Source organism: Azospirillum sp. P4_B5, from assembly GCF_056402275.1.
In genome coordinates this window covers 1-52,677 of record NZ_JBFUHT010000042.1, presented here as the reverse complement: position 1 = coordinate 52,677, position 52,677 = coordinate 1, and the positions used below count along the sequence as shown (strand labels likewise).

At 70.5% G+C, this 52,677-nt stretch carries 50 protein-coding genes and 1 riboswitch; of the genes, 13 read left to right on the top strand and 37 right to left on the bottom strand.

Annotated elements, in window-relative coordinates; genetic code table 11:
- The 3 genes from AC1DVI_RS25580 to AC1DVI_RS25570 all read left to right on the top strand — a co-directional run.
- The coding region (locus AC1DVI_RS25580; protein ID WP_476960368.1) for a phosphotransferase family protein at window positions 1–633 on the top strand (633 nt) is incomplete at its 5' end.
- Between the two features lie 190 nt (window positions 634–823).
- Window positions 824–2,518 carry a tetratricopeptide repeat protein gene (locus tag AC1DVI_RS25575; RefSeq protein ID WP_476960367.1) on the top strand — a complete coding sequence of 565 codons (1,695 nt, stop codon included), beginning with the start codon at window positions 824–826 and terminating at the stop codon, window positions 2,516–2,518.
- 101 nt (window positions 2,519–2,619) lie between these two features.
- Window positions 2,620–3,648 carry a 4-(cytidine 5'-diphospho)-2-C-methyl-D-erythritol kinase gene (locus AC1DVI_RS25570; protein WP_476960366.1) on the top strand — a complete coding sequence of 343 codons (1,029 nt, stop codon included), beginning with the start codon at window positions 2,620–2,622 and terminating at the stop codon, window positions 3,646–3,648.
- A 25-nt stretch (window positions 3,649–3,673) separates the two neighbouring features.
- On the opposite strand, the gene AC1DVI_RS25565 is transcribed toward AC1DVI_RS25570, so the two are convergent.
- The 13 genes from AC1DVI_RS25565 to AC1DVI_RS25505 form a co-directional block, all read right to left on the bottom strand.
- Window positions 3,674–4,225, bottom strand: a complete 552-nt coding sequence (locus AC1DVI_RS25565; protein WP_476960365.1) for a glycine zipper 2TM domain-containing protein — start codon at window positions 4,223–4,225, stop codon at window positions 3,674–3,676.
- A gap of 145 nt (window positions 4,226–4,370) precedes the next feature.
- Window positions 4,371–6,476, bottom strand: coding sequence for a heavy metal translocating P-type ATPase (locus AC1DVI_RS25560; protein WP_476960364.1), 2,106 nt, complete (start codon window positions 6,474–6,476; stop codon window positions 4,371–4,373).
- Entirely contained in the window at window positions 6,473–6,835 is a 363-nt protein-coding gene (locus tag AC1DVI_RS25555; protein ID WP_476960363.1) for a YtxH domain-containing protein, read from the bottom strand. The genes AC1DVI_RS25560 and AC1DVI_RS25555 overlap by 4 nt, the downstream gene beginning before the upstream one ends.
- A complete protein-coding gene (locus AC1DVI_RS25550; protein ID WP_476960362.1) occupies window positions 6,828–7,172 on the bottom strand; it encodes a hypothetical protein in 345 nt (114 codons plus the stop codon). Before AC1DVI_RS25550 ends, AC1DVI_RS25555 begins: the two co-directional genes overlap by 8 nt.
- Entirely contained in the window at window positions 7,169–7,540 is a 372-nt protein-coding gene (locus AC1DVI_RS25545; RefSeq protein ID WP_476960361.1) for a hypothetical protein, read from the bottom strand. The genes AC1DVI_RS25550 and AC1DVI_RS25545 overlap by 4 nt, the downstream gene beginning before the upstream one ends.
- Complete coding sequence (locus AC1DVI_RS25540; protein ID WP_476960360.1) at window positions 7,537–7,878, bottom strand: cation transporter; 342 nt, start codon at window positions 7,876–7,878, stop codon at window positions 7,537–7,539. Before AC1DVI_RS25540 ends, AC1DVI_RS25545 begins: the two co-directional genes overlap by 4 nt.
- A 17-nt stretch (window positions 7,879–7,895) precedes the next feature.
- A complete protein-coding gene (locus AC1DVI_RS25535) occupies window positions 7,896–8,375 on the bottom strand; it encodes an HMA2 domain-containing protein (protein WP_476960359.1) in 480 nt (159 codons plus the stop codon).
- 49 nt (window positions 8,376–8,424) lie between these two features.
- Window positions 8,425–8,589, bottom strand: coding sequence for a hypothetical protein (locus AC1DVI_RS25530; RefSeq protein WP_170295932.1), 165 nt, complete (start codon window positions 8,587–8,589; stop codon window positions 8,425–8,427).
- Between the two features lie 208 nt (window positions 8,590–8,797).
- Window positions 8,798–9,511: a DUF6925 family protein gene (locus AC1DVI_RS25525; protein WP_476960358.1), complete on the bottom strand. Its 714-nt coding sequence runs from the start codon at window positions 9,509–9,511 to the stop codon at window positions 8,798–8,800.
- Window positions 9,508–10,311 carry an ABC transporter ATP-binding protein gene (locus tag AC1DVI_RS25520; protein WP_476960357.1) on the bottom strand — a complete coding sequence of 268 codons (804 nt, stop codon included), beginning with the start codon at window positions 10,309–10,311 and terminating at the stop codon, window positions 9,508–9,510. Before AC1DVI_RS25520 ends, AC1DVI_RS25525 begins: the two co-directional genes overlap by 4 nt.
- Window positions 10,311–11,318, bottom strand: a complete 1,008-nt coding sequence (locus AC1DVI_RS25515) for a FecCD family ABC transporter permease (protein WP_476960356.1) — start codon at window positions 11,316–11,318, stop codon at window positions 10,311–10,313. Before AC1DVI_RS25515 ends, AC1DVI_RS25520 begins: the two co-directional genes overlap by 1 nt.
- Window positions 11,315–12,163 (bottom strand): ABC transporter substrate-binding protein, encoded by an 849-nt coding sequence (locus AC1DVI_RS25510; RefSeq protein WP_476960355.1) that lies wholly within the window; start codon window positions 12,161–12,163, stop codon window positions 11,315–11,317. The genes AC1DVI_RS25515 and AC1DVI_RS25510 overlap by 4 nt, the downstream gene beginning before the upstream one ends.
- A complete protein-coding gene (locus AC1DVI_RS25505; RefSeq protein ID WP_476960354.1) occupies window positions 12,160–14,088 on the bottom strand; it encodes a TonB-dependent receptor plug domain-containing protein in 1,929 nt (642 codons plus the stop codon). Before AC1DVI_RS25505 ends, AC1DVI_RS25510 begins: the two co-directional genes overlap by 4 nt.
- Before the next feature lie 116 nt (window positions 14,089–14,204).
- A riboswitch (cobalamin riboswitch) is annotated at window positions 14,205–14,423 on the bottom strand.
- A 540-nt stretch (window positions 14,424–14,963) separates the two neighbouring features.
- On the opposite strand from AC1DVI_RS25505, the gene AC1DVI_RS25500 reads away from it, so the two are divergent.
- From AC1DVI_RS25500 to AC1DVI_RS25490, 3 genes are all read left to right on the top strand, one after another.
- Window positions 14,964–16,010, top strand: a complete 1,047-nt coding sequence (locus tag AC1DVI_RS25500) for a TerC family protein (protein ID WP_476960353.1) — start codon at window positions 14,964–14,966, stop codon at window positions 16,008–16,010.
- Between the two features lie 186 nt (window positions 16,011–16,196).
- Window positions 16,197–16,616: a CopG family transcriptional regulator gene (locus AC1DVI_RS25495; protein WP_149166523.1), complete on the top strand. Its 420-nt coding sequence runs from the start codon at window positions 16,197–16,199 to the stop codon at window positions 16,614–16,616.
- A 77-nt stretch (window positions 16,617–16,693) separates the two neighbouring features.
- Window positions 16,694–17,959, top strand: a complete 1,266-nt coding sequence (locus tag AC1DVI_RS25490; RefSeq protein ID WP_476960352.1) for an extracellular catalytic domain type 1 short-chain-length polyhydroxyalkanoate depolymerase — start codon at window positions 16,694–16,696, stop codon at window positions 17,957–17,959.
- Window positions 17,960–18,011: 52 nt separating this feature from the next.
- Here the strand turns inward: AC1DVI_RS25490 and AC1DVI_RS25485 are convergent, their stop codons facing one another.
- The 6 genes from AC1DVI_RS25485 to AC1DVI_RS25460 form a co-directional block, all read right to left on the bottom strand.
- The gene (locus AC1DVI_RS25485) at window positions 18,012–18,851 is read right to left on the bottom strand and encodes an isocitrate lyase/PEP mutase family protein (protein WP_476960351.1); all 840 of its coding nucleotides are present in this window, start codon (window positions 18,849–18,851) and stop codon (window positions 18,012–18,014) included.
- Window positions 18,852–18,935: 84 nt separating this feature from the next.
- A complete protein-coding gene (locus AC1DVI_RS25480; protein WP_476960350.1) occupies window positions 18,936–20,135 on the bottom strand; it encodes a sensor histidine kinase in 1,200 nt (399 codons plus the stop codon).
- Complete coding sequence (locus AC1DVI_RS25475) at window positions 20,132–23,167, bottom strand: ATP-binding protein (RefSeq protein WP_476960349.1); 3,036 nt, start codon at window positions 23,165–23,167, stop codon at window positions 20,132–20,134. The genes AC1DVI_RS25480 and AC1DVI_RS25475 overlap by 4 nt, the downstream gene beginning before the upstream one ends.
- Window positions 23,164–24,681 (bottom strand): bifunctional metallophosphatase/5'-nucleotidase, encoded by a 1,518-nt coding sequence (locus tag AC1DVI_RS25470; protein ID WP_476960348.1) that lies wholly within the window; start codon window positions 24,679–24,681, stop codon window positions 23,164–23,166. Before AC1DVI_RS25470 ends, AC1DVI_RS25475 begins: the two co-directional genes overlap by 4 nt.
- Before the next feature lie 144 nt (window positions 24,682–24,825).
- Window positions 24,826–25,152, bottom strand: a complete 327-nt coding sequence (locus AC1DVI_RS25465; protein ID WP_476960347.1) for a DUF2218 domain-containing protein — start codon at window positions 25,150–25,152, stop codon at window positions 24,826–24,828.
- A 54-nt stretch (window positions 25,153–25,206) separates the two neighbouring features.
- Window positions 25,207–25,821, bottom strand: a complete 615-nt coding sequence (locus AC1DVI_RS25460) for a PadR family transcriptional regulator (protein ID WP_476960346.1) — start codon at window positions 25,819–25,821, stop codon at window positions 25,207–25,209.
- A gap of 241 nt (window positions 25,822–26,062) precedes the next feature.
- Here AC1DVI_RS25460 and AC1DVI_RS25455 point away from each other — a divergent pair, with 241 nt between their 5' ends.
- From AC1DVI_RS25455 to AC1DVI_RS25440, 4 genes are read left to right on the top strand one after another with little or no spacing between them, the layout of a single operon-like run.
- Window positions 26,063–26,992, top strand: coding sequence for a siderophore ABC transporter substrate-binding protein (locus AC1DVI_RS25455; protein WP_476960345.1), 930 nt, complete (start codon window positions 26,063–26,065; stop codon window positions 26,990–26,992).
- 3 nt (window positions 26,993–26,995) lie between these two features.
- The gene (locus tag AC1DVI_RS25450) at window positions 26,996–27,970 is read left to right on the top strand and encodes an ABC transporter permease (RefSeq protein ID WP_476960344.1); all 975 of its coding nucleotides are present in this window, start codon (window positions 26,996–26,998) and stop codon (window positions 27,968–27,970) included.
- Window positions 27,960–28,940, top strand: a complete 981-nt coding sequence (locus AC1DVI_RS25445; RefSeq protein ID WP_476960343.1) for an iron chelate uptake ABC transporter family permease subunit — start codon at window positions 27,960–27,962, stop codon at window positions 28,938–28,940. Before AC1DVI_RS25450 ends, AC1DVI_RS25445 begins: the two co-directional genes overlap by 11 nt.
- Window positions 28,937–29,695 (top strand): iron ABC transporter ATP-binding protein, encoded by a 759-nt coding sequence (locus AC1DVI_RS25440; protein ID WP_476960342.1) that lies wholly within the window; start codon window positions 28,937–28,939, stop codon window positions 29,693–29,695. The genes AC1DVI_RS25445 and AC1DVI_RS25440 overlap by 4 nt, the downstream gene beginning before the upstream one ends.
- A gap of 6 nt (window positions 29,696–29,701) precedes the next feature.
- Here AC1DVI_RS25440 and AC1DVI_RS25435 read toward each other — a convergent pair whose 3' ends face one another.
- The 8 genes from AC1DVI_RS25435 to AC1DVI_RS25400 all read right to left on the bottom strand — a co-directional run bounded on the left by AC1DVI_RS25435 (window position 29,702) and on the right by AC1DVI_RS25400 (window position 38,373).
- Complete coding sequence (locus AC1DVI_RS25435; protein WP_476960341.1) at window positions 29,702–30,790, bottom strand: alpha-hydroxy acid oxidase; 1,089 nt, start codon at window positions 30,788–30,790, stop codon at window positions 29,702–29,704.
- Window positions 30,791–30,801: 11 nt separating this feature from the next.
- Window positions 30,802–31,470, bottom strand: coding sequence for a tetratricopeptide repeat protein (locus AC1DVI_RS25430; protein ID WP_476960340.1), 669 nt, complete (start codon window positions 31,468–31,470; stop codon window positions 30,802–30,804).
- Window positions 31,470–32,156 carry a Fe2+-dependent dioxygenase gene (locus AC1DVI_RS25425; protein ID WP_349600638.1) on the bottom strand — a complete coding sequence of 229 codons (687 nt, stop codon included), beginning with the start codon at window positions 32,154–32,156 and terminating at the stop codon, window positions 31,470–31,472. The genes AC1DVI_RS25430 and AC1DVI_RS25425 overlap by 1 nt, the downstream gene beginning before the upstream one ends.
- 81 nt (window positions 32,157–32,237) lie before the next feature.
- Window positions 32,238–34,541, bottom strand: coding sequence for a TonB-dependent receptor (locus AC1DVI_RS25420; protein WP_476960339.1), 2,304 nt, complete (start codon window positions 34,539–34,541; stop codon window positions 32,238–32,240).
- Between the two features lie 370 nt (window positions 34,542–34,911).
- Window positions 34,912–36,438: a glycosyl transferase family protein gene (locus AC1DVI_RS25415; protein WP_476960338.1), complete on the bottom strand. Its 1,527-nt coding sequence runs from the start codon at window positions 36,436–36,438 to the stop codon at window positions 34,912–34,914.
- Window positions 36,439–36,576: 138 nt separating this feature from the next.
- Window positions 36,577–36,948: a hypothetical protein gene (locus tag AC1DVI_RS25410; protein WP_476960337.1), complete on the bottom strand. Its 372-nt coding sequence runs from the start codon at window positions 36,946–36,948 to the stop codon at window positions 36,577–36,579.
- Between the two features lie 22 nt (window positions 36,949–36,970).
- Complete coding sequence (locus AC1DVI_RS25405) at window positions 36,971–37,561, bottom strand: hypothetical protein (RefSeq protein ID WP_476960336.1); 591 nt, start codon at window positions 37,559–37,561, stop codon at window positions 36,971–36,973.
- A gap of 53 nt (window positions 37,562–37,614) precedes the next feature.
- The gene (locus tag AC1DVI_RS25400; RefSeq protein WP_476960335.1) at window positions 37,615–38,373 is read right to left on the bottom strand and encodes a phosphatase PAP2 family protein; all 759 of its coding nucleotides are present in this window, start codon (window positions 38,371–38,373) and stop codon (window positions 37,615–37,617) included.
- Between the two features lie 219 nt (window positions 38,374–38,592).
- Between AC1DVI_RS25400 and ahcY the strand changes: the two genes are divergently transcribed.
- Window positions 38,593–39,897: an adenosylhomocysteinase gene (ahcY, locus tag AC1DVI_RS25395; RefSeq protein ID WP_137104541.1), complete on the top strand. Its 1,305-nt coding sequence runs from the start codon at window positions 38,593–38,595 to the stop codon at window positions 39,895–39,897.
- Between the two features lie 207 nt (window positions 39,898–40,104).
- Here the strand turns inward: ahcY and AC1DVI_RS25390 are convergent, their stop codons facing one another.
- From AC1DVI_RS25390 to AC1DVI_RS25370, 5 genes are all read right to left on the bottom strand, one after another.
- On the bottom strand, window positions 40,105–40,692 hold the full coding sequence (locus tag AC1DVI_RS25390) for a hypothetical protein (RefSeq protein ID WP_476960334.1): 588 nt from the start codon (window positions 40,690–40,692) through the stop codon (window positions 40,105–40,107).
- Window positions 40,693–40,771: 79 nt separating this feature from the next.
- Window positions 40,772–41,695, bottom strand: coding sequence for an Hsp33 family molecular chaperone (locus AC1DVI_RS25385; RefSeq protein WP_476960369.1), 924 nt, complete (start codon window positions 41,693–41,695; stop codon window positions 40,772–40,774).
- Between the two features lie 65 nt (window positions 41,696–41,760).
- Window positions 41,761–42,675, bottom strand: coding sequence for an ornithine carbamoyltransferase (argF, locus tag AC1DVI_RS25380; RefSeq protein WP_476960333.1), 915 nt, complete (start codon window positions 42,673–42,675; stop codon window positions 41,761–41,763).
- A complete protein-coding gene (locus AC1DVI_RS25375) occupies window positions 42,675–43,829 on the bottom strand; it encodes an acetylornithine transaminase (protein ID WP_476960332.1) in 1,155 nt (384 codons plus the stop codon). Before AC1DVI_RS25375 ends, argF begins: the two co-directional genes overlap by 1 nt.
- Window positions 43,830–43,979: 150 nt before the next feature.
- Complete coding sequence (locus AC1DVI_RS25370) at window positions 43,980–44,783, bottom strand: ABC transporter permease (RefSeq protein ID WP_149166543.1); 804 nt, start codon at window positions 44,781–44,783, stop codon at window positions 43,980–43,982.
- A gap of 80 nt (window positions 44,784–44,863) precedes the next feature.
- Between AC1DVI_RS25370 and AC1DVI_RS25365 the strand changes: the two genes are divergently transcribed.
- A complete protein-coding gene (locus AC1DVI_RS25365; RefSeq protein ID WP_476960331.1) occupies window positions 44,864–45,424 on the top strand; it encodes a regulatory protein RecX in 561 nt (186 codons plus the stop codon).
- Between the two features lie 1,007 nt (window positions 45,425–46,431).
- Here the strand turns inward: AC1DVI_RS25365 and rpmB are convergent.
- The 5 genes from rpmB to AC1DVI_RS25340 all read right to left on the bottom strand — a co-directional run bounded on the left by rpmB (window position 46,432) and on the right by AC1DVI_RS25340 (window position 51,429).
- Window positions 46,432–46,734 (bottom strand): 50S ribosomal protein L28, encoded by a 303-nt coding sequence (gene rpmB, locus AC1DVI_RS25360; protein ID WP_476960330.1) that lies wholly within the window; start codon window positions 46,732–46,734, stop codon window positions 46,432–46,434.
- 164 nt (window positions 46,735–46,898) lie between these two features.
- Window positions 46,899–47,720, bottom strand: a complete 822-nt coding sequence (locus AC1DVI_RS25355; RefSeq protein WP_476960329.1) for a phasin family protein — start codon at window positions 47,718–47,720, stop codon at window positions 46,899–46,901.
- A 195-nt stretch (window positions 47,721–47,915) separates the two neighbouring features.
- A complete protein-coding gene (meaB, locus tag AC1DVI_RS25350; RefSeq protein WP_476960328.1) occupies window positions 47,916–48,914 on the bottom strand; it encodes a methylmalonyl Co-A mutase-associated GTPase MeaB in 999 nt (332 codons plus the stop codon).
- Window positions 48,915–48,982: 68 nt separating this feature from the next.
- The gene (locus AC1DVI_RS25345) at window positions 48,983–49,543 is read right to left on the bottom strand and encodes a biliverdin-producing heme oxygenase (protein ID WP_476960327.1); all 561 of its coding nucleotides are present in this window, start codon (window positions 49,541–49,543) and stop codon (window positions 48,983–48,985) included.
- A gap of 26 nt (window positions 49,544–49,569) precedes the next feature.
- Complete coding sequence (locus AC1DVI_RS25340) at window positions 49,570–51,429, bottom strand: ABCB family ABC transporter ATP-binding protein/permease (protein ID WP_476960326.1); 1,860 nt, start codon at window positions 51,427–51,429, stop codon at window positions 49,570–49,572.
- A gap of 244 nt (window positions 51,430–51,673) precedes the next feature.
- Here AC1DVI_RS25340 and AC1DVI_RS25335 point away from each other — a divergent pair.
- Window positions 51,674–52,677 (top strand): cache domain-containing protein (locus AC1DVI_RS25335; RefSeq protein ID WP_476960325.1); only part of this gene is annotated, 1,004 nt, incomplete at its 3' end.

Genomic DNA, 52,677 nt, shown 5'->3' with positions numbered 1-52,677 from the left:
GCCCTGCACGCCCTGCCCCTGCCGCCGGAAAGCGAGCGTGCCCCCCTGCCCGCCCCCGCCGACCCGGTGGCGGCGACCCTGGCCCAGGTGGAGCGGCAGGCGGTGTGGTTCGAGCGCGCCGGGCTGGCGCCGGACGTCCTCGCCCTGCTGGAGCGGGAACTCGACGACGCCCGCGCCTTCCGCTGCGCGGCGCCGATCCCCATCACGCTGGTCGGCAGCGACGTCCACCCCGGCAACTTCCTGATCGACGCCACCGGCAAGGCGTGGTTCACCGATCTGGAGAAGGCCCAGTACGGCCACCCGGCCATCGACCTCGCCCACGCCAGCCTCTACACCTCCACCATGTGGGAGCGGGAGGTCGCGACGGTGCTGGCGCCGGACGAGGTCGCGGCGTTCCACGCGGCCTGGGAGGCGGCGGTGCCGCCCGCGCTGGCCGAGGCGGTGCGCCCGTGGTGCCGGCCCTTGCGCCGGCTGACCTGGCTGCGCACCTTGTCCTGGATGGCCCGCTGGCGGGTGGAGGGGGCGGCCCTGTCGCCGGACATGCCGGAGTCGCTGGCGGCCCATATGGACGCCCACGCGGTCGACGTCCTCCGCCCGGAGATCATCGGACGGGTCGCCGCCGAGTGGTGTTGACGGCGACGGGCGGCCGAGACATGCGATGGCTTGGCCCGCAGCGCGGTTAACCCTTGCCCGCGGTTGGTGTTACATTGAGGAATCGAGTTTCAGGCTTTCCTGATCCGGACTCCGTAGGCGTGCAGGTGGACGCGGCATGATGACATTCCGATTTGGGCGGACCCGGTTTGGCCGGACGGCGCTCGGTGCCTTGCTCCTTTCCACGGCGGGCCTCCTGCCGGCCGGCCACGCCGCCGCCGCGGCCCCGGCAACGACGGAGCGTCCGTCGCTGACCTCGGCGACCGGCAGCTATCTGGCCGGGCGCTTCGCCCAGCGCCAGGACGATTGGGCCGCCGCCGCCCTGTTCATGGCGCACGCCCTGTCCGCCGACCCGGGCGACCTGACCCTGCTGCGCCGCACCTATCTGCTGAAGCTGGGCGAAGGGCAGTTCGACGCCGCCATCGACCTCGCCAAGCGGCTGCTGGAGCAGGACAACGACCCGCAGATGGCCATCGCCCTGCTGGCCTCCGACAATCTGGCCCGCGGCAAGCTGAAGGAAGCCAAGGCCATGGCCGCGCGCATGCCCAAGGAAGGCATGGCGAAGTACATCGGCCCGCTGATCGACGCCTGGCTGGCCGCCGCGGAGGGCAAGACCGACGCGGCGCTGAAGGCGCTGGAGCCGCTTTCCACCGCCAGCGGCTTCGCCGCCCTGCACGACCTGCACGCCGGTCTGGTGCTGGAGTTGGGCGGGCGCAAGGACGCCGCCGGGGAGCGTTTCGCCCGTGTGATCGACAAGGAGGCGCCGCTGCGCGTCATCCAGATCGTCGGCAGCTTCTATGAGCGCACCGGCCGCAAGGACGAGGCCCGCAAGCTGTACGAGTCCTTCCGCGCCGGCAATCCCGACAGCCTGATGGTCGAACCGGCGCTGAAGGCGCTGGACGAGGGCAAGGCCGCCCCCCCGGTGGTGTCCGACGCCAAGCAGGGGCTGGCGGAGGCCTTGTTCGACCTGGGCAGCGCCATCCATCACGAGGGGGCGGAGGAGACCGCCCTGCTGTTCGGGCGGATCGCCCTTCACCTGCGCCCCGACCTGTCCCTGGCGCGGCTGATGATCGGCGATATCATGGAGAACCGCGACCACCACGCCGACGCGCTGGTCGAGTTCCAGGCGCTGGAGAAGGACCCGGTGCTGGGCTGGACCGCCCGGCTGCGCGCCGCCGAGAGCCTCGCCCGGCTGGAGCGCACCGACGACGCCATCGCCGCCTTCTCCGCCCTGTCCGCCGAGCGTCCGGAGCGCACCGACGCGCTGATCCGGCTGGGCGACCTGTACCGCGTCGCCAAGCGTTACGGCGAGGCCGCCGACAGCTACAGCAAGGCGCTGGAGCGCATCGGCACGCCGGAGGAGCGGCATTGGGCGGTGCTCTACGCCCGCGCCATGTCCTACGACAAGGTGGACCGCTGGCCGGACGCCGAGCGCGACCTGCGGGCGGCGCTGGCGCTGAAGCCGGACGAGGCCTTCCTGCTGAATTATCTGGGCTACAGCTACGTCGACCGCGGGCTGAACCTGGAGGAGGCCAAGAAAATGATCGAGAAGGCCGTCGCCCTGCGCCCCAAGGACGGCTACATCGTCGACAGCCTGGGCTGGGCGCTCTACCGCACCGGCGATTTCGAAGGGGCGGTGGAGAAGCTGGAGCGCGCGGTGGAGTTGAAGCCGACCGACGCCACCATCAACGACCATCTGGGCGACGCCTATTGGCGCGTCGGGCGCCGCAACGAGGCCCGCTTCCAATGGACCCGCGCGCTCCGCACCGCGGAGGAGGAGCCGCAGAAAGAGGACATCCGGGCCAAGCTGGACAAGGGTCTGGTGGACCCCAAGGCCGCCGAGGCCGCGGCACCGAAGCTTCAGTAAGCCGCGCCTGCATAGGCTCTGGCGCTCGCCGCACCCATGCCGCATAAAGCCCTTCTTCCCCCTGCCGGGAAGAAGGGCTTTTCGTTTCGGGGGACCCGACCATGAGCGCCATCGCCGAGGCCGCGCCGGCCAAGCTGAACCTCTATCTGCATGTGGTGGGCCGCCGGGACGACGGCTATCACGAGTTGGACAGCCTCGTCGCCTTCGCCGACGTGGCGGACCGGGTGACGGTGCAGCCGGGCGTGGCGCGGATCGCGCTGCGCGGGGTGGACCTGCCGCCGGTCGGGCCGCGGCTGGCCATCTCCGGCCCCTTCGGCCCGGCCTTGATGGGGGAGAATCCGGCGAACAACCTCGTCATCCGGGCCGCCCACGCGCTGGCCGCCCGGCTGGGCCGCGAGGCCGATGCGATGATCGTGCTGGAGAAGGTTCTGCCCATCGCCTCCGGGATCGGCGGCGGCTCGGCGGACGCGGCGGCGACGCTGCGCGCCCTGGCCCGGCTGTGGGACGTGCCGGTGACCGACCCGCGCCTCTATGAGATCGCGGCATCGCTGGGCGCCGACGTGCCGGTCTGCGTTGCCGGGCGGAGCTGCTATTTCGGCGGTGTGGGGGAAGTGCTGGAGGAGGCGCCCGTCCTGCCGGAAACCTTCGCGGTGCTGGTCAACCCCGGTGTGCCGGTGCCGACCCCCGCTGTGTTCAAGGCGCGCAACGGAGCTTTCAAAAGCGTCTTCTCGGCCCCGGCCCGCTTCACCGAGGCGCCGGTCGACGCCGTGGCGCTGGCCGCGCTGCTGAAGGAGCGGCGCAACGACCTGACCGAACCGGCCCTGACCGTCGCCCCGGTGATCGCCGGGGTGCTGGCGGCGCTGGAGGGCACGGACGGTTGCCTGCTGGCCCGCCTGTCGGGCAGCGGGGCGACTTGCTTCGGCCTCTATGCGGATGCGGCGGCGGCGGCGGCTGCCGCCCGGTCGATCCAAACGGCGCAGCCGCGCTGGTGGGCGAAGGCCGCCCGTCTGCTGCCGACCCCGGCGGACGCGCCGCCGCTGCCCGAGGGGCTGGTGGCACCGTCAGCGGTCACCACGGCCCCGACCCCGCCGGTCCCCTTCCCGGACACCGGCGGCTGGGGCGTGGGCTGACTCTTGAGCTGACCTTTATGCGGGCTTAGCATCCGCCGCCGCGGGTCATCGCGCCGCCCAGCATGGCGCCGCCCAGCGTGCCGGCGGCGGTCGCCGCCAGCTTGCCGTCGCCGCGCCCGAACTGCGAGCCGACCAGCCCGCCGACCGCGGCCCCGCCCAACACGCCGACCAAGTCGCCGTCGAGCGGCCCGCATTCCACCACTTGCGGCAGGGCGCGCACCACGCGCGGCCGCTGCTGGACGATCACCGGGGGCGGTTCTTCGATGTAGACGGGGGCCGGGGCGTAATGCACGACCGGCGGCTCCTCGTAGACCACCACCGGCGGGGGCCGGCGGACGATCACCACCCGCCCGTCGCCGTAGCCGCCGTCGATGTAGCCATGGTCGTGGTGGCGGCCGCGCTCATGGCGTTCGCGGTCATGACGGTCATGATGGCGCTCCTGCTTGGCGCGCCAGCCATGGGCCGGCGCCCAGTCCGGGGGGTCGGCGAGGACCGGGGACACCCCCGCGCCCAAGGCCGCCACACCGGCCAGCAGCGCGATGGCGAGGGATTTGGGGGCGAAGCGGATGTGCGTCATGATGGCTCCAGGATACGTCTCACCCGAATGAACATCCGGGGCTGGAGTCTTCATCCACCCGACAACCGGGAAGTCCGTGACAATTTTGGGTGCGCGCGAACGGGGTGCCCCATCCCGGCCCTGGCATCCGGCCTTCGGCCCAGGGTCAAGGCGGGGGCAGGCCCGCGGCCGGCGCGCGGCGCAACGCGTTCAACAAAATCCCGATCGTGGTCCCGTTGTGCAGGACGGCGGTGCCCACCGGGGACAGCAGGCCCAGCGCGGCGGCGCCGAGGATCGCGCTGTTCAGCCCGACCGTCAGGCGGTAGTTGCGGGCGATCAGCGCCATGGCGGCGTTCGCCGTCTCCTTGGCGTCGGCCACCCGCTCGATCCGGTCCTCCAGAAGCGCCACGTCGGCGGTCAGGCGGGCGATGTCCGCCCCCTTCTGCATGGCGATGCCGACATGGGCGCCGGCCAGCGCCGGCGCGTCGTTGATGCCGTCGCCGACGAAGGCGATGCGCGCGCCGTCGCGGCTCAGATCCTCGATGATGCGGGCCTTGTCGGTGGGCAGCAGGTCGGCGTGGAAGCCGTCGAGATGCAGCGCGTCGGCCAATTCGGCGGCGCGGTCGCGGTGGTCGCCGGTCAGCATCAGCACCCGCGTCACCCCGGCCCGCCGCAGCCGCGCGATGGTCGCGGCACTGGCCGCGCGCACGCTGTCCTTCAGCGCCAGCACGCCGGCCAGCACCCCGCCGAAGCCGATGAACAGCAGCGTCTTGCCGTCGCGGTGCAGCGCGTCGATGGCCGCGCGGTGGGCGGTGGTGTCGATGCCCTCGTCGTCCTCGATGAAGTGGCGGGAGCCGACGACGATGCGCTTGCCGTCGATGACGCTGGCCACCCCGTGGGCGACGATGAACTTCACCTCCTGATGGTCGAAGTGGCGGTTGTGCGTCTCCTTGGCGGCGTTGACCACGGCCATCGCCAGCGGGTGGAAGTAATGCTCCTCCACCGAGGCGGCGAGGCAGATCAGGTCGTCGGGGCTGAAGGTCGGGTCGAAGGCGATGGAATCAGTCACCTGCAGATCGCCGGTGGTCAGCGTGCCGGTCTTGTCGAAGATGACCGTGTCGGCCTGGGCCAGCCGTTCCAGCGCGTTGGCGCCCTTGATCAGGATGCCCGCCTGCCCCGCCCCGTACATGGCCGACTTGAAGGCCACCGGGGTCGCCAGCTTCAGCGCGCAGGAATAGTCGGCCTGGAGCACCGACGCGGCGCTGCGCCAGTCGCCGGTCATCAGGAAGGAGCCGCCGGCCAGCTTCAGCACCGTGGGCACCAGCCGGTCGGCCAAACGCGCCGCGTCGAGCTGCGCCTCGCTCTTGGCGGTCAGCGACTGCTCGACGTAATCGGCGATGCGGGCGGCGGCGGTGTGGCTGCCGACATGCTCGGCGTAGACGACCAGCCGGCCCTCCTCCATCAGCGTGCCGGACAGGACGGTGGAGCCGCGCTGCTTGACCACCGGTGCGCTCTCGCCGGTCATGGCGGCCTCGTTGACGGTCGCCTCCCCGCTCAGCACCGTGCCGTCCACCGGAATCACCGTTCCGGCGCCGATGACCACGCTGTCGCCGACCATGACGGTGTCGGCGGGCACCTGGATCTCCACGCCGTCGCGCAGCAGCCACACCTGATCGCTCGACGGGCGCAGCAGCCGCTTCAGCAGCGCGTCTGACCGGCGGGCGATGGACTCCTCCATGTATTCGCCGAGCGCCAGCATGAAGACGGTGGTGTTGGCCGCGGTGAAATCCCGCCGCGCCAGGGAGATCGACACCGCCGCGGCTTCCAGCACGTGGGAGTTGATACCCTCCCGCCCGTAGATGGCCATGCCCTCACGCAGCATCGGCATCGCGACGGCCAGCGACAGCGGCAGGCGCAGCGGCATGGGCAGCAGGAAGCCGGCGGCCAGCGTGGCGAGGCTGCGGACCAGCGTCACGCCATGATTCTCCCCGCCCTCCGCCGCAGGGGCTGACGGAGCCGTTTCGGGGATCGGCAGGGCGGCCAACGCGAGGCACAGCGCCGTGGCGTCGGTCACCGCGGGATCGTAGCGGACGGCCAGCGACCGCGCGGCGCGGCTGGCCCGAACCGACGTCACGCCGGCGACCGCCTCAACCACCCGGTGCAGGGTCGCGGCGTCGGCGGGGGTGCCGGGGCGGCAGGCGTAGCGCAGCCGGATGCGCCCCGGAACCTGGTGGACCGGCTCCAGCCGCAGGAACCAGGGCAGGCCGCTCATGAGGCTCCGGCCTGTTCCGCCTCCAGCTCGGCCTGGAGGTCGGCCATCTGCTCCTTCATCTCGGCGAGGCCGCCGGCCAGGTTGCCGTACAGCTTCAGGCCGGACTTCACGATCTTGCCGCGCAGCTCCTCGTCGGACAGCACATAAGCCGCCGCCGCCCCGACCAGAAGCCCGACCAGGAACTGCTCGGACCGGCGCGACGGGAGAAGGCCGCTCAGCCCGCCGAGAAGCCCTTGCCCCCGACCCATGCCGGCGCCCATGCCACCTCCAATGGAGGCGCCGCCGGCGGCCATGGCGGCTTCGTACTGGCGCTGCTGCTTCTTCAGCTTCTTCAACGCCTTCTTGGTCTTCTTAGCCATGGAGGTCCTCGTTCTTCGGCAGTTCCTGCGGCGGCTCTTCCGCCGGATTCAGCAGATGCTCGATCATGACCACGCCCGCCGCCCCGGCGGCGACCGCCAGCGCGAGGCGCGCGTAATCGCGGTTGCGCAGGGCGTCGGCGGCGACGCTGGCAGCGGCCAGAGCGGCACCGCCCTGCAGACCATGGCGCAGGATGGTGCGTGGCGCGGGAGGCTCGGCGCCCGTCACCCAGCGGTCCTGGACGGCGGTCAGCAGGCCGGTCGCCACCATGCCGCGCGTGAAGTCGGCGGCGAGCGTGCCGGAGCCCCGCGCCTTGCCGCGCCGCTTCGCGCGTTTCACGCGGCCCCCGGTGCGGCGGACGGCGTCGGCTCGGTCTTCACCGGCTCCGCCACATCGTCCTTCACCGGCTCCGCCTCGGCGGGCGCCGCATCCGCGGAGGCTTCCTCCACCGGCGTGGCGAGGCGGGAGCGCAGACCGGCGGAGGTCCGCTCGATGGCCAGCAGGCCGGTGACCGCGGCCTCGCGCACCGCGGTCTGGGCCTTGCCGGCGCCCTCGCGCGCGGCGGCCTTCACATCGACGGTCTTGAGGTCGGCGGCCCTAAGGTCGGCGATCGTGGGATCGGCCTTGGCCTTGGCATTCTTCATCATCCGGACGCCGATGGCCCCGGCGATCACGCCGGACGCGAAGGTCAGAAGCGGCAGCATCATGGTCTCCTTTCGGGCGCACCGCCCGCAAACCCGGCGGTGGCGATGCGCAGCAGCGTCCCGGCCGCCGCGCTGGCTTCCCCACGCAGCAGATCCGGCCACGCCGAGGGCGGGATCACCGTGGGGTCGTATTCGATGGTGCAGGAGCGGGCGAGCGGGTTCAGCGCGACGGAGCGGATGCCCTCCGCCCCGGCAAGCGCCCGGTGCAGCACCCTGGCGTCGTCCGCGAGCGCCGCCAGACCGCGCTCCGCGGCGCCGTCGAGCTTCAGCCGCACCCGGCCCGGAATGTGGTGCGCGATGGTCAGGGCGGCGGCCAGCCGGCTCAGGAAATCGTCGGGCATGCTCGGTTTTCGGTCCGTCATTGGAAGAGGCGTTTGCGCTGCACGGTCATGTGCACGACCATGAAGGCGACGAACAGCGTGCCGAAGCCGGCGTGAACGCGTTTGCCCACCCCCAACGCCGCCAGGGTCGCCGCCATGCTGCCCATCATCCCGATCTTGGCCGCGCGGTTGAGCCGCCATTTCAGCTCCGGAGCGGCGGGCTTGCCCTCCGCGGCGGGAGCCGGAGCATCCGACGGCGGCGGGGCCTCCGCGGGGTGCAGAACCGCCGACAGCAGAGCCTCCACCCGGGACCGGGCGTCATCCGGCGTCATCACGGCGGGGTCGTAGCTCAGCAGAAAGCTGCCCACCGCCGGGTTGCTCTCGGTCACCCGAACGGTGTCCAGAGCCTCCAGGCGGCCCAGCGCCTCCTGGAAGCGGTCGTTGCCGCGCAGCAACGGGTGGCGCACGCGGATGCGTCCCGGCACCGCCGATGCGATGGGAGAGGTCCGTCCGGTCATTGCCCGTTCTCCTGCGTCAGCCGCGATCCGCCGGCGCGGCCGGGGACGTTCAATGGTTGCGCAGAATATCCATAAATTCATAATGGTGAAACATTTCCCGCGCTCCCGCACCGGCGCCGGACGCAAGGCCGCGTTGCAGAAAAACCGCGCCCTCACCCAGGAAGTGCAGGGGTGGGCCATCCGGGTCGAGCCCTGCGCCATGCTCGGTGGCCATGATCACGGGAACACGGGTTTGGGAGGCGAACGCCGTCGAGCGCGCGCCCTTCCGCCGCTTCTGATCGTCAAGTCATTTCGACGTTGCCTCCTCTCAGCTTCCCGCAAGCCCCACCCCAACCGTTCTCCGCTGTCGGCGCAGATCCCCAGCGCAAGTTCATGGATTGCGCGAAGCTTCGCGGGGAGAAGGTTGGGAAGGGGGCAAGGACTCAGCGCCCCAGCCCCTCCCACGCGGCGTGGGATTCGGCGGGTGGGGACAGGTACAGGCTGGGCACCCAGCCGTCCGGAATCGGGACGGTCGCCGCGTGGGTCCGGTTGTGGGCTAACAGCTTCGGCAGGACGTGGGTGTGCGGACCCTCCGGGCTGCGGCCGTCGGGCGGCGGAATCGGCTGGCTGACCTCGATCCGCCCGAAGGGGCCGATGAAGACACGGTCGGGGCTGAGCGCCGGCAGGTCGGGCGGCAAAGGGTTGCCCGGCGCCAGCAGCTCCGTCCCGACCACCGCGCGGAGGCGGGCGATGGTGGCGGGATCGGCGCTGCGCACGCAGACGTCGGTCTGGAAGACCTCCAGCCCGAGGTCGAACAGCAGGGCGCCGCGGTCCGCTTCGGCGATGGCCTCGCGGTCGGGACCCAGCTCGGTCACCACGCCGCGCCGGTTCATGGCGCCGACGTGACGGGGCAGGCAGAGGGCCACGGCGAGGCCGCCGTTGCGCGTCCGGTAGGGTACCGGGCGGATGGCCGGGACGGGGCGGAGGCGCAGCCCGCCGCGGGCGGTCCGCGCCTCCAGCTCCGGGCCGTCGCCGCGCAGGACGACGGGTTCGTCCGGGTCGCGGATGAACTCCGCGATGGCGCCGAACGCGCCGAGGCTCCAGCCGGTGGCCGGATCGTTCAGCGCGTCGCGCAGCAGGGAAGACAGGTCGCTCATCGGGTCGTCTCCGGATTTGGCGTCGAGGATGGCAGGGTGTGCCAAGGAAGCAGGAAGGGCTCGCCGCCGGTCTCGCCACGGTGGGCGGCGATGCCGTAGGCGGCGCGCAGGGTGTCGTCGGTCAGCACTTTGTCGGGCGGCCCGTCGGCCAGCACGCCGCCGTCCGACAGAAGGATCAGCCGGTCGCAGAAGCGGGCGGCCAGGGTCAGGTCGTGCAGCACCGCCACCACGCCGCTCCACTGGCGGGCGGCGTCGCGCAGCAGTGCCATGCAGGCGAGCTGATGACCGGGGTCGAGCGCGGCGACCGGCTCGTCGGCCAGCAGCACGGGCGCCTCGGTCGCCAGGGCGCGGGCCAGCAGGACGCGCATCCGCTCGCCCCCCGACAGGGTGCCGACGATCCGCCCGCGCAGGTGCGCGGCGTCGGCGGTGGACAGCGCCCGCTCCACCGCCGCGCGGTCCGCCGCGGTGACCCCGCCCAGCGGGCCACGGTGGGGCAGGCGGCCCAGCAGGACCAGCGCCTCGGCGCGCAGCGGCCAGTGCACCGGGCCGCTCTGCGGCAGATAGGCGATGGCGCGGGCGAGCGTCCGGCGTCCGACCTGCGCGGCGGACCTCCCGTCGAAGGTGACGCGGCCCGCCGCCGGCTCGGCGAGACCGGCGAGGAGGCGCAGCAGGGTCGTCTTGCCGGCGCCGTTCGGGCCGATCAGCCCGGTGAAGGCGCCGGGCTCGATGGCGAGATGGACGTCCGTCAGGATCGTCCGCCCGCCGGCTTTGGCGGACAGGCCGTGGGTTTCGATGCGCATCACGCCTCCTCCCGCCGCAGCCGGGCGATCAGGGCGATCAGGAAGGGCGCGCCGATCAGGGCGGTGACCACGCCCAGCTTCAGTTCGGGCCGCGTCGGCAGCAGCCGGACCGCGATGTCCGCGGCCAGAGTCAGGCACGCCCCGGCCAGACCGGCCAGCAGCAGCAGCCGTCCGGGCCGCGCCCCGGCCAGCGGGCGCATCAGGTGCGGCGCCACCAGCCCGACGAAGCCCACGGCGCCGGTGACCGACACCGCGCTGCCCACCGCCAGCGCCGCCCCGGCGATCAGCCGGACGCGCAGACCGGTGAGGTCGAAGCCCAGGCTGCGCGCCGCGTCCTCCCCCAGGGTCAGCGCGTCGAGCGCGCGGGCGCCGGACAGGCAGAGCACCCAGCCCGCCAGCATCGGCGGCAGGACGAGCCAGAGCTGGTCGGTGCCGCGGTCGGCCAGCGACCCCATCAGCCAGAACACGATCTCCAGCGCCGCGTAGGGGTTGGGGGCGAGGTTGAGGGCCAGCGCGGTCAGCGACCCGGCAAGGCTGTTGATGGCGATGCCGCTGATGACCAGCGTGGCCGTTCCGGCCCCCCGCGCCGCCATCAGGTTCAGCAAAATTGCAGTGGAGGCGGCTCCCGCCATGCCGCCCAGCGGCAGGGCGAGCGACAGCGCGGCGGACAGGCCGCTGTAGAAGACGATCACCGCGCCCAGCGCCGCGGCGCTCGACACGCCGAGCAGCCCCGGCTCGGCCAGCGGGTTGCGCAGCCAACCCTGCATCGCCGCGCCGGTCAGCCCCAGGCTGAAGCCGACCAGCAGGCCGAGCAGGGCGCGCGGCAGGCGCAGCTCGGCCAGCACCAGCGCGCCCAGGGTGGGGCGCCCGGCGAGCCAGTCGGACAAAGCGGCGCCCAGGTCGAACGGCACATAGCCGACCGCCGCCGACACCGCGCAGAGCGCCAGTGCCAGACCCATCAGCCCGCCGACCAGGGCGGGGTAGGGGATGCGGGACTCCCGGCTCATGGCACGGCCTCCCGCGCGGCGGCCAGCCGCTCCGCGGCCTCGGCGATCTGCGGGCCGGGGCAGGTCCACAGGCGGGTTGGCAGCGACAGGGTGCGGACCTGACGTTTCAAGGCCTTCAGGGCCGGGTGGTGCAGCAGGGCGCCGGCCAGCGACGGCGGGGCGTCGGGCGCGGCGTCGACGATCAGCACGTCCGCGCCGCCCAGAATGATGGCCTCCAGCGGCAGGGCGCCCTGGCTGCCCAGCGGCAGGCGGTCGGCCATGTTCTCCAGCCCGGCGCGGGCCAGGAGTTCGTCGACCAGCGACCCGGACCCGGCGACGAAGCCGTTGGGCCGGAGCACCACCGCCGTCGGGCGTGGTCCCAGCGGCGCGGGGGGCAGGGCGTCGAGGCGGGCGAACAGGTCGGCGACCAGCGCCTCCCCCCGGTCCGGCTCGCCGACGGCGCGGGCGAGGCCGCGGATCTGCTCCGCCACCCCGTCCACGCTCTGCGGGACGTCCAGCTCCAGCAGCGGCGCGCCCAGACGGCTCAGCAGCCCGACCGCGACCCGCGTGGTGTAGCGCCCAGCGACGATCAGGTCGGGGCGCAGGGGCAGGATCTCCTCCGCCATCCCATGGTTGACCGGCACCCGCGCCGCCAGATCCGCCACCGTGGAGGCGCGGGGATCGCGCGCCAGCCACGTCACCGCGGCGAGGCGCTCCGGCCCGACGAGCCGCAACAGCAGCTCGTCGGCGCAGAGATTCAGGGAGACGATGCGCTGCGGCTTGTCGGGCGGCGCCTCCCACGCCGCCGCCGGCCCTCCCGCACACAGCAGGAGGGCGGCGGCCAGCCAGAGAAGGGTCCGCCTCACAGCGACAGCCGCAGCCCGAGATACCCGGCCCGGCCCGGCGCGCCGTAGGTCCAGACCTCCTGATACTGGCGGTCGAACAGGTTCTCCACCCGCCCGAAGAGTTCGACCCCCTGGGACAGCGCGTAGGAGCCGGCCAGATTGACCAGCGTGTAGGGCGCGAGGCTCACGACCTGCCGGTTGTAGAAGGGATCGTAGGCCCAGTCGCTTGATCGCCCGTTGTAGACTACGCCGAGGTTGGCGTTCGCCCGGTCCTCCAGGAAGCGGTGGTTGACGGTCAGGCTGGCGAGCTGCTTGGGCCGTCGCACCAGCTCCGCACCCGTGGAATCTTCGCCGTCGGTCCAGCTGTAGGAGCCGCGGACGGTCAGCCGGTCCAGCGGCTCCACCGACAGGCCAAGCTCGAAGCCGCGGACGCGGGACTCGCCCGGCATGTTGACGGAGGTCCGCCCGGTGCCGGTGATGAGGTCGCGGATGCGCTGGTCGAACCACGTGCCGTCCACGGAGGCCTGCGAGCCCCACAGCGCCTGATCGAAGCCGGCGTCCCAGCCGCGCGCCCGTTCCGGCTTCAGGGTCGGGTTGCCGGCGTAGGTGGCGGTGTAGCCGTACAGCTCGAACAGGGTGGGGCTCTTGACGCCGGTGCCGTAGGAAGCGCGCAGCTTCGTCCCGCTCTCTTCGATCAGATAGGCCGCCGTGGTGCGCCATGTGGTGGCGTCGCGGAACAGGTCGTTCCCGTCGTGGCGGACGCTGCCGGTCAGGGTCAGCCGGTCGAACAGGCCCAGCTTGTACTGGCCCACCAGCCCGGTGGAGCCGATGGAGCGGTCGAAGCTGGAGAAGCTGCTGCGGCTGATCGCCTTGTCCTCCTCATGCTCCACGGCGGCGGTCAGCACATGGTCGGCGGGGCCGCTGTTCAGCGTCAGGTTGGTCTGGTAGTCGGCCTTGGTCTTGCGCCCATCGTAGCGGCTGGTCACCGTCTTGGCGTCGTCGCGGTAATCGCGCTGCTGGCGGCCATGGGTCAGGCCGACGATGTGCTCCCACTTTCCGTCGAAAAGGGCGATCTTGCCCTGGAGGCGCCCGAAATACTGCTCCCCGGCGGTGCTGGTCCCGTCATCGACGGCGCCGCGCCCGCCGACGAAGCCGTCGGTGTCGGTGCGGAAGCGGGTGTAGCGGCCGGTCACGGCGATCTCGCTGCGCTCGGTCGGGCGGACGGCGGCGTTTCCGGTCAGCGTGCCGTTGCGGTAGCCGTCCTTCTCCGGGTTGCCGAGCCGCTTGTCGGCGACCGACACGCCGTCGCTGGTGACGCCCTGGCCACTGAGAAATAGGTCGTAACGGTCGGTCCCCGTGCCGAAGGAGGCCCGCCCGGCGGCGGTGCCGAAGGACCCGCCCTCGACGGCGGCGCGGATTTTGGGGGCGCCCGCGCCGCGGCGGGTCACGATGTTGACGACGCCGCCGACCGCGTCGGAGCCGTAGAGCGCGCTCTGCGGGCCGCGCAGCACCTCGACGCGCTCGACGTCGCCGGCCAGCAGGTTGGCGAAATCGTATTCGGAACCGGCGGCGGGATCGTTCACCTCGATCCCGTCGATCAGGACGAGCGTCTGGTTGCCCTCCGATCCGCGGATGCGCAGTTGGGTCAGGGTGCCCATCGGGCCGCCGCGGTTGACGGCGACGCCGGGCACCGCGCGCAGCGCGTCGGACAGCAGGCGGGTCTGGCGCTGCTCCAGCTCCTCGCGGGTGATGACGGTGAGGGCGCTGCCGGTTTCCTCGGCGGCGGTGGGGACGCGGTTGGCGGTCACCGAGACCGGCGGAAGCGTCGTGATGGCGGTGGAATCGGCGAAGGCCGATGCGGGGAACGCCGACACGGGAAGGACAAGGCTTCCCAGAAGGGCGGCGAAGGACGCCGTCCGGTGAAGGCGGGGAACGCGGACACTCATTGAGACCTCGGGCGGGACGCCGGTGGCACGTCACCGCGAACGAAGTCCCACCGGACGCTCCGCGAACGGACTCCCGGTTCGACGACCTTCGGTGCACCCCGCCCGAACGTGTTCGCGTGTGACCACGACTGACGGCAGGTCTCCTGGCTCGCGGGTTATCGTCGGCCCATCGCCTTCCCAGGATCGCGATCCCAGTGGCATTCCGATGGACGACTCGCCGCTTACAGTTGCGGGGGCAGCCCCGGCGTAGAACCCTCGCACGGCGAATCGCCGCGGGGTCCGCACCGTGTTCCCATTTTCAGCCCTTTCGGGCAACCGTCGGGTGCGAAGCTACGCGGGCGGAACGGCTCCGGTCAAGCCGCATTCCGCCGATACGCCGATCACGGTCCGCGAAGGGCGCGCCACCCTCTTGTCGCCGGGCCGGGGTCTGACTACATGACGGTTGAGGTCCGGGCCCCTCTGGCAGCGTCGCCCGGCGCTGTGATGTCGGACTTCCCATTGAGCCGTCGCCTTGGCGCGGCCTTGCGGAAGCTGGCCCTATCCTCCCCCCTGGGTCCCGCTCCCCCACAAGGTCCACCGCCGGACGACGGCACCCGACGGGCCTTTGGGAGACATCGACATGGACCGCGCCACACCAGCATCCTGACCGACCGCCACGTCTCCACGGCAAACGATGGAGACGGGTGTCCTGACGCGCCGCGGCCGAGCCGTCGCGTGCGTTTTTCCGTCGGCCGCAGACCTTGCGGTCGAGATTCCAGTCCGGGCCCCTCTGGCCGATGCGTCCCGCCGTGGCGCATCGGTGATGTCGGACTGCTCATGTGACGATCGAAGTCTCCGCTTGCGGGAGCGGAGTGCATGAAGCAAGGGACAGTTCCATGGACCAGATCGTTTTAATGTGGGCCGGCTTCGCCGTCTTCGTTGCCGTGCTTTTGGCCTTTGATCTTGGTGTATTTTCCAAGAAATCCCATGTGATCTCCGGCCGCGAGGCGCTGATGCGTTGCGCGGCCTATTCCACGCTGGCGATGATTTTCGCGGCCGGCGTCTTTCATTTTCAGGGCTCCGAGAAGGGGCTGGAGTTCCTGACCGGCTACCTGATCGAATACAGCCTGAGCGTCGACAACATCTTCGTCATTGCGCTGATCTTCACGCATTTCGCGGTGCCGCCGCAGTACCAGCACCGGGTGCTGTTCTGGGGCATCCTGGGCGCGCTGGTGATGCGCGGCGTGCTGATCGTGGCGGGCACGGCGCTGATCCAGGAATTCCACTGGATCATCTACATCTTCGGCGCCTTCCTGATCTTCAGCGGCATCAAGATGCTGATGTCGGTGGACGACGAGCCGGACATGGAGAACAACCGGATCGTCAAGTTCGTCCGCTCCCGCTTCCGCATGACCGACGGCTACGAGGGGCAGAAGTTCTTCGTGATGCGCGACGGCGTGCGGATGATGACGCCGCTGTTCCTCGTGCTGATCCTGATCGAGTTCACCGATCTGGTCTTCGCCGTGGACTCCATCCCGGCGGTCTTCTCGGTGACCACCGACCCGTTCATCGTCTGGACCTCCAACGTCTTCGCCATCCTCGGCCTGCGCGCCCTCTACTTCGCGCTGGCCTCGATCATCCACCGTTTCCATTACCTGAAATACGGCCTGTCGCTGGTTCTGGTGGTGGTCGGCGCCAAGATGATGATGGTGGACATCTACAAGATGCCGACGGCGGTGGCGCTGGGCATCACGGCCTTCCTGGTCGGCGGTTCCATTGTCTTCTCGATGCTGAAGACCCGTGCGGATGCGGCTCCGGATGGCGCGGACGCTGAGGCCCGCCGCTGGTGGGTGCCCGGCAGCCCGGCGAAGGGTGCCGGCGGTTCCACTCCGGCTTCCTCCAGCGAGGCGGCCGCCGTTCCCTCGGACGGCAAGGGCCAGTAAGGCGTGCGGCAAGGGGGTGGATCCGGTCCAGTGGATCGGTCCCACCCCTCCCCGGAAAGGAAGCCGGGACATTCGCTTGGCTTTGCGGTCGTGAACCGCTCGCCACCATGACGACGCCCTCCCCTTGATCGACGCGTCATCACTCCCATTTACCATCCCAGTGGATGGTGATGGGATGGCGAAACGATGTCAGAGAACGCCCGCGATCAGAAGCCGAAGGTTGGGGACAGCGAGAAGATCACGATCAACCTCGGCTATGTCGACCTCGGCCACATCGATCTCCTGGTGCAGGAAGGGTTCTACGCGAACCGCACCGACCTCATCCGCACCGCCATCCGCAACCAGATCGACCGCCATGGCGACGCCTTGCGGCAGGCCGTGACGCGCAAACGCGTCGATCTCGGCCTGCGCCACTACAGCCGCGGCGATCTGGAGGCGGCGCGGGATGCCGGAGAGATGCTCGACATCCGTGTCCTCGGCTTGGCCACGATCGCCCAGGACGTCACCCCCGACCTCGCCCGCGCCACCATCGCGTCGATCGCCGTGCTGGGGGCGCTGCACGCCAGCAGCGCCGTCAAGGCGGCCCTTGCGGACCGCATGCGCTGAGGGCGCAGGCCGCATTCCTGAAAGACGACGGACGGGACCTTCCCGCTTGCCCCGTCCGAGCCCAGAAAGCTCCCGACATGACCGACCGTGTCCCCGCCGGAATGGCCGAGGCGCTGCGCCTCACCCGAGCCGGCGACCTCACCGGGGCGACCGCCCTCGTTCAACGCCTGCTGCGAGGGGAGTCCGCGGCACCTCCCGGCGCCGGCCCGACCATCATCGACGTCGAGCCGCTTCGGGTGGACGCCTCGCCGGACATCCCGGATGCGCCGCCACGCCGCGCCACGGCCTTCGAGCCCGCCGACGCCTTCAAGCCCGGCAGCGCCTTTAAGCCCGGCAGCGCCTTTGCAGGCCGGTTCCATTCCGGACCGCGCGCCGGCCTGGGCGAAACCCTGCGCGGCCTCGCCGCCCGCGCCATGCCGGCGGGCCTCGACCTCGGGGTGGGCGGCCTCGCCCGTCCGGCCGCCGATCCGCTGCCGGACGGCGCCTCCTTCACGACGGCGTCCTACGAAAACGCGGCCGGAACGCGCTCCTATAAGCTCTATGTTCCGGCCAACCGTCGCGACGGCCGGCCGCTTCCCCTGGTGGTGATGCTGCATGGCTGCACCCAGTCGCCGGACGACTTCGCCGCCGGCACCCGCATGAACCGTCTGGCGGAGGAGCATGGCTGTCTGGTCGTCTACCCGGAGCAGCCGTCCTCGGCCAACGCCCAAAGGTGCTGGAACTGGTTCAACCCCGCCGACCAGCGGCGCGGCGACGGCGAGCCCTCGCTGATCGCGGGCATCACCAAGCGGGTCATGAGCGACCATGCCGTCGACGCCGACCGCGTGTTCGTCGCGGGCCTGTCGGCCGGCGGTGCGGCGGCGGTCATCATGGGAGCGGCTTATCCCGACCTCTATGCCGCCGTCGGGGTGCATTCCGGCCTTCCCCAAGGCGCCGCCCACGACATTCCCTCCGCTTTCGCGGCCATGCGCCAGGGAGGTGGAGCGGTGGGGCGGCCCTCCGCCCGCCCGGTGCCGACCATCGTCTTTCACGGCGATCGGGACAGCACGGTTCATCCCCGCAACGGCGACGACGTCATCGCGCAATCCGGGGCGGGCGCGGCCGGGCTGCGGACGACGGTGGAGCATGGCCAGGTGCCGGGCGGGCATGGCTACAGCCGCCGCGTCCACACCGACGCTTCCGGCCTTGCGCTGTGCGAGCAATGGACGATCCAGGGCGCCGGGCACGCCTGGGCGGGAGGCAGCCCGGCCGGCTCCTACACCGATCCGCGCGGGCCGGACGCGTCACGGGAGATGCTGCGCTTCTTCCTCGATACCCCGCGGGGCCGGTCGTCCGGGCCGTAACTCCCGCCGGGCTGGGCTTCTCGTGTTCCGCGGGAAGCCCGCGAGCCGCCGTTCAGGGCGTTCGCCGGCCATGCGTCCGGAAGAAGCCGTTCAGCGCATCGAACGGTTCGGCCTCGTCGAGGGCGTCGAAGCGCCCGTGGTCGGCCAGCATGCGGGCCGCCCGCAGGAAGCCGCCCCAGGCGGCGCGGTTGAGCCCGCTGCCCAGGCTGATGCGTCGCACGCCCAAGGCGGCGATCTGCTCCACCGACAGGCCGATCGGGGACGAAACCAGCAGGTTGAGTGGTTTCGGATGGACGGCGTCGACCGCCGCCTTGATGACGTCCGGGGTCCGCAAGCCCGGCGCGTAGAGGACATCCGCTCCCGCTGCGGCGTAGGCCGGCAAGCGACGCAACGCCTCCTCGACGGCCGCCGGGTGATTCACCAGCAGGGACTCGCAACGTGCGGTCAGGAGGACTCCGGTTCCCCGCAACGCCTCCGCCGCGGCGGCCACCCGCTCGACGGCATGGTGGACGTCGTACAGCGGCTTCGCGGGGTCGCCCGTGGCGTCCTCGATCGACAGGCCCGCCACGCCGGTGTCGGCGCAGAGACGCACGTTGCGCGCCAGACCCTCGCAGTCATGGGCATAGCCGGACTCGAAATCGGCGTTCACCGGCAGGTCGGTTGCCCCGACCATGTCGGCGATGTGGGCCAGCATGTCGCCGCAGGGCACCGCCCAATCGGCGTCGGGAAGCCCCCGCGCGAAGGCGAAGCCCGCCGAGGTGGTGGCCAACGCGCGGAACCCGAGATGCTTCAGCATCGCAGCGCTTCCGACGTCCCACGGATTGGGAATGACGAAGCAGCCGGTCCGGTGAAGGTCGGCGAAGGCAGCGCGGGCTTGGCGGTGATCGGTCATCACAGATTCCCTCCTGGGCGAGACAAGAGCGCGGACATCCGCAAGGGCCCGGGCCGGCGGCCCCCTGCAACACCGCCCCGGCGCTCACAAATCCGGCGGGGTGCGGGCCGGCAGATGCAGGGTCGCCAAGGTGCCGCCCCCGGCGCGCGAGGCGATGGTGAAGGATCCGCCCAGCCGGTCCGACACCAGATTGTCCACGATGTTCAGGCCGAGCCCGACCGAGCCGGTGCCGCGGCGGGTGGTGAAGAAGGGCTCCAGGATGCGCCCGGCGGTCCCGTCGGCAAGTCCGGCCCCGTCATCGGCGACCGACAGCAGGATCTTGTCCGGCCCGGCCGCCGCCGCCGCGACCGTCACCAGCCCGCTCCGCCCCGCCGGAAAGGCGTGCTCCAGCGCGTTGCGGACGAGCTGCTCCAGGATCGCGGACAGGATCGCCGGGTTGCTGACCATGCGCAGGTCGGCGGGGCAGTCCACCGCCATGCGGTGCCCCAACGGCTCCCACTGCGGGCGCAGGCTCTCCGTCACCTGTTCGAGGAAGGGCTTCAGCGCGATGGTCTGGCGCAGCCCGCCATGGTCCGCCGCCACTCCCTTGAAGCAGCGCACGATCTCCCCGGCGCGGGCGATGGTGCCGGACAGAAGGGCGGCCAGTTCCCCGGCGCTAGCCAGGAAGCGCTCCAGCTCGGCACGGCGGAGCTGGTTGGCGGCCAGCCGCTCCGTCATCGCGGCGACCCGGTCGCCGAGGTGGGACGCGCTGCCCAGCGCCACGCCGATGGGCGTGTTGATCTCGTGGGCCACGCCGGCGACCATCTGGCGCAGCGCCGCCATCTTCTCGCGCTGGGCCTGGGCCAGCTTGCGCGTGCGCTCGCGGACCAGCGCCTCCAGATGCTCGTTCTCGTCCTTCAGGCTGCGGTTGGCCCGGCGCAGCGACAGGTGGGTGGCGACGCGGGCGCGCACGATGGCCGGGCTGAAGGGCTTGGTCACGTAATCGACGGCGCCGGTCTCCAGCCCGAAGGCCTCCTCCTCCGGGCTGGACAGGGAGGTGATGAAGATCACCGGGACGTCGGCGGTGGCCGGGTCGGTCTTCAGCAGCCGGCACACCGCGTAGCCGTCCAGCCCCGGCATCATCACGTCGAGCAGCACCAGCTCCGGCGGGTCGGCGGAGGCCAGCTCCAGCGCGCGGCGGCCGGAGGTCGCGAAGCGCACCTCGTGCCGGTCCTCCAGCACGCTGGCGAGCGCGCGGATGTTGGCCGTGTCGTCATCGACGATCAGAATGTGACCACCGCTCACGGCGTCGTCTCCCGGTCCCGTTCCCTGTTGCATGCGGCGGTGAGCCGTTCCAGCGCCGCGCGGGCGGCGGCGAAGTCCAACGCTTCCACGGCCCGCCCGACCTTGTCCACCGCCTCGTCATGGCCGCGCCCGGCCAGCAGGCCGCGCAGAGCGGCGAAGCGGGCCGCCGCCGACAGGCTGCCGCTGCGCAACGCCTCCTCCAGTGAATGCAGCGCCTCCTCCAGCCCTTTCGGGCTGACCAGAGGAACCATCGGGATTTCCGGCACGACCTCCACGGCCATCTCCGCGGCGCGCAGCGTTTCCGCCGAGTCCAACGCAGGGCCGAGGGCGGCGGACAGGGCGGCCGCGAGCCCCGGCATCGCCTCCCACCGTTCCTCGCGCGCCGCCAGTTCCAGCGCCGCGGCGGCGGCACTGGCGGCCATCGCGCCGACCGTTCCGGCGCTGCCGCGCAGCCCGTGGGCGAAGCGTTCCAGCGCCGGCCCGTCTCCCGCCCTGCGCAAGTGTTCCAGCCGGACCGGCGCGTCGCCGTAGCGGTCGAGGAAGTCGAGGATCGCCCGGCGCAGCGTGCGCACCCGCCCGTTCATCCGCGCCAGCGCCGGGGCGAGGTCGAATCCCTCCAACGAGTCGGGAAGCCCGGCATCCGTCTCTACGAACTCGGCAACCGGCAAAGCCTCCCGCCGCCCGAACGGCTTCAGCCGGCGGTTCAGAACGGCGACGAGTCGGTGCGGCTCCACCGGTTTGGCGATGTGGTCGTCCATCCCAGCGTCCAGACAACGCCGCCGCTCCTCCTCCAGGGCGTGGGCGGTCATGGCGATGATCGGCAGGCGGTCGGGGCCGCACTGGCGGCGGATCGCCCGCGCCACCGCGAAGCCGTCCATGTCCGGCATCTGGACGTCGGTCAGCAGCGCGGCGTAGCCCGCCCCCGGCTCCAGCGCCAGCCGCACCGCCTCCCCGCCGCTGCCGACCGCGGTGACGGCCAGCCCGGCGTCCTCCAGCAACTCCCGCGCGACCAGCCGGTTCACGGCGTTGTCGTCGGCGACCAGCACGCGCAGGCCGCGCAGCGGCTCGTCCACCTGCAAGCCCGCAAGCCCTGGATCGGCCAGGGCGGGCAGCGCCGCGGTGGCGCCGTTCTGCACGCCGACCGCGACCGTGAAGCGGAAGGTGCTGCCCAGGCCGGGCGCACTGTCCACGGCGATGCCGCCGCCCATCATGACGGCCAGCCGCCGGCTGATCGCCAATCCCAGCCCGGTCCCGCCATAGCGCCGGGTGGTCGAGCTGTCGGCCTGGGCAAAGGGCTGGAACAGGCGGGCGACCTGCTCCGCCGTCATGCCGATGCCGGTGTCGCGCACGGCGAAGCGCAGCTCGGCCTCCCCCTCCCCGGCCATCCGCGGCGCGGCGGTCACACCGAGGACCACGCTGCCGCTCTCGGTGAACTTCACCGCGTTGTTGACGAGGTTGAGGAGCACCTGCCCCAGCCGCAGCGGGTCGCCCAGCAGGGCGGTCGGCACGTCCGGGGCGACCTCCAGCCGCAGGGCCAGCCCCTTTTCCTCGGCGGACAGGGCGGCGGTGCCGGCCACCATGTCGAGCACGGCCGACAGGTCGAAGGGCACGCGCTCCAGCGTCAGCATGCCCGCCTCGATCTTCGAGACATCGAGGATGTCGTTGATGATGCCGAGCAGCGCGGTGGCCGAGGCGCGGATGCGCGTCAGGTAGCCGCGCTGGCGCGGCGGCGGCCCGGCGCGCAGGGCGAGGTGGCTGAGCCCCAGGATGGCGTTCATCGGCGTGCGAATCTCGTGGCTCATGTTCGCCAGGAAATCGCCCTTGGCGCGCGACGCCTCCTCGGCGCGGTGGCGGGCCTCCTCCACCTGCTGCTGGCGGCGCGCGATCTCGTCGAGGAAGTGGCGGATCGAGCGCGAGATGGTGGCGATCTCGTCGGTGCCGCCGTCGGGCAGCGGCGTCTCCCGCCCCTCGACCCGGTCGAGCACCGCGTCGTTCAGCCGGACCAGACGCAGGGTCAGGAAGCGGCGCAGGTACAGATACACGCCGAGCGCCACCAGGAAGCCCAGCGCCCCCAGCCCGACCAGGATGCGGTTCTGCGTCGCGGCCAGCTCGGACAGGCCGTCCGCCTCCCCCGCCGCCGCCGCGTTGATCCGTTCGAACAACGCGTGGGAGATCTTCACGACCTCCTCGACCATCACCAGCACCTGGTTGGTCAGCGCCTTGCTGCGGGCGATGGCCGCCTGCCGCTCCATCAGGCTGGGCAGCAGGCCGGTGGGGCCGAGCAGCGCCGCCTCCAGCCGCCGGTGCAGGGCGGCGAAGCGGTCCGCCTGCTCCGGCGGCAGCCCGGCGTGGAGCGCCGGCAGGGCCGACAGCGCCGCCGCCGCGTCCCGCTGGGCGCGCGCGATCTCGCGTTGGAAACGGCTGTTGCCGGCGTGGGTGCTTTCGTTCAACACGCGGTTGACCGTGTTGGTCCAGGCGGTCAGCGGCCCCAGCCGGTCCGGCGGCAGCGTCGGCAGCACGGCGGCGACCAGAGCGCCGGCCTCCGCCGACAGGCGACGGGTCTCGTCAAGCGCATCGTCGCTCCGCGCCGCCGCGTCGATGCGCTCGGCAACCAGCCGGTCGAGGTCCGCCAACGTCGGGACCAGCGTCCCCAGCACACCGGCCAGCGTGGCGCCGCCCTCGATGTCCGACAAGGCCTGGGCCGACCGGGTGACCGCCGTCAGGTTGGCCGTCAGCTCGGCCAGGGTGACCCGCCGTTCGGGATGGCTGGTCGCACCGCCCAGCCGGGTCGCCTGCGACAGCACCTGCTGCAGGCCACCGTTCAGCACCGCCCCGGTGGTGATGCGCGGCAACGCCCCGTTGGACAGGTCCGACAGGGCGTGCCGGAATTGCGCGAGGTCGTAGAGCGCCGTACCTGACACGCCCAGCAGCACACCCACCATCACCAGCAGGCCCAGCCCGACGCGCCGCCCGACGCCGCCCCGGAAGGGGGCGCGCAGGATCGGCGCGGTCGAGGCTGGCTCCGTCGTCATCGACGCTCGGTGATGCGGCCGTCGAGGCGGGGTGACACCGTCCCGCGGTCGGTCAGGTGCTGGGCCATGATCTCCCACAGCAGCTTGCCGCCGGCCCCGGAGGAGGAGGCGCCCGGCGACTTCAGCATGCCGTAGCCGTCGCCGCCCTGGGCCAGATAGTTGGGCAGCGCCACCGAATAGCCGGCGTTCGGGTCGAGCGGCTTGCCGCCCACCGTGACGGAGACGACGCGGCTGCCCGCCGGCTGCTTCAGGTCGTAGACCACCGCCATGTTGGAGGGGTGGAGGAAGCTGCCCTTCTGGTTGTCCACCCCGGCGGCGCTGACCTCCAGCGCCTCGCGCAGGGCCTTGCCGGGCAGGGTCACGGCGATGATGGTGTCGCGGAAGGGCAGTTCGCGCTGGATGTCGCGGCGGGTCAGCATGGTCCCCGCCTCGTACTGGCGGTTGCCGCGGATGTTGCCGCCGTTGATGAAGGCCACGTCGGTGTTGAAATGGCCGCGCATGGCGTCGGCGATCAGCGAGGCGAAGGCGTTCTCGCCGGTGCGTATCGCGGCGCGGCGGGTGTCGAGCGGGGTCGCCGTCGTCCCGATGTTGATGTCCAGCAGTTCCGACAGCCGGGCCAGATAGACGCCGACCCGCTTTTCCATCACGGCGTCCGGCGACAGCCCGGCGAGCGGCACGATGTCGGCGCCGGCCAGCGCGGGCGGCGCCTTGCCGTCGCCGTCCAGCCGCAGGACGAAGGCCGATCCCTTCACGTTGACGTGGACGCCGAAGACTTTTCCTGTATTGGCCTCCAGCACGTCCTTGCCGGTGGCGGAAAGTTGGAGCAGCGCGTCGATGGCGGGCTCGCCGCGCAGCGCCTCCACCGCCTCCGGGGCGTTGTCCAGGATGGCGACCACATAGTCGGCGCCCTGGGCGCGCAGGGCGCGGGCCTCCGCGGCGATCGAGGCGGGCGGGCGCACCTCGATGTCCGGCACGATGTACTGCACCGTCAGTTCCGGCGAGATCGCCGAGACCACGCCGACTTTGCCCACCGGCGTCTCGAGCAGGGCCGACGGCTCCAGCCCCTCCATCACCGTGCCGGTGTTGCGGTCGATGGTGGTGGCGCTGACGAAGGGAAAGCGCGCCTCGTAGCTGCGCAGCGTCAGCTCGTCCTTGCCGAAGCCGAGGTCGCGCTTGGTCACCGCCATCATGTCGGGCTGAAGCTCGTTCAGCAGGTCGATCATGTGGGCGCCGCGATCGAAGGTGGACAGGACGCCCGCGGTCAGGGACGCGCCGCCGTGCAGGAAGAGGGTGTTGCCCTCCGCCCGCTTGGTGCGCAGCAGCGTGGCGAGGTTGGCGAGGCCGCCCTCGCCCTCCACCGGCTCGATGTCGGCCATCGTCGAGGTGAAGACGATCGACAGCTCCGCCGCCGACGCGACCGGCGCGACGGCGCCGAGCGCCGCGACGGCGCAGGCGCCCAGGACGGCACGCCAGCCGGAAAAACGCCCCACCCCACCATTGCCGCGCTTCGGCATGGATACCCCCTCCGGCCACCCCTGTTTCTTCAGGATGGTTCTTCCCGTATTCGGGTGGGGGAGTTCAAGGCATATCCATGCATGCCGGGGAACATTCCGGTGACAAAACCCCCTGTCAGAACAAGGACAAGAGGAACGGCCGGGTCAGGCCGCCTCGTCCCGCCAGGGGTAGGCCAGCGGAACCTCGCGGAAGGCGAAGCGGTCGAGATGGCGCTCCAAGGCCCCCTTCAGGGCGGCGAGGTGCTCCGCGGAACTGGCGTCCAACCGGCAGTCCAGCGCGTCCGGCCCGGCCTGGAGCGTCAGGGTGGCATCACCCGGCCAATCGGCACCGCGGGCGTTGTGCGGGAAGACGACGCTCCCCGCCTCCGCCGTGTACTCCACCGTCAGATTGTGCGCCCAGTGCTTGCAGAGCTGCTGGAGATAGCGGCTGCCGTTCGGGGTCGGAACGCGGACGCTGCTGGCGTGTCTCATGATGATCCTTCTGTTTGGTACCGGTGATTCAGGCCGGTGATTCAGGCCGGTGATTCAGGGAAGACGTTCGATGCGCTGGGCCGCCTCGTCGATGATCGAGACGGCGGCGTGCACCGTGTCGGCATCGACGCCCTCGCGCCCCAGCCGGTGCATCAGCACAGCGCGCAGATTTTCCATGGCGCGGCGGATCGGAGCGCCGTCGGTGTGGGCCCGTCGGGTCGCCAGGGCGGCGAGGCGGGCGAACAGGGCGTCGACGGTGGCCGCGTCCTGGGCGAGCTGGGCGGTGCCCTCCGGAGTCACGGCGAAGGGCTTGCGCGCACCCTCGGCGTCGGCCTTGGCGATGTGGCCCATCTCCTCCAGCAGCGACAGGGTCGGGTAGATCACGCCGGGGCTGGGCACGTAACCGCCGCCGGTCAGCTCCTCGACGGCGCGGATCAGGTCGTAGCCGTGCCGCGGCTCGTCGGCGATCAGCTTCAGAAGGACCAGCCGCAGTTCCGACGCCTCGAAGACGCCGCGCCGACCGCCGCGGCCGCCCCGCCGCTCGTGACGCTCATGGCCCCAGCCGCCCTCGGCGGCGTGACGGGGACCGCCACCATGGGGACCATCGCCGTGTGAGCCGGGATGATGGCGGCGCATCCGGCCGCAGAAGGGATTAGGGAAAAACCTCATGACAGGGGCTCCACTATGTTTCGATAGGTTCTAGATATATCGCGACCTATCGAATGACAAGCCTCGACCGCACCGTTTCCCCTCCCCCACCCCAGGAGAGGAGGTCGACATTCTTGAGCCACACCCGTCAAGCATACTGCGAATGCGAGCGATTCGCATTGACGATTCGCCGCAATCGGGACCACAGTGCGCCCGCCCTTCCGGCATAGGCCGTCCCGGTGAAGTTGAAGGAGATTCAAGGATGAAGCTGACCCGACGCCACGCCCTCGCCATGACCGCCGCCGTGGTCGGCCTCGCCGCCCTGGCGCCCGTTCCGGGCCGCGCCCAGGACATGACGGTGCGGCACGCGCAGGGCGAAACCCGGCTTCCCCCGAAGCTCGACCCCGTCCTGGTCTTCGACATGACCGCGCTGGACACGCTCGACGCGCTGGGCGTCGCGATCGCCGGGGTGCCCACGGGGCTGAAGCCGCCGCACCTCGCCAAGTATGACGGCCCGTCCTACGCGAAGATCGGCACGCTGTTCGAGCCGGACTACGAGGCGGTGAACGCCGCCGAGCCCGGCCTGATCATCGCCGGGGGCCGCTCCGCCCCGAAATACGCCGAGTTGTCGCGCATCGCGCCGACGCTCGACATGACGACCGACCAGACCGACTTCCTGGCCAGCTCCATCGCCAACGCCGAGACGCTGGGCCGCATCTTCGGCAAGACCGCCCTGGTCAAGCAGAAGCTGGACCGGCTGCGCGCCTCCATCGCCGAGTTGAAGGCGACCGCGGCAAACGCCGGCAAGGGCCTGTTGGTCCTGACCACCGGCGGCAAGATGAGCGCCTACGGGCCGGGGTCGCGCTTCGGCATCCTGCACACGGAGTTCGGCATCCAGCCCGCCGCCCCCGATCTGAAGGTCGCCAACCATGGGCAGGCCATCTCCTTCGAATTCATCCTGGAGACCAACCCGGACTGGCTGTTCGTGATCGACCGCGACGCCGCCATCGGGCAGAACGGCAAGCCGGCCCGGCAGTTCCTCGACAACGACATCGTCCGCCGCACCACCGCCTGGCAGAAGAATCAGGTCGTCTATCTGAACGGCGGCAACTGGTACATCGTCGGCGGCGGGCTGCAGGCGCTCCAGCAGGACGTGGACGATCTCCTGGCGGCGCTGTCCGGAAAGTCCTGATCCGTGAAGCCCCTGCCAATCGCCACACTCCCGCTGGCGACCGTGGGCATCGGCCTGCTGGCCGTCTGGAGCCTGTTCGTCGGCGTCAGCGACGTCAGCCTCGCGACGCTGTTCGGCGGCGCCCCGGACCAGGCCGCGCAGGTCCTGCTGGTCAGCCGCCTGCCCCGGACGCTGGCCCTGATCCTGGCCGGGGCCGCCATGGCGGTGTCCGGCCTGCTCCTCCAGATGCTGGTGCGCAACCGCTTCGTGGAGCCCTCCACCGCCGGGACCGCGGAGTCGGCCATCTTCGGCATGATGATGGTCTCGCTGCTGGCGCCGGAGATGCCGGTGTTCGGGCGGATGGCCGTCGCCAGCCTGTGCGCCCTGGCCGGGACGGGGCTGTTCCTGGCGATCCTGCGGCAGGTGCCGCTGCGCTCGCCATTGGTGGTGCCGCTGGTCGGCATCATGCTGGGCGGGGTCATCACGGCGATGACGGAGTTCGTCGCCTACCGCCAGGACCTGATCCAATCGGTGCGCGGCTGGGAGATGGGGGACTTCTCCGCCATCCTGCTCGGCCGCTACGAGCTGCTGTGGCTCAGCGCCGTCCTGACCGGCGTCGCCTATCTGGCGGCCGACCGCTTCACCGTCGCCGGGATGGGGCGAGACGTCGCCACCAACCTGGGCATCGACCACCGCAAGGTGATGGCGCTGGGGCTGGTCATCGTGTCGATGACCACCGCTGCGGTGATCGCGACCTGCGGCATGATCCCCTTCCTGGGGCTGATCGTTCCCAACGTCGTCAGCCTCGTCCGCGGCGACAACATGCGCGGGTCCCTGCCCTGGGTCGCGCTGATGGGGGCCGGGCTGGTGCTGGCCTGCGACATCGCCGGGCGGCTGGTGATCCATCCCTACGAAATCCCGATCGGAACGATGATGGGGGTCATCGGCAGCGCCCTGTTCCTCTATCTCCTGCTGCGGAGGAACGGCCATGCCGGCTGACCGCCGCCTGTCGCCGATGGTCGTCCTGGGCGGCCTGTCGGCGCTCACCCTGCTGTCCATCGCGCTGTACATGACGCTGGGCGCGCGCGGCCGCTGGGATTTCATCCTGGCCTTCCGCGGCACCAAGATCGCGGCGATGGTGCTGGTCGGCTACGCCATCGCGGTGTCGACGGTGCTGTTCCAGACCATCACGAACAACCGCATCCTCACCCCGTCGGTGATGGGCTTCGACTATCTCTACCGGCTGATCCAGACCGGGCTGGTGTTCCAGTTCGGCAGCGGCCTTGTCGCGACGCTCGACCCGCGCCTGCGCTTCGGCGTCGAGGTGGCGTCGATGGTCGTCTTCTCCGGCCTGCTCTACTGGTGGCTGTTCAACGGGGCGGGACGCGGCGACAACCGGCGCAGCCTGCATCTGCTGCTTCTGGTCGGCATCGTGTTCGGCGTGCTGTTCCGCAGCGTGACCAACTTCCTTCAGCGCATCATCGACCCCAACGCCTTCCTGACCGTGCAGGACCGGCTGTTCGCCAACTTCAACCGGGTGGACGTCGAGCTGCTGACGGTGTCGGCGCTGGTCGTGCTGGCGGTGTCGCTGGCGGGCTGGCGGTGGCGGCGCACCTTCGACGTGCTGGCGCTGGGGCGCGACGCCGCGATCAACCTCGGCGTGGAGCACCGGCGCGCGGTGATGGCGGTGCTGGTGATGGTGTCCATCCTGGTGTCGGTGTCCACGGCGCTGGTCGGACCGATCACCTTCTTCGGGCTGCTGGTTGCCAACCTCGCCTATCTGGTGGTCCGCTCGCACCGGCACGCGCTGATCCTGCCCGCCGCGGTGCTGCTCGCCGTGCTGACGCTGGTCGCCGGCCAGCTCGTGCTGGAGCGTGTGTTCGGCTACAACGCCGCGCTCAGCATCGTCATCGAGTTCGTGGGCGGTCTCGCCTTCCTGTTCATCCTGGTGCGGGGTTCGGCCCGATGATCGACGTCAAGAACATCACGAAACGCTACAACGGAACCGTCGTCGTCGACGGGGTGTCCCTGTCCCTGCCGGCGGGCGGGGTGATCTCGCTGATCGGGCCGAACGGGGCCGGCAAATCGACGCTGCTGTCGATCGTCAGCCGCCTGCTGCCGATGACCTCGGGCACGGTGACGGTCGACGGCCTGGACGTGACCACGACCCCCGGCGAGGTGCTGGCCCGCCGCCTGTCCATCCTGCGCCAGGACAACCAGATCATGTCGCGCCTGACGGTGGAGGACCTCGTCGCCTTCGGCCGCTACCCGCACAGCAAGGGCCGCCTGACCGAAGCCGACCGCGAGCACATCGCCAAGGCGCTGCGCTATCTGGACCTGGAGCCGCTGTCCGGCCGCTTCCTGGACGAGCTGTCGGGCGGCCAGCGCCAGCGCGCCTTCATCGCCATGGTGCTGTGCCAGGACACCGAATACATCCTGCTCGACGAGCCGCTGAACAACCTCGACGTCAAGCACGCTGTGGCGATGATGAAGCTGTTCCGCCGCACCGCCGACGAATTCGGCAAGACCATCGTGCTGGTGCTTCACGACATCAACTTCGCCTCATGCTATTCCGACCGCATCGTCGCGATGCGCGACGGCCGGGTGGTGCACCAGGGGCCGCCGGAGGTCATCATCACGCCCGACGTCATCCGCGACGTCTACGGCGTCGAGGCCCAGGTGATGGAGAACGCCGGCCAGCGCATCGCGCTGTACTACCAATAGAGTCTTTTAGAGGCGCGGCGGGTCGAAGATCACCGAACGGTCGATGTCGGCCAGCCGCGCCCGTCCGCTCAGCGCCATGGCGACCTCCAGCTCGGTCTGCAGGATGGTCAGCATGTGGACCACCCCCGCCATGCCGCCGACCGCCAGGGCGTGCAGCACCGGCTGGCCCACCAGAACGGCGTCGGCGCCCAGCGCAAGCGCCTTCAGGATGTCGGTGCCGCGCCGGATGCCGCCGTCCGCCAGGATGGGCAGGCGGCCCGCCGCGCGGGCGGCGACCAGCGGCAGCACCTCCGCCACCGCGGGCAGCGTGTCGAGCGTCCGCCCGCCATGGTTCGACACGATGATGCCCGCCGCCCCCGCCTTGATGGCGAGGTAGACGTCGTCGGGGTTCATGATGCCCTTCAGCAGCACCGGCAGTCGCGTCTCGGCGCACAGCCAACGCACCGTGTCCCAGGTGGCCGCGGCGTGCAGCATGCCCTGGAAGACCGGGCTGCCGGGCCGCGACGGCGTGAACCCGTCCGGCGCCAGATCGGCCAGATTGACCGGCGCGATGCCTTCGGGAAGCCGGAAGCCGGCGCGCTGCTCGATGTTGCGCAGGCCGTTGACCGGAGCGTCGACCGTCAGCACCAGCGCGCGGTAACCCGCGGCCTCCGCCCGCCGCACCAGGGCCAGCGTGTCCTCGGGCCGCGGCTGGGTGTAGAGCTGGAACCACAACGGCCCGCCGGCCGCCGCCGCGATCTCCTCCAGCGTCACGCTGGACTGGGTGCTCACGGTCATCCAGGTGCCGGTGAGGCCGGCCGCCTGGGCGGTGGCCCGCTCGCCGTCGCGATGGACCAGCCGGTGGAAGGCCATCGGCGCGATCAGGATGGGATAGGGCATGGCCTGCCCGAACAGCGTCGTGGTGGCGCTGGCCTGCGACAGGTCGCGCAGCGCGCGCGGCATCAGGCGCATCCGGTCGTAGGCGTCGCGGTTGGCCTGCCGGGTGATGCCGTCCGCCCCGGTCCCCGCGATGTAGGCGCGGGTCGCCGCATCGACGCGGGCGGTGAAATGACGCTCGTAGTCGTAAAGCGAGACGGTGTCGGCGGGAACGCTCATCGTGGATGTCCTCAGGAAATGTCCTCCGCCAACTCGCACGCCCGTCGCGCCAGAGCGCGCAGGCGCGGGTCGGGCTGGCCGGCCAGGGCGGCGGCCATGCCGCGGTAAAAGTCGGGAAAACCGGTTTCCAGCGCCCGCGCGAACCACGCCAGCGCCTCCTCCGTCCGCCCGTCCTGGAGCAGCAGGCGAGCGTGGTTGAAGCGGCCCCAGCAATCCCCGCCCTCGGCGGCGGCCTGGAAGAGCCGGCGGGCGCCCGCCCCGTCCTCGGCCACCGCGCGCCCGGCCTCGTGGAACAGGCCCAGCATGTTCAGCGCCTTCACGTTGCCCTGGCGGGCGGCGGCGGCATAGAGCTGGTAGGCTTCGGCGTCGTCCGCCGGAACGCCCACGCCGCGGCAATGCAGGTCGGCCAGATTGAACAGCGCCCACGCATCGCCCAGCTCGGCGGCCCGCCGGTAGTAAGCGGCGGCCTGGACGGGGTCGGCGGGCACGCCCCAGCCGTGCTCGTGGCAGCGGCCCAGCATGTTCACGGCGCGGGCGTCGCCGCTGCGCGCGGCGATGCGGAACCACTCCACCGCCTGGGCCCGCGCGGCACCGCCGCGGTCGAGGCATTGCTGCCCCAGGGCGAGCTGCACGTCGATGATGCCCGGCCCTTCCGTCGAACAGGAAGCGATGCCGGCCATCACACCTCCGCCCAGCGCCGCAGCAGGTTGTGGTAGTGGTTCACCAGAGCCAGAACGGACGGGTGCTGGTCACCCAGCTCCCGGCGCAGGTCGATGATCGCGACGTCGAGGTCGTAGAGCATCGCCCGCAGCCCGTCGTCCTTGACCAGCGACTGGGTGAAGAAGAAGGAGGCCCAGCGCGAGCCGCGCGTCACCGGGGTCACCCGGTGCAGGCTGCTGGACGGATAGACCACCGCGTGCCCCGCCGGCAGCTTCACGCCCTTGGTGCCGTAGGTGTCCTCGACCACCAGATCGCCGCCGTCATACTCGCCGGGATCGCTGAGGAAGATCGTGGTGGAGACGTCGGCCCGCAGGCGCAGGCCGCCGGTGCCCGGAATGGCCCGGATGGCGTTGTCCACATGGTTGCCGTAGGTCATGTCCAGGTCGTAGCGGTTGAACATGGGCGGCAGGACGCGCAGCGGCAGAGCCGCGGAATTGAAGGCCGGGTTGCGGCCCAGCGCCTTCAGGATGACCACGCCCAGCTCGCGGGCGGTGTCGCTCTCCTCCGGGATCTGCAGGTTGTTCTTGGCCAGCACCGCCTGGGAACCCGCAGTGACGCGGCCATCGACCCAGGGCGACGCCTCCAGCACCGCGCGGCAGTGGGCGACCTCGTCGGCGGTCAGAACGTCGGGGATTTGCAGAAGCACAGGGAGGAATCCTTTTGCAGAAGAAGAAGGCCGGACCGGCCCCCGGAGGATGGTCCGGGAAGCGGTCCGGCCTGGCCGGGATCAGAAGGTGACGCCGGCGGTCAGCATGAAGGTGCGGCCCGAGGCCGGCACCGCGCGCGAGGCGTTGAAGGCCGAGGCGTAGTTGCGGTGGTCGGTCAGGTTGTAGGCGTTGAGCGCCAGGGACAGGTTGTTGATCTCGTAGGACACCACGCTGTCCAGCGAGACCGTCTCCGGCACGCGGCCCGTGTTGGCGCTGTCGGCCCAATATTCCGAGGCGTACTGGATGCCGCCGCCGACCATGACCCTGCCGGGCACGACGCCGGGGGCGAACTCGTAGGTCGACCACAGGCTGGCGTTGTGCTTCGGGACGTTCGGCGCCTCGTTGCCGACGACCGCCGCGTTGGTGCGCGACTCCTTCACCTCGCCGTCGAGGTAGGCGTAGCTGGCGTAGACGCTCCAGCCCTCGACCACCTTGCCGCTCACCCCGGCCTCGAAGCCGCGGATGCGGGTGCCGAGACCGGCTTCGGAGAAGCCGTCGGTGACCGTGCCGGTGGCCGGATCGACCGAGTAGGTGTTGCTCTTCTCGATCTGGAACAGCGCGCCGTTCACACCCAGCCGCCCGCCGAAGAAGTCGGCCTTGCCGCCGATCTCGTACAGGTCGGTCTTCTCCGGGTCGAAGTCGCGCCCGTCGCGCGGATTCTCCGCCGAGCCGTTGGTGAGCTGCGCGGCGATGTCCACGCCGATCGGCTTGTTGGAGCGCGCGTAGGAGAAATAGAGCGACGCGTCCTTGGTCGGCTCGTAGATCAGGCTGGCCGACGGGCTGAGCGTGCGGGTGGTCGCGCTGCCGCCCGCCACCGCCGGGTCGGCGGCCCGGAAGGTGCTGCGGAAGTAATCCCAGCGCAGGCCGCCCTGCACCGACAGCTGGTCGAACAGCCACACGCGGTCGGTGACGAACAGGCCGGTGTTGGCGACGCTGGACTCGCGCACGCCGGTCGCCGGATAGGTGAGGAAGGCGTTGGCCGGGTAGCTGTGGCTGGGGTTGCGGATGGTCTGGGTGTTGGTGCGGTTGACCCAGCTGCCGCCGCGGCGCTCGTCCTTCTGGTAGCTGAGGTCCAGGCCGCCGTTCACCTTGTGGTAGAGACCGAGGAAGTTGCCCTCCGCCTTCGCTCCGGCGACGTTCTGCACGCCCCAGCCCTTCTGCTTGAAGGCCAGGCCGCCGCCGGCGCCGTAGCCGATCACCGGGTTGCCGCCGTTCAGAAAGAGCGTGGTGTTGGGCGCGGTCGGCGCGCCGGGAGTGGTGGCGGCGAAGTCGCGCTTGTAATGGCTGTAGCGGCTGTCGTTGTAGAAGGACAGGGTCTTGCTGACTTCGTGGGCCAGGGTCGAGGTGACGACGTGGTTGTCGGTGTCGTCACGGTCCTGGTCGCGGATGTAGGACGTGGACCGGTCCAGCCCGAACTCGGTCGCCGGGCGGAAGGTGCCGTCGCGGCCGCGGATCATGGGAACGCCCATATCCGGGATCTTCTCGCCCTTCAGGTAGGAGTAGTTCAGATGCCAGGTCGTCGGGGTGCCCAGCCCCACGCCCAGGTCGGCGGCGATGCCCTTGCGCTTGGCCTCGACCTCGTCGCGGTCGGCGACGTCCTGGTCGTGGAACAGGCCGTTGATGCGCAGCGCCGTCGTCTCGTTGATCGGCTGGTTCACGTCCACCGTGGTGCGGTAGGTGGGGCCGGAACCGACCGACTGCTCGACCTTGTAGCGCTTGTCCAGCCCGGCCTTCTTGGTGCCCTGGTTGATGACGCCGCCGGAGTTGCCGACACCGAAGCCGTTGCCCGACGGCCCCTTGAAGACCTGCACCGTCTCGGTGTTGAAGACGTCGTGGGTGTAGACGCCGAAGTCCTTCAGGCCGTCGGTGTAGATGTCGCCGCGGGCGGTCAGGCCGCGGATGCGGAACTGGTCGCCGTTCTGGCCGCCGTTGCCCTCGCCGGTCGAGATGGTGATGCCGGGGACGTTGCGCAGGACCTGTTCCAGGGTCGTGGCGCGCTGCTGCTCGATGATCTCTTCCGGAATGACGTTGACGACGCGAGGCGTGTCCTTGACCGTGTCGGGCAGGCGGGAGATGCCGGTGGGCTTGGCGTTCACGTTGCCGGTGTCGGCCGGGCGGTCGGCGCCGACCCGCACCGGGTCGAGAACGGTGGCGTCACCGGCCGCGGTGCCCGGCGCGGTCCCGGTCCCCGAACCGGCCCCCGCACCGGCCGTCTGCGCCTCGGCCACCGTCGCCAGGGTGGAGAAGGACATCGCCAGCCCCGCCGTCGCGGCGGCGCCGGCGATGATGGGTCGGAGGCGGTCGGGGACATTCGATTGCAACATGAGGCTCTCCCGAAAAAACGTCGTGGCGGATGCGCCGATCAGCGGCGGGTATCTACCAAGCGGGGAGGCGCCCCCTTCAACGGCGATCATTCAGAATAATTCTAAATTGCAAAATCACCCTTGTTCAGCCCCATCGCATGCGGGGATATGTCGTTTGGCGAAGGCCCATGAGGGACCCTCCGGCAGCCCGCCCAGACGTGGGCCGACACCCGCTTTTCATATGTGCTACAACGAGTTAAAATGTCTGTTCAGGCGTTTTCAGAGGATCGCGCGGGAGCGTGCGAAACCGGGCTGTTGCAAAGCAGCAACTACGATAATAAGAATTATTCTCAATATGCGGGGGCGCCGCGGCCCGAACGTCTTTTGTCCGTCAGGACGGAATCCGGACCGCCATCGCGCCCTGCCCGAGACGGGCCTTCCAGAGCTGTTCGGCCAGCCGGAGGGCGTCGGCGAAGGCCGGTCCGGCGGCGCCGGGAAGGGCGAACAGGGCGAAGGCGGCGGTGCCGACGATGATGCGCTCCGCCCGCGCGTCGCGCACCGCACCGGTCCACACCCCCTGCCAATATTCCAGGCTGGTGCCGCGCGGGCGCGGCGTCGGCGGCGGCTCCTCCATGCAGGCGGGCAGGATGAGGTCCTCCGCCGCGCCGTTGACCAGCCGGTGGATGGAGGACGGGCGGAAGGGCGTGAACTGGGCGACGTCGCGCACGCTGCCCAGCACGGCCATGTGCTTCCAGCCGAGGATGCGGGCGGCGTCGCGGTGCAGTTCCCGGTAGGTCGGCTTGGCCGCGCCCAGCAGGGAGGTCTTGGCCTTGGCCGGCTTCAGCAGATGCACGGCCTCGAACACGGCGGAACGGGTCTGGGTCAGCCGGTGCAGGCCGATCAGCCGGTAGATCTGAGGGGACAGGGCGGCGAGCGGGGCGTAGGCGATCCGCTGCGCCGCCAGAGCCGCCGCGATCTCCCGCGCGTTGGTGCAGACCGGGATGCCCACGGTGGGCGCGATGAACTCGTACCGGCCGGAGGCCGCGCTGCAGCCCGTGCCGCCGTGCAGCAGCACCCGGTGGCCGGCCTGCGCGACCAGCCGGGCGGCGTGAAAGAACCAGGGCGGGTTGTGGTAGTTGGGCGAGGTGAAGCAGGGCCAGTCGATGTCCGCCTGGATCGTCCGGCCCAGCCCGGCGGCGACGTGCGCCCGCATCGCCCGCACCATCCCGGCCAGTTCCGGCGCGGTCGAGCCGCGCATCCGCATCATGCCGAGAAGCGCGCCGACCTGGACCGGATCGGCCTCGCCCGCCAGGATGATGGTCATCGCCTCCTCCGCCTCCTCGGCGGTCAGCGGGCGGCCATGGCCGCCCCCGGCGATGCCCAACACGCCGATGTGGCGGGCCAGACGGTCCTGCGCCGGGGCATCCGGCCCGATCCTCTGCAGTTTCGCGTCGACCCGGGCCGGCGACGGTTGCCCCTCCAGCAGGCCGGCGGGCCGCACCTGGAGCGGCGGCGCCGCGATGCCGGTCGGCACGTTCCAGCGCGGATCGAAGGTTTCGTCGAGCGCCGGGCGTTCCGCCGCCGGCTCGAACAGAGCGTCGATCCCGCGGGCCATCGCCTGGACGCGCGGGCGCAACTCTTCGGCGAACGGCGTGGGCACCAGGCCGCGGCCGGAGCGGATGAACAGGGGATCGCCGAACGCCTCGCGCATCTGCCCCAGGAGCCGGCTGAGCGCCGATGTCTGCAGACCGAGGTCGCGGGCGGCCAGCGTGACGTTCCGTTTCGACAGCAGCGCGTCCAGCGCGACGATCAGACGGCCACGGGACAGCCGATTTTCCTGGTCGCGGGGAACGGCCTTGCCCTGAGCGGACGCCTCCGGTTTCGGATGCGGCGTTCCGTCCTTCCTCTTGACCGTCATGTGAGTTCAGCCCGAATGCGGTTGCCTGGCCGGTTCACGGCTGCATACCATGATAATGATACGCATTCGCATACCAACGCAACACGCACGGAGCCCCCGTCCCTCCCACGACGGAAACGGGCCGGCGGCTTCGGAAGCTCAGTCCTCGGACGCTGCGGGCTTGGGGGCCGCAGCCTGCTCCGCCTGAATCCGCTCGACGATGCGGGTCAGCGCCGCCGCGTCGAACGGGCTGTCCATGTTCAGGTCCTGGGCGAACTTGCGGATCACGCCGATGGCGCGGCGCCGGGTCACGATGTCGACGTCGCCGGGCCGCGTCCGCTCGACCACCGGCCCCTTGTAATAGCCGCTGCCGACGCGCCACTGGCGCTGGCCGTCCGCCCGCCATTTGGTGCCGTCGGACAGCACCATGCAGCGGTTGCCCTCGGTGAAGGCATCGACGGTGGCGATCCTCTCGGGGCCGGTCTGGCTGTTGTGGATCGTCACCTGATCCCCGACCCTGAACGCTGTCATTCCCTGATCATCCTCATCTCTGTCAGTCGCTGTCCGATGGCGGCCCGCCGGAATGGAGCCGCGTGCCCTGGTCGCTCTCGCGCCGCTCCTCCACCGCCGCCATCAGCCGCGACTTCGCGGTGGCGCGGCTGTCGGGAGCGCCGTCCGCCTTTGGTTGCCCCGGCGGCTGGCTCCGCGAGGCGGAGCGAACGCCGTTCAGCGCCGCCAGGAAACCGGTGGCCGGACGCATGGTCCTGCCGCCGCGCAGGCCGGGCGGCGCCCCGGGAGGAGGCGCCAAAGGCGGCGACGCCGGGGGTTGCGGCTTCGCCGCAGCGATGGGGGCGACCTCGGCCTCCCCTTCCCCATGCGGCACCCGCCGTTCGGCGGCCTCGGCACGGGCCAGGGTGGTGGCGCGCTCCACGACCAGCGTCCGGCATTCGCCGTCCAACGTCTCGTAAACGCGCTTGGCCTCGTTCAGTTCATGCACGTCTTCCGTTTCCAGCGTGCGGTCCAGCGCGCTGGACAGCATCCGGAACTCCAGCACGCCCGGCACCCGCGCCTCGTCCACGGCGCGCTTCAGCACGCCGACAGCTTGCAGGGTTTCACGGTCCAGGGCGCCTTCGGGCATCGACATGCAGTGGGTTGAGCGACGGGATAACCCGAAATATCGGCTGAGGCCGGGCGGGGTCAAGTGCGATCCGGCACCGTTCCGTCTTCACCCTCCGGTTCGACCGCACCGCGTCTTTGCAGCCACAGGGCGACGAGCCAGCACAGCGCGGCCCATCCCGCCCCGACGCACCAGCCCGCCAGGACGTCGGTCGGCCAATGGACGCCCAGATAGACGCGGCTGCAGCCGACCAGCAACGTCACCGCCATCGCCACGACGAGCACGTAGGCCTTCTGCCGCCTTCCCTCGACGAAGCGCGCCAGCATCGCGCCCAGCGTCAGGAAGACGACCGCCGACAGCAGCGAATGGCCGCTGGGGAAGCTGGCGGTGAAGACGATGTCGCCGTGGGGGACGATGTCCGGACGCTCCCGTCCGATCTGGTTCTTCAGCAGGCCGCTGATCGCCATGCCGCCGCCGACCGACAACAGCACGAGAAGCGACGCCCCGCGCTTTCCCCGAAGCAGCAGGAAGCCCACCGTCACCGCGGTGATCAGCGACAGCACCGTAATGCTGCCCAGCGCCGTGACATCGCGCGCCGCGTTGTGAAGCCAGGGCGGCCCCAGCGGCGTCGTCGGATCGCCGGCCACCCGCAGCGCCATCAGCACCGCGCGGTCGAAGGCCGCCGTCTCGCCCTCGATGACCTCGCCGGCCAGCAGGGCGAAGGCCAGGATCAGCCCGGCGCTGACCGCCATGCCGACGAGAAGCCGCAACTCGTGCCGGCCGAGCCTCGTCCAGAAGCCGGGTGCCCTCAATCCTGCCAGCGCCATCGCCCGTCCCATGCCTCCCGTCGGTCGCAGACCGGTTATGGGAACGCCGGCCTCCGGGGAAAAGGTCCGCCGGGCCGCAGTGGACGCCGCCGAATGGTCAACCCCGCAAACATAAAGATATCTTTATGCTTGCGGGGTTCCGAATGCGCTGCTACACCAACGCCACAGCGGGCCGGTGCGCCCGCCCCTCATCATTGCTGTACCGCAAACAGCCGCCCAGGAGACCCCCCGATGGCCGCGCCCGCCAACTTCACCGACTACAAGGTCAAGGACATCAGCCTCGCCGAGTGGGGCCGCAAGGAAATCACCATCGCCGAGACCGAGATGCCCGGCCTGATGGCGCTGCGCGCGGAGTTCGGCGAGACGAAGCCGCTGGCCGGCGCCCGCATCGTCGGCTGCCTGCACATGACCATCCAGACCGCCGTGCTGATCGAGACGCTGACCGCTCTCGGCGCGACCGTCCGCTGGTCGTCCTGCAACATCTTCTCGACCCAGGACCAGGCCGCCGCCGCCATCGCCGCCGCCGGCATCCCGGTCTTCGCCTGGAAGGGCGAGACGGAGGAGGAGTTCTGGTGGTGCATCGAGCAGACCCTGCGCGGTCCCGATGGTTGGACCCCGAACATGATCCTGGACGACGGCGGCGACGTCACCCAGATCATGCACGACAAGTATCCGGAGATGCTGGCCGAGGTCCGCGGCCTGTCGGAGGAGACCACCACCGGCGTCCACCGTCTCTATGAGATGATGAAGAAGGGCACGCTGAAGGTTCCGGCCATCAACGTGAACGACAGCGTCACCAAGTCGAAGTTCGACAATCTCTACGGCTGCCGCGAGTCGCTGGTCGACGGCATCAAGCGCGCCACCGACGTGATGGTGGCCGGCAAGGTCGCCGTGGTCGCCGGCTACGGCGACGTGGGCAAGGGCTCCGCCGCCTCGCTGCGCTCGCAGGGCGCCCGCGTCCTGGTGACGGAGATCGACCCGATCACCGCGCTCCAGGCCGCCATGGAAGGCTATCAGGTCGTCACGATGGACGAGGCCGCCCCGCAGGGTGACATCTTCGTCACCGCGACCGGCAACGTGGACGTCATCACGCTGGACCACATGCGCCAGATGAAGGACCGCGCCATCGTCTGCAACATCGGCCACTTCGACAGCGAGATCCAGATCGAGGCTCTTCGCAACTACAAGTGGGAAGAGGTCAAGCCGCAGGTCGACGAGGTCGTCTTCCCCGACGGCAAGCGCCTGATCGTCCTGGCCCAGGGCCGTCTCGTGAACCTGGGCTGCGCCACCGGCCACCCGAGCTTCGTGATGAGCGCCAGCTTCACCAACCAGGTGCTGGCCCAGATCGAGCTGTGGACCAACGCCGCCAGCTACGAGAACAAGGTCTACGTCCTGCCGAAGCACCTGGACGAGAAGGTCGCCCGCCTGCATCTGGACAAGATCGGCGCCAAGCTGACCACGCTCTCCGCCAAGCAGGCCGAGTACATCGGCGTGAAGGTCGAAGGCCCGTTCAAGCCGGACCACTACCGCTACTGATCAGCGGGTCCGGACGGATCGGAACGGAAAGGGCCGCCCAATGGGCGGCCCTTTCTGTGTTTGGGGTGAGCTGTTGCCCCCACCCTTCCCACGGCTGACGCCGCGGGCCCCTTCCCTCCCCCGCTGACGCAGGAGAGGGAGTTTATCCCCTCCCCTGCGAAGCGGGGGAGGGTCAGGGAGGGGGCAAGACTTCCCCTCTGCCGAACGTTACCGCCGCACCATCGGCCCCAGATCCTTGCGGATACCGGCGTCCAGCCGGGCGTTCAGATCGTCCATCATGCGGCGGACGAGGTCCTGCAAGGTCGCCTCGCGGTCGGCCACCGAGATGTTCTCCGGCACCGTGGTGGACTGGGTCACCGTCGCCTTGGTCATGCCGCGGAAGGTCGTCTCGCCGGGCAGTTCGCCGCCGATCTCGACCTCGATCCGCCCGTCGTAGCGCTGGGCCTGATCGTTGGTGAAGTAACCCTTCACCCCGCCGGTCTTGGGAAGCTGGACCTCGACAATGCTGGCGTCGCGGATGGTGACGCGGACGCGGCCCGGCCCGCCCGCGGCCTGGAGCCGCTCGTTGGCCCAGCGGCGCACCGCCTCGGCGGGCGGCAGGGGGATGCGCTGGTCGACGGTGGTGCCGGCCGGCCGGTGGGCGTCCACCACGTCGACGCCGCCCGCGTTCAGGACGATCGGGCCAAAGTTGGAATAGTCGATGGGCCGGGCCGCCGGACGCGGCGGCGTGCTCTGGCAGGCCGTCAGGGCCATGGTGGCGAGTGCGGCGGCGAGAACGAAACGGCGGGTGGGCATGATCGCTCCGGTGAGACGGAAAAACGGCGCGGCACTATAGCCGCGCCGTTTCCCAAGCGCATCCGGAACCTGGAGCCCTCTACTTCGCCGTCCCGTAGACCCGGTCGAGGTCCGCGTCGTCGAAGTGGTAGGCGGTGGAACAGAACTGGCAGACCACCTCGACCCGCCCGTCGTCGATCTTCAGATCCTGCACCTCGGCGCGCGGCAGGCTGGACAGCATGTCCGACACCCGCTCACGCGAGCAGCGGCAGCCGAAGCGCAGGGCCTTGGGCTGCCACACCCGCACGCCGTCCTCGTGGAACAGGCGGAACAGCAGGTCGCGGGCCGGCAGGTCCGGGTCGAGAAGCTCGTCGCCGGTGGTGCTGGACAACAGGACCATGGCGCGGCGCCACGCGTCCTCGTCGCCGGAGCCGAGCACCTTTTCCGTGGCGTCCTGCGGCAGGCGCTGGATCATGATGCCGCCGGCCCGCCAGGCGCCCTTGCCGCCGTCCGGCAGGGTTTCCTGGTCCACCGACACGGTCAGGCCGGTGTCGATCTGCTCCGACTGGCGGAAATAATGCTGCACGCAGTCGGCCAGCGTCTTGCCGTACAGCTCGACGATGCCCTGGTAGCGCTCGGTGTTCGGCCCCTGGTCCACGGTGAAGGCGATGTGGCCCTTGCCGAGCAGGGCCGGCGCCGGGGCGATGGCCACGTCGTCGGCGGCCTTGGCCAGGGCTTCCTCGTCGAACTGGGCGTAGGCGCGGATGTCGCCGACCGAGGTGATGTCCGCCACCATCAGCCGGACCGGCCCGTCGCCCTTGGTCTGGAGCGTGAAGATGCCGTCGTACTTCAGCATGCTGGACAGCAGCATGGCGAGCGTCATCGTCTCGGCCAGGAAGCGGGCGACCGGCTCCGGGTAGGCGTGGCGGGTCAGGATTTCGTCCAGCGCGGGGCCCAGCTTCACCATGCGGCCGCGCAGGCGCGACGCCTCGATCTGGAAAGGCAGAACGAGATCGTCGGTGATCGGTTGGACGGAGTGAGGCGCCGGGCCATGACTCCAATTCCAAGGGCTCTCAGCCCCAAGTGCTCTTAAATAGTGGCGCCGAGGCACCATGCCAGTATGGCCTTCTGGGCGTGCAGGCGATTTTCCGCCTCGTCCCAGACGACCGAGTGCCGGCCGTCGATCACCCCGTCGGTCACTTCCTCCCCGCGGTGGGCGGGCAGGCAGTGCATGAACAGGGCGTCGGGGGCGGCGAGATCCATCAGCGCCTCGTTCACCTGATAGGGCGACAGGATCGCCGCCCGCTCGTCCACGTCGGTGTTGTGCATCGAGGCCCAGGCGTCGGTGACCACGCAATCGGCGCCGCGCACGGCCTCCTCCGGCGAGGTGGTGACGGTGATCCGCCCGCCCTCGCGCTTCACCCAGTCGAGCAACTCCGGCGCCGGGCCGTAGATCTCCGGGCAGCCGAGGCGGATCTCCACGCCGAGGCGCACCGCCACATGGACCCAGCTCACCGCCACGTTGTTGACGTCGCCGATCCAGGCCACCGTGCGCCCTTCGATGGGGCCGCGATGCTCCTCGAAGGTCATCACGTCGGCCATGATCTGGCAGGGGTGCGACTGGTCGGTCAAGCCGTTGATGATCGGCACCGAGGCGAACTCGGCCAGCTCCTGCACGCGCTCCTCGCCCATGGTGCGGACCATCACGGCGTCCACGTAGCGCGACAGCACGCGGGCGGTGTCGCCGATGGTCTCGCCGCGGCCGAGCTGCATGTCGTCGGGCTTCAGCACCACCACGTCGCCGCCGAGCTGGCGCATGCCCACCTCGAAGGAGACGCGCGTACGGGTCGACGGCTTCTCGAAGATCATCGCCAGCGTGCGGCCCGCGAACAGCGAGCGGTAGGCCGGGATGTCCTTCTTGATGGTCGCGGCCATGGCGAGGATCCGGCGCAGGGTCGCCTTGTCCAGCCGGTCGATGTCGAGGAAATGACGGACGGCGGACATCACACCAGCTCCTTCGCGGTCTTGGCGAGGATGGTCACAGCCTCCTCCACCTCGGCCTCGCCGATGTTCAGCGGCGGCAGCAGCCGGACCACGTTCTCGCCCGCCGGAACCGACAGCAGGCCGTTGGCGCGCAGCTTCGCCACCACGTCGCCGACCGCCGGGCCGCAGGCGAGGCCGAGCATCAGCCCCTGGCCGCGCACGCCCGTGAAGACCGACGGGTTCTCGGCCACGAGGCCGGCCAGACGGCCCTGGAGCAGCCCGCCGATGCGCTGCACATGGTCGAGGAAGCCGGGCTCCAGCACCTTGTCCAGCACGGCGTTGCCGACCGCGGTGGCCAGCGGGTTGCCGCCGTAGGTCGAGCCGTGGGTACCGGCGGTCATGCCCGACGCCGCCTTCTCGGTGGCAAGGCAGGCGCCCAGCGGGAAGCCGCCGCCGATGCCCTTGGCCACCGCCATGACGTCCGGCGTGATACCGGCCCATTCATGGGCGAACAGCTTGCCGGTGCGGCCCATGCCGCACTGGATCTCGTCCAGGAACAGCAGCAGCCCATGCTCGTCGCAGATCGCGCGCAGGCCGCGCAGGAACTCCACCGAGCCGGCGCGGATGCCGCCCTCGCCCTGGATCGGCTCCACGCAGATGCCGGCGGTCTGGTCGGTCACGGCGTTGCGCACCGCCTCCAGGTCGCCGAAGGGCACGAGGTCGAAGCCGTCGAGCAGCGGGCCGAAGCCCTTGATCAGCTTCTCCTGCTGCGCCGCCGACACCGCGGCCAGCGTGCGGCCGTGGAAGGCCTGCTCGAAGGTGATGATGCGGGTGCGGGCCTTGTCGCCCTTCTCGTAATGGTATTTGCGGATCAGCTTGGCGCCGCACTCCCACGCCTCGGCGCCCGAGTTCGTGAAGAACACGGTGTCGGCGAAGGTGGCGTCGGTCAGCCGCTTGGCGAGGCTCTCCTGCCCGGCGACCCGGAACAGGTTGGAGGTGTGCCAGAGCTTGTGCGCCTGGGCGGTCAGCGCCTCGACCAGATAGGGGTTCGCGTGGCCGAGGACGTTCACCGCCACACCGGCGGCGAAGTCCAGGAATCGTCGCCCGTCGGTCGCGTACAGATACGGACCTTCGCCGCGCTCGAACACGATGTCGGCGCGGGCATATGTGGGCATGACGACCGGAATCACAGCGAAAACCTCCGAATGAGGAAAGCCCGGCGGACACCCTCGCCCGCCGGGAACCGTCGAATATCAAGATGTCACTTCACGCTGTCAACGGATTGGCTACGCCAACCGGCTGAATTCGGCCGAATTCCGGCGGATTTACGCCTTCAGCTTGTAGCCCGTCTTCAGCATGCGCCAAGCCAGCCACCACAAGCTGCCATTGACGGCCAGCATGACGAGAATCCCGATCCCCAGCGTGCCGTCCGACCGTCCGATGAAGCCGTAGCGGAAGCCATCGATCATGTAGAAGAACGGGTCGAAATGGGCGATCCACCAGAACACCGGCGGCAGCGTCTCCACCGAATAGAAGGTGCCGGACAGGAAGGACAGCGGTGTCACCACGAAGTTGGTCACCGCCGCGATGTTGTCGAACTTCTCCGACCAGATGCCGCCGACCAGCCCGAGCAGCGACAGCAGCATGGAGGCCATCAGGGCGTGGAAGATCACGAACTCCGGATGGGCGATGCGCACCGGCACGAAGGCCCAGATGGCCAGCCCGGTGACCAGCCCGACCAGCAGGCCGCGCGTCACCCCGCCCATCACGAAGCCGAAGGCCAACTCCAGCGGGGCCATCGGCGGCATCAGGATGTCGACGATGTTGCCCTGGACCTTGGCGATCACCACGGAGGAGGAGGTGTTGGCGAAGGCGTTCTGGGCCATCGCCATCATGATCAGGCCGGGGGCCAGGAACTCCAGATAGGGCACCGTGCCGATCATCCGCACCGCACCGCCCAGCGCCAGCGCGAAGACGGCGTAGAACAGCAGGGTGGTGACCACGGGCGCCCAGACGGTCTGCTGGTGCACCTTCAGGAACCGGCGCACCTCGCGCGCGTAGAGGGTCCACAGGCCGACCCAGTTGACGGCGCCGACCTGGCGGGGCATGGGAGGGAGAGGATGAGTCATCGCACCACGATCAACAGGAATGGACCGGACTTTAGGGCGCGGCGCCCGTTCCGGCAACCGCCCCCGGACGGGAGACAGCCATGACCCGCGACCAGCCGTCGGCCCGCAAGCCGCCGCGCCTCGTAACCGCCCAGTATCTGGAGAACGCGGCCCTGCACTATCTCCAGCGCTTCGCCAGCTCCTCGGCCAGCCTGCGCCGCGTGCTGATGTGCAAGGTCGACCGCTCCGCCCAGGCCCACGGCACCGACCCGGCGGAGGGGGCGCGCTGGGTCGAGGACCTGATCGCCCGCTATCTGCGCAGCGGCCTGCTCAACGACGCGGCCTACGCGGAGATGCGCGCGGCCAGCCTGCACCGTCGCGGCACCTCGACCCGCGCCATCCGCGAGAAACTGTCCGCCAAGGGAATCGGGCGCGACGAGGCCGACCGCGCGCTGGAGTCGCTGGACGAGGAGGTCGAGGGCGACCTGAACCTGACCGCCGCCCTGGCGCTGGCCCGCCGCCGCCGGCTCGGCCCCTACCGCCTGCCGGAGAAGCGCGCGGAGTTCCGCGACAAGGATCTGGCGGCGCTGGGCCGCGCCGGCTTCGCCTACGACATCGCCCGGCGGGTGGTGGACGCCGACGACCCCGACTCGGTGGAATAACCCCCTCCCCGCCCCGGCCCGTTCGCCCCGTCCGGCTGTTGTTCGGCAAACGCCACCGGTTCCGGGGAAACAGTCATGCGCCACGCCGCCCTCGCGGGCCTTACCCTCGCCGCCGGGCTGCTCGCCGCCGGGTTGCCTGCCGTCGGGACCGCCCGCGCGCAGGATGACAAGCGCATGGCGCTGTCGTCGGAGCTGCCGATCACCGTCGAGGACGCCGCCGCCATCGAGAAGGGCAGCGTCGATGTGAAGGTTCGCGCCTTCTTCGAGCGGCTGAAGGGGGACGGCGGGCGCAACCGCCTGTCCTTCGACCCGGAACTCCAGGTCGGTGTGGCCAACGGCCTGGCGCTGAAGGTCAATCCCGGCTACCGCGTGGGCAACGCCGACGACGCCCAGCAGGGCGACGTCACGCTGTCCGCCGAATACAACATCCGTGAACCGTCGCAAGGACGGCTGGGCCTCTCGGTGGAGCCGCTGGTCAGCATCCCCTACGGGTCGGGGAGCAAGACGACCGAGGCCGGGATCACCGGGCGCCTGACCCAGCCGCTCGGGACCGCCGCCGGCGCGCCGCGCCTGCACGCCAACCTGTCCTGGCGGCATCGGTTCGATCCGGCTTCGGACGAGCGCGAGAACCGCTTCATCATGGCCGCCGGAATGAACGCACCGGTCGGCCCCGCCACCGCCGTGGCCTTCGACGTGGTGCGTGAGCAGTCGGAGGAGCGCGGCAAGGCTGACAATTTCGTGGAGGCCGGCGTCCGGCATCTCGTCGGCGAGAACCTTGCCGTGGGAGCCGGGATCGGCGTTGGGTTCGGCCCCGATTCGCCGCGCTACCGCCTGCTGCCCCCCCCCCCCCCCCCCCCCCCCCCCGGCACTCTCAACCGGGATTCGGTGCAACCGAGAGTCGGAGTCGTCCTGGTGTGGGGTTCAGCACCCGGCCGCGGAGTTTGCCGCTCCGCGGTGACATCACCAGAATCGCCTGGATGCGCTCCGGCGCCTCCAGGCGGTCAGCCTCAGGCCGCGACGGCCTGCTGCTTGTCCTGGGCCTTGGCGATGCGGCGCTTCAGGCGGCGCGCTTCCAGGCTGAGGACGTCGTCCTTCGCGTCGAGCAGGAAGGCGTCGAGGCCGCCCTTGTGCTCGATCGAACGGATCGCGTTGGTGGAGATACGCAGGCGCACCATCTGACCCAGAGCGTCGCTCAGCAGCGAGGTTTCCTGCAGGTTCGGCTGGAAACGGCGGCGGGTCTTGTTGTTGGCGTGGCTGACGTTGTTGCCAAACTGCGTGCCCTTACCGGTCACGGAGCACCGACGTGCCATCGGACTGATCCTTTATTTTTGCAAATGAAACCCGGTCCCGGGCAGCATTCCGCCCGAAGGAGGCGGCGTTATAGTCGAACAAGCGCGCGCCCGTCAAGGAAGGAAGAGACGGGCGCGCGCCGATCGACGGTCTCCGGGCCGGCGGAGACCGCGATCCGGTGGAATCACTCGGCGGCGGGAGCGGCGGCCTTCGCAGCCTCCACCTTCGGCGCGTCCGCCTTGGGGGCTTCGACCTTCGGGGGTTCCGCCTTCACGTCCGCCTTCTTTTCCTCGACCTTCGGAGCGGCCTTCACGTCGGCCTTCACGTCGGCCTTCTGGGCCTCCGGCTTGGGCGCCGGGGCGGGAGCCGCCTCGACCTTCGGCGTTTCGGCCTTCACCGGCTCCGCCTTCGGAGCGGGCGCCTCGGCCTTCGGCGCGGCCTTGGGAGCGGCGGCCTTGGCCGGAGCCTTGCGGGCCGGCGGAGCCTTCTGCGGCGCCGGGGCGAGAGCCGGCTCTGCCTTCGCTTCCGCCTTCACCTCGGCCTTCTTCTCTTCGACCTTGGGCGCCTCGACCTTCGGAGCTTCCGCCTTCGGGGCGGCCTTCGGAGCCGGCGCAGCCACCGGGGCGGCCTTGGGCGCCGGGGCGGCCGGCGACAGGGTCACCGGGGCGACGCCCAGCTCGGCGGCGATCTTGGAGGAGACGTCGAGGACGGTCTGCACTTGGTTGACGACGCGGGCCTGGGCGACGGTCGCCCATTCGCGCTGCACGGCGACGAGGTCGGCCGGGCTGCGCACCTTGGCGAATTCACCGGCGAGGTGGGTCGTCTCGCCGATGCCGGCGTTCACGCCGTCGAGCAGGCGGCGGCAGCCGTCCTGCATCACGCCGGCGACGCGGGTGCCGCGGGCGGCGTAGGTCTCGGCGCCAGCCTTGCCCAGCGGCGACAGGGCCAGAGGCCCCAGAGCCAGGGAATTGAAGCGCTCGAAAAGATCAAGAAAGTTGGCGGCCATGTCCTAAGGTCTCCCGTTGACGACTCGACGCGGAGGCGGTGTCGGACAAGTCAACTCCGGCTCATACCCCAGGAGACTGCGGGCAAACCTCTCGCCCAAGCGCCATGAAGACGCTCCTTTCCCGCCCACGCCACCTTATGCACGGGAGAATCGCGGCGCAACGGAAATGTTGCGGTGCAGCATACCCGAAAGGACCTACTCCACCGCGCGTCCGAGGAACTTTTCAAGCAGAACGCGTGCAGCGGCGGTCGGGGTGATGGCGCCGCCGGTCACACGGGTTTCCAGCGCGGACAGGTCGGCGCGCACGGCGGGATGTGCCTTGAAGGCGTCCACCAGCGTCTCGCGGATTTCGCTCCACAGCCAGGCGCGGGCCTGCTCGGCTCGGCGCGTGGCGCGGACGCCGGACGTCTCGGTGATCGCCTTGTGCTCCCCGATGGTGTCCCACACCGAATCGATGCCGGCCTTGGTGATGGCCGAGCAGCTCAGCACCGGCACGCGCCAGTCGCCGTGGCGCAGCAGGGTCAGGGCGTGGCGGTAGTCCGCGACGGTATGCCGCGCCGTGTTCGCGAGGTCGCCGTCCGCCTTGTTGACGACCACGAGGTCGGCCAGCTCGACGATGCCCTTCTTGATGCCCTGAAGCTCGTCGCCCCCGGCGGGCAGCAGCAGCAGCATGAACAGGTCGACCATGTCGGCCACCGCCGTCTCCGACTGGCCGACGCCCACCGTCTCCACCACGATCACGTCGAAGCCCGCCGCCTCGCAGATCAGCATGGCCTCGCGCGTGCGGCGGGCCACGCCGCCCAGCGTGGCGCCGGCGGGCGAGGGACGGATGAAGGCGTTCGGTTCGCGCGACAGGTCCACCATGCGGGTCTTGTCGCCCAGGATGGAACCGCCGGTGCGCTGCGACGACGGGTCGATGGCCAGCACCGCCACCTTGTGCCCCCGCGCGATGACGTGCTGCCCGAAGGCCTCGATGAAGGTTGACTTGCCCACCCCCGGCACGCCGGAAATGCCCACCCGCACCGAGTTGCCGGTGTGGGGCAGCAGCGTCTCCAGCAGGGCGTCGGCCTGGGCGCGGTGGTCGCGCCGGGTCGATTCGATCAGCGTGATGGCGCGGGCGAGCGCGCGGCGGTCACCCCGCAGCACCGCGTCGGCGAGCGCGGCGGGGGTGTTGAGGGCGGGAGCGGTGGTCATGCAGGGAACCTAGCGGGCGCGGCGGGCGCGGTGAAGCCCCCGCGTCGATCCGCCCGCCTCCGTAAGCGTCACGCCGCCTTCGCGACCAGCCCGTCCAGCCAGACCTCCAGCGCGGCGAACAGGGCGACCGCCGTGGCGCAGGCCGCCTGCACCGACTCGGGCGTGTCCAGATCGCTTTCCAGCCGGGCGAGCAGCGCCTTCCAGCGGCCGGCCATGTCGATTCCGGCGGACGCCAGGAAGCGCGCCCCGCGCGTGGCGTCGAACCCCAAGGCACGGGTGACGTTGGGCAGCATCGCCCGCCCGCCATGGGCGGAGCCGTCGAGCACGTAGCGCGCCGCCAGCCGTGCCGGCAGGCCGTCCAGCGCCGGCAGCGCCCCGGCCACCGGCAGGGCATCGGCGTCCACCCCCAGATCGGCCAGATCGGCGCGCAGCAGGTCCAGCCGTTCGGTCCCCTCGCCGCCCAGCGCCCGCTCAATGGGGGCGTTGAAGCCGTGCAGGGCGATCAGGGCGTCGCGGTACTCGTCCGCCGTGATCGACGGGCTGGTCAGCGGGCGCAGCACCGCCGCGCGGTCCAGCCGTTCATGGATGTCGCGGGTCGCCTCTCGCAGCGCCTGCCGTACCGGTCCCACAAGGATGCTCCGTCGTGATGATGAGGTTAAGTGGGGGCGAGGACTTCCGGAACCGGTTCCGGCCCCTGGGAGGATTCCTGCTGCCGCGCCCACAATGCGGCATAGGCGCCGCCGCGCGACAGCAGTTCCATGTGGCGTCCCCGTTCGATCACACGCCCGGCCTCCATCACCAGGATCTCGTCGGCGTCGATCACGGTGGACAGGCGGTGCGCGATCACCAGCGTGGTGCGGCCGCGGCTGACCTCGCGCAGGTTGGCCTGGATCTCCCGCTCGGTGTGGGTGTCGAGCGCCGAGGTCGCCTCGTCGAACAGAAGGATCGCCGGGTTCTTCAGGATGGTGCGGGCGATGGCGACGCGCTGCTTCTCGCCGCCGGACAGCTTGAGCCCACGCTCCCCCACCGTGGTCTCGTAGCCGTCGGGAAGCGCCATGATGAAGGTGTGGATGTGGGCGAGCCGCGCCGCCTGCTCGACCTCCGCCGGGCTGGCGCCGGGGCGGCCGTAGGCGATGTTGTAATAGACGGTGTCGTTGAACAGCACCGTGTCCTGCGGGACGATGCCGATGGCGCCGCGCAGCGATTGCTGGGTCACCTCCCGGATGTCCTGCCCGTCGATCAGGATGCCGCCGCCCGACACGTCGTAGAAGCGGAACAGCAGCCGCCCGATGGTCGACTTGCCCGCCCCGGACGGGCCGACGATGGCCACCGTCCGCCCGGCGGGCACGGTGAAGCTCACCCCCTTGAGGATCGGGCGCCGCGGGTCGTAGCCGAACTCCACCCCGTCGAAGCGCAGCTCGCCCCCCCTGATGGCCAGCGGGGGAGCGCCCGGCCGGTCGGCCACCTCGCGGTCCACCGACAGCAGCGTCACCATCGATTCCACGTCGATCAGCGCCTGCTTGATCTCGCGGTAGACCACCCCGAAGAAGTTCAGCGGCTGGTAGAGCTGGAGAAGGTAGGTGTTGACCAGCACGAAGTCGCCCAGCGTCATCGTGCCGTTGACGATGCCGCGCGCCGCCATGCCCATGACCACGGCCAGACCCAGCGAGATGATCGCCGACTGGCCGATGTTCAGCAGCGACAGGCTGCGCTGGCTCTTCACCGCCGCCTGCTCGTAGGAAGCCAGCGCCTGGTCGTAGCGCCGGGCCTCGTGCCCCTCGTTGCCGAAATACTTGACGGTCTCGTAGTTCAGCAGGCTGTCCACCGCCTTGGTGTTGGCCTTGTTGTCGGTCTCGTTCATGGCGCGGCGGAACTGGATGCGCCATTCCGACACGAAGAAGGTGTAGGCGATGTAGCTGCCCACCGTGGCGAAGGTCGCCAGCGCGAACCAGCCGTCGAACATCCGCCACAGGATCACGCAGACCAGCGTGATCTCCACCAGCGTCGGCACGATGGAGAACAGGGCGTAGCGCAGCAGCGTCTCGATGGCGCGGGTGCCGCGCTCCAGCGAACGGGTCAGGCCGCCGGTCTGCCGCTCCAGATGGAAGCGCAGCGACAGGGCGTGCAGGTGCTGGAAGACCGACAAGGCGACCTTGCGGATCGTGCGCTGGGCGACGTTGGCGAACACCGCGTCGCGCAGCTCGGCGAAAACCAGCGACATCACGCGCGCCAGACCATAGGCGACGATCAGCCCCAGCGGGATGGTCACCAGCGCCCCCGCGTCCCCCGGCGACAGGGCGTCCACCGCCCGCTTGTAGAAGAGCGGCACCCAGACGTTCGCCACCTTGGCGCCGACCAGCAGGACCAGCGCCACCACCACGCGCAGCTTCGTCTCGAAGGAATCATGCGGCCAGAGATAGGGGACGAGCGAGCGCAGCGCCGCCATGTCGCCGGTGCTGGACGCGGCCTCCGCATAGGAGGGGGCCGGGCTGGGAGTGCTGGTGCGGCGGCGCATGGAGGGGTCCGGGAATTGGATCGGTTGCCAAAAGCGGCTGCCCTAAACTAGGGCCACTTGCGGGGCCAACCAAGGAAGACGGGCCGTGCGCCGGTTGCATGGCGGCCCACCGGAGCGTTTCCACACGGTTTGCGGGAATCCGTCTCCGAAAAATTGCACGCGGACGAAAGGATAAAACCGTATTAGACTTATTGTCTATCTCCGTTGGCGAGGGCTGCGGAGCGATTGCCGCATAGGGCCGAACGTGCTGAAAAATCTCTCCCTGACCGCCAAACTGTCCCTGCTGAACGTGCTGGGGCTGTTCATCCTGGCCATCGTGCTGACGCTGGCCTCCAGCCACGTGCTGAGCGACCGCAGCGCCGCCTCCGCTCAGGAGCAGCGGGAGCGCAGCATGGCGCTGGCCCACATGCTGCTGAAGCAGAACGGCGCCGACTACAGCCTGCGCGACGGCGCGCTGCATGTCGGATCGGTGCGGATCGACGGCGACACCCGCATGGTCGACCAGATCCGCGCGCTGACCGGCGGTGCCGCCACGGTGTTCCGCGGCGATACCCGCGTCGCCACCACCGTGCAGAACCCCGACGGCAGCCGGGCCAACGGCACCAAGCTGGGCGCCGGGCCGGTCTTCGACAGCGTCATCACGCAGCGCAAGCCCTACCGCGGCGAGGCCGACATCCTGGGCGAGCGCTACTTCACCTCCTACGACCCGCTGCTCGACGCCTCCGGCTCGGTGGTCGGCGTGCTGTTCGTCGGACTGAAGCGGGCCGACGTGATGAGGGTGGTGGACGAGGTGGAGCGCACCATCCTGGTGGTGGCGCCGCTGGTCACGCTGGCCTTCGGTCTGATCAGCTTCTTCCTGGTCCGCCGCCAGATGGGCGCGGTGCGGGCGATGAGCGCGACCATGCACGACCTCGCCGCCGACAAGCTGGACGTCGCCGTTCCCGGCCTCGACCGCGGCGACGAGATCGGGCAGATGGCCCAAGCGGTGCAGGTGTTCAAGGACAACGCCATCCAGAAGAGGGCGATGGACGAGGCCGAGCGCGAGCGCCTGGAGGCCGAACGCCGCGCCGACGAGGCGCAGCGCGCCCGCGAGACGGCGATCGGCGAGGAGATCGCCGCGCTGATCGACGGCGTGTCGAAGGGCGACCTGTCGCGCCGCCTCGACCTGACCGGCAAGGACGGCTTCTACAAGACCATGTCGGCGGGCATCAACCGCCTGACCGACACGGTCGAGGCGGTCATGGTCAT

Bases quoted from the DNA above. Each gene is read 5' to 3' on its own strand.
- meaB (WP_476960328.1), bottom strand. From the start codon at position 48,914: ATGACCACCGCTCCCGCCCTCAACACCCCCGCCGCGCTCGCCGACGCG.
- AC1DVI_RS25520 (WP_476960357.1), bottom strand. From the start codon at position 10,311: ATGCGCATCGAAACCCACGGCCTGTCCGCCAAAGCCGGCGGGCGGACG.
- AC1DVI_RS25505 (WP_476960354.1), bottom strand. From the start codon at position 14,088: ATGAGTGTCCGCGTTCCCCGCCTTCACCGGACGGCGTCCTTCGCCGCC.
- AC1DVI_RS25405 (WP_476960336.1), bottom strand. From the start codon at position 37,561: ATGTCGATGCCCGAAGGCGCCCTGGACCGTGAAACCCTGCAAGCTGTC.
- AC1DVI_RS25500 (WP_476960353.1), top strand. From the start codon at position 14,964: ATGGACCAGATCGTTTTAATGTGGGCCGGCTTCGCCGTCTTCGTTGCC.
- AC1DVI_RS25565 (WP_476960365.1), bottom strand. From the start codon at position 4,225: ATGACGCACATCCGCTTCGCCCCCAAATCCCTCGCCATCGCGCTGCTG.
- AC1DVI_RS25490 (WP_476960352.1), top strand. From the start codon at position 16,694: ATGACCGACCGTGTCCCCGCCGGAATGGCCGAGGCGCTGCGCCTCACC.
- AC1DVI_RS25415 (WP_476960338.1), bottom strand. From the start codon at position 36,438: ATGACGGTCAAGAGGAAGGACGGAACGCCGCATCCGAAACCGGAGGCG.
- AC1DVI_RS25455 (WP_476960345.1), top strand. From the start codon at position 26,063: ATGAAGCTGACCCGACGCCACGCCCTCGCCATGACCGCCGCCGTGGTC.
- AC1DVI_RS25560 (WP_476960364.1), bottom strand. From the start codon at position 6,476: ATGAGCGGCCTGCCCTGGTTCCTGCGGCTGGAGCCGGTCCACCAGGTT.
- AC1DVI_RS25570 (WP_476960366.1), top strand. From the start codon at position 2,620: ATGAGCGCCATCGCCGAGGCCGCGCCGGCCAAGCTGAACCTCTATCTG.
- AC1DVI_RS25515 (WP_476960356.1), bottom strand. From the start codon at position 11,318: ATGAGCCGGGAGTCCCGCATCCCCTACCCCGCCCTGGTCGGCGGGCTG.
- AC1DVI_RS25495 (WP_149166523.1), top strand. From the start codon at position 16,197: ATGTCAGAGAACGCCCGCGATCAGAAGCCGAAGGTTGGGGACAGCGAG.
- AC1DVI_RS25420 (WP_476960339.1), bottom strand. From the start codon at position 34,541: ATGTTGCAATCGAATGTCCCCGACCGCCTCCGACCCATCATCGCCGGC.
- AC1DVI_RS25485 (WP_476960351.1), bottom strand. From the start codon at position 18,851: ATGACCGATCACCGCCAAGCCCGCGCTGCCTTCGCCGACCTTCACCGG.
- AC1DVI_RS25355 (WP_476960329.1), bottom strand. From the start codon at position 47,720: ATGGCCGCCAACTTTCTTGATCTTTTCGAGCGCTTCAATTCCCTGGCT.
- AC1DVI_RS25475 (WP_476960349.1), bottom strand. From the start codon at position 23,167: ATGACGACGGAGCCAGCCTCGACCGCGCCGATCCTGCGCGCCCCCTTC.
- AC1DVI_RS25470 (WP_476960348.1), bottom strand. From the start codon at position 24,681: ATGCCGAAGCGCGGCAATGGTGGGGTGGGGCGTTTTTCCGGCTGGCGT.
- AC1DVI_RS25465 (WP_476960347.1), bottom strand. From the start codon at position 25,152: ATGAGACACGCCAGCAGCGTCCGCGTTCCGACCCCGAACGGCAGCCGC.
- AC1DVI_RS25540 (WP_476960360.1), bottom strand. From the start codon at position 7,878: ATGCCCGACGATTTCCTGAGCCGGCTGGCCGCCGCCCTGACCATCGCG.
- AC1DVI_RS25400 (WP_476960335.1), bottom strand. From the start codon at position 38,373: ATGGGACGGGCGATGGCGCTGGCAGGATTGAGGGCACCCGGCTTCTGG.
- AC1DVI_RS25545 (WP_476960361.1), bottom strand. From the start codon at position 7,540: ATGATGCTGCCGCTTCTGACCTTCGCGTCCGGCGTGATCGCCGGGGCC.
- AC1DVI_RS25555 (WP_476960363.1), bottom strand. From the start codon at position 6,835: ATGGCTAAGAAGACCAAGAAGGCGTTGAAGAAGCTGAAGAAGCAGCAG.
- AC1DVI_RS25440 (WP_476960342.1), top strand. From the start codon at position 28,937: ATGATCGACGTCAAGAACATCACGAAACGCTACAACGGAACCGTCGTC.
- AC1DVI_RS25430 (WP_476960340.1), bottom strand. From the start codon at position 31,470: ATGGCCGGCATCGCTTCCTGTTCGACGGAAGGGCCGGGCATCATCGAC.
- AC1DVI_RS25365 (WP_476960331.1), top strand. From the start codon at position 44,864: ATGACCCGCGACCAGCCGTCGGCCCGCAAGCCGCCGCGCCTCGTAACC.
- rpmB (WP_476960330.1), bottom strand. From the start codon at position 46,734: ATGGCACGTCGGTGCTCCGTGACCGGTAAGGGCACGCAGTTTGGCAAC.
- AC1DVI_RS25390 (WP_476960334.1), bottom strand. From the start codon at position 40,692: ATGCCCACCCGCCGTTTCGTTCTCGCCGCCGCACTCGCCACCATGGCC.
- AC1DVI_RS25525 (WP_476960358.1), bottom strand. From the start codon at position 9,511: ATGAGCGACCTGTCTTCCCTGCTGCGCGACGCGCTGAACGATCCGGCC.
- AC1DVI_RS25410 (WP_476960337.1), bottom strand. From the start codon at position 36,948: ATGACAGCGTTCAGGGTCGGGGATCAGGTGACGATCCACAACAGCCAG.
- argF (WP_476960333.1), bottom strand. From the start codon at position 42,675: ATGTCCGCCGTCCGTCATTTCCTCGACATCGACCGGCTGGACAAGGCG.
- AC1DVI_RS25530 (WP_170295932.1), bottom strand. From the start codon at position 8,589: ATGGCCACCGAGCATGGCGCAGGGCTCGACCCGGATGGCCCACCCCTG.
- AC1DVI_RS25535 (WP_476960359.1), bottom strand. From the start codon at position 8,375: ATGACCGGACGGACCTCTCCCATCGCATCGGCGGTGCCGGGACGCATC.
- AC1DVI_RS25340 (WP_476960326.1), bottom strand. From the start codon at position 51,429: ATGCGCCGCCGCACCAGCACTCCCAGCCCGGCCCCCTCCTATGCGGAG.
- AC1DVI_RS25370 (WP_149166543.1), bottom strand. From the start codon at position 44,783: ATGACTCATCCTCTCCCTCCCATGCCCCGCCAGGTCGGCGCCGTCAAC.
- AC1DVI_RS25460 (WP_476960346.1), bottom strand. From the start codon at position 25,821: ATGAGGTTTTTCCCTAATCCCTTCTGCGGCCGGATGCGCCGCCATCAT.
- AC1DVI_RS25435 (WP_476960341.1), bottom strand. From the start codon at position 30,790: ATGAGCGTTCCCGCCGACACCGTCTCGCTTTACGACTACGAGCGTCAT.
- AC1DVI_RS25375 (WP_476960332.1), bottom strand. From the start codon at position 43,829: ATGCCCACATATGCCCGCGCCGACATCGTGTTCGAGCGCGGCGAAGGT.
- AC1DVI_RS25445 (WP_476960343.1), top strand. From the start codon at position 27,960: ATGCCGGCTGACCGCCGCCTGTCGCCGATGGTCGTCCTGGGCGGCCTG.
- ahcY (WP_137104541.1), top strand. From the start codon at position 38,593: ATGGCCGCGCCCGCCAACTTCACCGACTACAAGGTCAAGGACATCAGC.